Genomic DNA, 52,941 nt, shown 5'->3' with positions numbered 1-52,941 from the left:
TCTGTATACGATGATGGATACTGGTATAGTAGTAGAATAGGAGAAATAAAGTATATGTATAAATATAGTCAAAATTTTAAGTATTTATATAGTTACAAAGAAGATGAAGAAATAGATTTAAATCAAGAAGAACAAGAAAAAATAAAAGAGGAAATGTATGACAAATTAAGACCCTTGATAGAAGAGCAAGATGTAGAACCCTTAATCAATCTCCAATGGATATTCAATTGGAAATATAAAGATAGATTTAATTAATTTATAGACCTAGCTAGAGAAATTTAGCTAGGCTTTTTTGATTTTTCTAAATATTCAGAAAATAAAAAATTAAAAATTAAAAATTAAAAGAAAAGCATTGACAAAGCATATAGAAAGGTATACAATATAAGTATAGAAAAGCTTTTCAAAGTTGTTAATAAAGGGGAAGTAGAAAAATAGCTTTATAAATCTTAGAAAATGATTTTGGGACTGTATTTCTAAAAATCTATAAAGCTAAGTAAAAATTATTATGATTATAATAGTAAGAAAATTAAAAACTAAAGGCTTAGTAGAAAAATAATAATAGCTAGATTAAGGATTAATTCACAGACTTATATGGGTAAATGGAGGTGAAGAAGATGGATATTAGATATTTTGATTATATTGAAGAATCAGATAAATATTACATGCCTTCAAAATCTAGAGGAAAAAAATTCATCTTAGAAGTGCCAGAAAAATGGCAGCTTTTAGAGGGAGGACATTGGGTCAATGTATTTCCCCAAGAAATAAAATTAAAACAGGATCAAGGCTGGAAACTGCATATAAGCACGGATATTTACGAGGCTCAAGAAGTCCTAGACGCGGTAGCAAAAGTCCTATTTGAAAAAAACATAGCATTTAAATTCGTAATTGACAAGATGCAATTAATAAATAAAAATTCCAAGTATGCAGCAAGGGAATCTTCAGCCAAATTTATTACCATTTATCCCAATGAAGAAGAACTTCATAGCTTGCTTTTAGACTTGGAAGAGAGATTAAAAAATTACAAAAAGGGAGCTTATATCTTATCGGATAGAAGATGGAAGGACACTAATATTTACTATAGATATGGTGGCTTTTCTGCCAAATACCTGCCTGATGGCCGACTTGCGATTCAGGACAAGGAGGGAAATCTAGTCGAAGACAAAAGATTGCCCTACTACTCAACACCGGATTGGGTAGAAAAACCAGACTATATTATCGAGAATGAGCAAGAACTCGATCAAGAAAATCCCTTAGATGCCTACAATATTATGGAGGCCTTGCATTTTAGCAATGGGGGAGGTGTCTATCTAGCAGAAGACAAATCTTCTAAAAAACTAGTTTTAAAAGAGTCTAGATTGAATGCCGGATTAGATGGATTAAATAATGATGCCGTATACAGATTGAAAAAAGAGTATCATGTTTTAAGTGAGTTAGCTGATTTAGAATGTATTCCCAGAGTATACGACATCTTTGATGCTTGGGAGCATAAGTTTCTGGTGCAAGACTATGTTGAGGGTCAGACCTTGGCGTCATGGATTTCTAGAAATTATCCATTTTCAGAAAAAAGTAATAAGGAAGAATATATTGCTAACTTAAAAAAAATTGCAGTAGAATCTTGCAAGGCCTTGAAAGCAATTCATGATAAAGGCTATACACATGGAGATATACAGCCCAAGAATATAGTGGTCACAGATGATTATAAAATAAAGTTGATCGACTTTGAAAATTATGGAAAGATTGGAGAAAGAGGAGATCGAAGCTTAGGAACCCCTGGTTTTTATAAGAAATTTAATGATTATAACGAAGAAAAAGATTGGACAGGCTTACTAAGGGTTTTCAAAACAGGACTACTAGCTGTTGCTAATTTGGAGATGATTGCCAATAAGGTGTATGGAGTCCATTATGACTGGATAAAGAGGGAATTTGGACAAGAGGCAGCTGCTATTTTAGATATGATAGTAAGCTATTCTACTAGTCCTAACTATGATTTATTAAGTGAAAGTAAAAAGCCATTTCAGATGTATGGACCTATAGAGCAAGAAAGACTTTATGAAGATTCCTTGCAAAGCCTAGTTAAGAATATAGACTTTAATAGAACTAGTCTTATATATGGAGATATAAAACAATATATTTATAAATATGGTCAATTATCCATAGCCTATGGAGCATCAGGAATATTATTACTATTAAAAAGACTAGATGAATTGAATTTTGATATATCTCTGTGGCTAGAAAACTTTAAGAAAGTAAAGATAAAAGATAGGGACTATGCCTTATTTTCTGGTCTGACTGGAATAGCCAACAGCTTAATTGAATTAGGCTTTGAAGACTATGCCAATGATATTTATAAAAAATTTTTAGAAGACAGAAGTTTAATACTAGAAACTAGAAATATATCCTTGGAAAGTGGCCTATCGGGAATAGGATTAGCAGCACTTGACCAATATATTTCAAGAAAAAATGAAGAATATTTAATATTTGCAGATAGTGTTTACGAGAGAATCAGAAATATATTTTTAGAAGATCCAACTGATATTTCCAATGAATATTCAGGCTTTACAAATGATGGATTAATGTATGGTTGGACAGGGGCTATATGGCTGGCATACGCCCTATACAATCTTACAGGCAAAGAAAAATATCTAGATTTTGCTAAAGATCTATTTAAATATGAACTAGACAAAATCAAAGTAAATAATGATATGTCATTTCTTCTTTCTGAAGATGAAAAATTATTACCCTATTTTTCAAATGGTTCTGCTGGGTTCCTACTAACAGCCATTTTAATAAGAGAGCATATTGACAAATCTACTATTAAAGATTTGATAAGTGGAATAAGTAAGGCACTCACAGCCAAACCACCCGTATTTTTTGGATTATTTGAGGGTTATCTGGGATTAGCATATGTAGCTAAAATAGTAGATAAATTCCAAGGAAAGTCTAATTTATATAAGAAGATGCTTGCAACTTACAGTCAGTATATTTTAAGAGATGAAAATGGCAATATAGCTCTTCCAGGAAACTTTTCATATAAGGTTTCTTATGACTTAGCTACTGGTTTAGGAGGTCTATTGGCATCTTTAGATAAGGATAAATTTTCTGGATTTATCTGGCTGCCATTAAAAAATCAGAATGAATTATTCAAATATAATAGTAAATTTTAAAAGGAGGCAATTTATTATGTTAAACAATGTATTATCATTACAATCTATGGAGATTACCAGAAAAAGTAATTCTGTGCTCGATATGAGATCATCATTTAGTTTTTGGGGTTGTAGTTCGTTTAGTATATTTAACTGTTAAAGTAAAAAGGAGGCAAATAGCATGCTTTTAGGAATATTGATGTTACAAAGTATGGAGACCAAAAAAAATGCTACAGATGGGTCTAATTCTGCACATAGTATGTGGCTATGCAGTTCTGTAAGTCTAGCATCATGTGAGTGCTGTAGTTCTCTTAGTGTATTTAACTGTTAAAGTAAAAAGGAGGAATTAGCATGCTTTTAGGAATATTGATGTTACAAAGTATGGAGACCAAAAAAAATATTACAGATGAAGATAATTCTGTACGTAGTATTTGGTTATGTAGTTCTGTAAGTCTATCAGGATGTGAGTAATGCAAAAAGGAACTATATTTAAGTATAGTTCCTTTTATTGAGGAATTAGGAGAGGATTTATTGTGAATAAACGTAGTTTTATAATATATTTGAAGAACACCTATCTTATTTTATTTATAACAAATATAATAGCTCTGTTGATTGTTGTTATGAGTTTGTATCAACCCCAATATATTGTGAAATTAATAGAAAATTATTCTAACATAAAGGCTAAAGACTTTCTGTACATTATATTGTTTATTTTTGCTATAGCTATACTTAATTCTATTAAATTCTACTCTACTAAAGTCTATTCTGAGCGAATATTTGAAAATATTAGAGAATATATATATAGAAAATTATTGGAAACAAAAATAGACAATGTATCTAATTTAAAAAAAGGAGAGATACTATCTATAATCTCTGCAGATGCGAGAATTTTGAAAGACTCACTAGCTACAATATTAATGGACATTCCAGGAGCGATTGTACTCTTTTCAGGCTCAATATATTATCTAATAAAAATAAATATGAGATTATTTTTTATAATGATAGCATTTTTATTTTTATCCATAGCTATTAGTATTATTTTCTCATTATTATTGAAAAAATATACAATTTATCAACAAGAGAGTTTTGCAAATTTCATCACTGTTTTTGAAAAGTATCTGGATAAACTACTGATAATAAAAGCCTTATGGCTACAAAAATCAGCTGAAAAAAAGTTTAAATCAACATCAAAAGATATTTATAATTCGACTATGAAAGTTACAAAAATCCAAGCACTTATGACGCCAATATCTAATCTACTTTTTCAATTATTTATTCTAGGTTTGATATTTGTTTTTACAATATTTATAAAAGATGGAAGTATGAGTGTGGAAGAACTTTCCTTATTTTTAATGTATAGTACGTTTTTTGTATTGCCTTTATCAACGATTGTTAATTCAGTTGGAGGAATTGGAATGATTCTTGCGGCAAAGGTGAGGATTGATAAAATTTGTATGGATCTTGAGGAGGAAGAGCTGGATAAAAAGGATAAAATTAATAGACTCTCAAAATGCAATGAGAATATAGTGGATATTAAAAATGCCAGCTTTGCTTATGGGGATAATTATATATTTAAAAATTTAAATCTAAGTGTGACCAAGGGGGGCTTATCAGTTATTATTGGTCAATCTGGAAAAGGAAAGACGACTTTAGTCAACCTAATCTTGGGACTGTTCAAATTGAATGAAGGTCAGATAATATTAGGAGATAGGAATATAGAAGAATATGATTTAGAGTATCTTAGAAGTAAGGTCTTTTGCTATTGCCCGCAAGATATTTTTGAGTGGGGAGATACAATAAGAGAGTCCTTACTATTAGAGGCTCAAGTAGATACTTCTATAGTGGAATACTGGTTGGAGATTTTAAATTTGAAAAAATTTATTGAATCCTTGCCAAAAGGACTTGATATGGAGATAGGAAGTTTGTTAAAAAAGGCATCCACTGGAGAATTGCAGAGGCTATCATTAGCTAGGAGCTTTATTAGGGGCGGAGAAATATATATTTTTGATGAACCTACTTCTAATTTGGATAAAGAGAATGAAGAGATAGTAAACAATATTTTAAAAGACCTATCTAAAAGAAAGACAGTAATTGTTGTATCACATAGGCAATCTATCCTTAAATTAGCCGATTCTATAATTACTTTAGATAATTAGAATTTTGAGGTGGAAAAATGAGAGAGTTAAGGGAATTAAATTTTCTTAAAAAGATTAGTATTTTGTGTTCAATAGGATAATAAAAGGAGAAAGTTAATCATGAAATTTATAAAAGTGTTAGTGTGTTTCTTACTTATATTTTTAGTCGGCTGTCAGCCGGCAAACTCTGAGATGATTAAGGTAGATAAAGTGGACTATGTATTTACAGATTTAGGAATAGTTTCTAAGATAAGCTATCTAAAAAGAGGGGATACCTTAATAAGACAAGAAACTGAGAATAGAGTAAATTATTACGATGCAGCTATAGACAGAAAAAAACATGAGCAGGAGCATAAAGCTATGGTTGAACAATATAAAAATACTCCAGGGGTAGAGTATGAAATAAACTATGGAGAAAAAGAAGTAGTAGAGAAATTCACTGTGGATTACAGGCTGGCAAAAATTGAGGATTTAAAGAAACTTCCTGCTTTTATAATGCCCCTAACTTCTTCTGAACAAGTAAGATATTCAGATGTTGCTGTATTAATAGTAGATTATGGATATAAGCGTGTAGAAAGTTAATAGCATAGAGCATTATTTAACTAACAGCACGTAATTCCCCCACCTCTTAGCGTATGCGTAGGTAGGGGTGGTTCACGCAAGTATATTTGAAAATTTTAGCTTATAAGTATTAGCTAATCTTAGCAAGTAAAAAAACCTAGATTTAATCTAGGTTTTTTTATTACAGGCTAGCTTGATTATATGGAAAAATCAAAGTGGTAGAAAACTTATAAATAGCTTACTAAAAGTATAAAATGATAAATTCAAAAATATTAGATAAAATAATTTAATAATATAACAAAAAGATAAAAAAGTCAACAAAAAAATTATTGACAAGGACAATGGAAAGGTATACAATATAAGTATAGAAAAGCTTTTCAAGTAGATAAAAAAGGAGGTCATATTATGATTTTAAAAGTTTTAGAGTTATTGATGAGGTTAGGTGCCTTTTCAATAATAGGCTATATAATTATGGGAGATATTGGTAATACAAGGATGCAGAGTGTTATAAGTATGTCCTCAATGTTCCTAGTGATTATTGTGCCCTATACAGTAAAGTTTCGCTCTCTAGATTATCTGAGCAAAATCTACAAAGAGATGAAGTATATTTGGCCTATGCTTAATCTAATACTGGCAATATTTGTAGTAATCTATATACATAATACCCCTTCACCAGAAGACTACTTCCTATTAGGAGGAATAGCTTGTTTATTGATAGCTATAATACAAACTCTCGATTTATTATTTATAAAAAGAACAGCTTTAAAAATAATTGAAAAGCAAAGACTTGCTAATTAATAAAGATTAATTGAAAATGTTAGAAAAGTAATCACTTAGAATCAATATTCAAAGAATATTAGTGATTGATGGAGAATATTTTGCTAAAGCTATCATTCTTTATGGTAAGATTTCAATAAAAAGATAATATTAAAGAGGAGTAGGAGGACGAGTTTATGTCAATGATTATGGAATTTTTTAATAAAGTATTTGATTTTCTATTTCTGATGGAAGATGGAGAATATTCATATAAGTGGCTTATAGTAGGAGCCTTGGCAGGATTCTTGTCAGTTAAGGCACTTCAATTTTATAGTAAAAATAAAGAAAAAAAAGAAAATAGATTGTGAAGAATTGATATTTAAAGAAGTATTAGTGATTGATGGAGAAAATTTTGCTAAAGCTACCATTCTTTATGGTAAGATTCCAATAAGAAGATAATACTAAAATTACGAAAATCCTACTTTAGCAATAGACTAAAGTAGGATTTTTATTAATATATAAGATATATGTTAATAAAGATGAGGTGAGGAATTTATGAGAAGAATTAAATTTATAAAGCAGACCGATATAAAAGAATGTGGTCCTGTTTGTTTAGCCATGATAAGCAAATACTATGGCTATGAAAGCTCCATCGCTAAACTAAGAGAGTATGGTGGTACTGATTTACAAGGAACCAATCTAAAAGGAATGATAGATATAGGAGCTAAGATAGGGCTAGACATCAAGGCTGTTAAAGTAGAAGATGTGGAGGCGCTAAAAGATATTAAATATCCTGCAGTAGCCCATGTAGTAAATAATCATGGCTTTGCTCATTATATAATTATAGAAAATTATGACAAGGATATACTAAGCCTAGTAGACCCTGCAGAGGGAAGAAGAAAAGATACTATAGAAGATTTTTTAAAAATATGGACAGGAATTCTCCTCTTAATAGAAAAAAATCAATACTTTAAAAAAGGAGATGACAGTGTTAAATTACTTCCTATCTTCAAGCACATGGTAAAAAATAACAAGAAATTAATAAGTTATATATTCATTGCCTCTATCCTATTAAATGCTGCGACATTTCTAGGAACATTCTACTTTAAAGTCTTGATAGATGACATTTTGCCTAGTAACATACTAGCCAACTTGCATAAAATATCACTTTGGTTACTACTGATATATATCCTACAAACAATATTTACCTATTTCAGAAGTCACCTAAGTCTATACCTAAGCAACTCAATAGATAAGCATGTGATGCTAGACTACTATAAGCATGTTCTATCCTTAAAAATGAATTTCTTTGAAACAAGAAAAGTAGGAGAAATTTTATCTAGGTTTATGGACGCAAGCAAGATAAGAGAAGCTTTTGCTAGTATTACAATTATTACTTTGATAGATATATTGATGTTAACTGGAAGTGGATTCTTATTATACATTCAAAATAAAAACTTATTTTTACTGATACTAATTTTTATACCAATATACATAGTCCTGTCCCTTATCTTTAAAAACAAATTCGAAACATATAATCAAGATGTGATGGAGGCTAATTCCAAATTAAATTCATACCTAGTAGAATCTGTCGGAGGTATATCAGTAATAAAATCATACAATGCTGAAAAATACGTCTTTAGGAAGGTTGAAAATTTCTTTTCAGACCTAATAGGTAAAATTTATAAACTTGGGAAAGTTGCTAATGCACAAGCCTCTTTAAAGTTACTATTAAATTTACTATCAAATCTACTAGTTTTGTGGATAGGTTCTAGTTATGTGCTAGCTGGACAATTAAGTCTGGGGGAATTGTTAACTTTCAATGCCTTAATTGTCTACTTCTTAGGACCAATAGAAAGAGCGGTAGAGTTACAACCAGTAATACAATCTGCAAGTGTAGCTTCGGTAAGACTCTTTGAAATTTTACAATTAGATGTGGAAAAAGATGGAGAAAATGAAGAGAAAATAGAAGATAATATTTTCAAAGAAAAAATAGAATTGCAAAATATAACTTTTGCCTATGGAAGTAGAAGAAATGTGTTGAACAATATCTCCCTTACAATAAAAAAAGGAGATAAAGTAGCCCTAGTAGGAGAATCAGGAAGTGGTAAGTCCACAATAGCCAAGCTATTGGTGAAATATTATAGACCGAATTCTGGTAAGCTACTATATGATGATTACAATATAGATGATATAAAGCTAGAAAGTCTGAGAGAAAAGGTAACTTACATAGACCAAAAAACATTTTTCTTTTCAGCAAGTATTTTAGAAAATCTTCTTTATGGAATTGATAGACAAGTAAAAGAAGAAGAAATAATGAAAGTATGTGAAATAACAGAGGCAATTAACTTTATAAATAGTATGGGTGGACTAATGGCTAGCCTAGAAGAAAATGGAGATAACTTGTCGGGAGGTCAAAAGCAAAGATTAGCATTAGCTAAAGCTTTACTTAAAGGAGGAGAAATCCTAATCTTAGATGAATCTACCAGTGCTCTAGATTCTACAAGTGAAAAGAAAATACTCTCTAATTTAAAAAAATTACAAAAGGAAAAGAAACTAACCCTAATATTTATTTCCCATAGATTACATACAATAAAAGATGCCGATAAAATATATCTATTAGAAAATGGACAAGTTATCGGTGATGGAAAACATGAAGAATTGATAAATACTAGTGAAAAATATCGTGAATTATGGATTAATCAAAATATTGCTTAAAATTTCCTTTAATTTAGTCAATAATATAGGATACTCATTTTTGTATTTAAGCAATTCCACTTCCTATCAATTTAAACAAATCAAGTCGACACTATCTTATTTAGTTGGCTTATATATGCTAGTTTAAACAAGTCTATTTTTCTATGATAATTTAGAAATCAAATAAAAAAGCCTAGATTAAATCTAGGTTCTTTTTATTATAAACTAGCTCTATCGTGTGCTTCTAGCCACTTACTTGTATCAGATCCTAAGGGATATACAGAAGTTAGGCTAAGAGTTTTACTCCCACCAAAACCTAGGTAGTAGCCCTTTTTAATTTGCTCAAAGTCAGTTGTAGAGCCGAAACCTTTAGTTTGGTAAAGTTCTTTCATATAGTTCCAGATATTGTGGTATTCTGTTAGTCGTTTTTTATTAGCCTTGTAAAGTGAGAAGTAAACTTCATCAAATCTAACCATAGTTGTGTAGAACTTGATATCAACTTCAGTAATTTGATTTCCTAGGAAAAATCTATTTTTAGCTAGATGTTCCTCAATCTGCTCAAGTGCTTCAAAGAATAACTTGAACTCTTTTTCGTATACTTCTTGTTCAGTAGCAAAACCTATTCTGTAAACAGCGGAGTTAATTCGATTTCCTATGAAATCAGCCCACTTATCAATCTCACTTCTTAAGTTGTGAGGATATAGGTCGCCAGCTCCCTCAGCATGTAGTGATTTGAATTTTGTGGCAAACTCTCTTAGGATTTCAGCTGACTCCTTGTTTACGATTTTTTTGCTTTCCTTATCAACTAGGACAGGGACTGTTGGTCTTGCATTGAAATCCGGGTCTGTATTTTTGTAAATGTCTATTAGTTTTTTCATTCCATAGAAAGTGTCAACAGCATTTTCATGGTCAGCAAAATCTAATCCGCTCTCTTGATTGACAGGGCAGGTAACATCCATAGTGATATGCTTGTCTAGCCCCAAATATTCTCTAGCAATAATTGCTCTGTGGGCAAATGGACAGAATAAACCAGCGATTAGGTGGTATTTACCACTGGCCATGTCTTCCTGTTTCAATTCTTGTTTTAGTTTAGTCATGAGAACCTCCATTAATATTTCTTAACTAAAGATTTTATAAAATTATAAAAACAATGTCAAAAAACTAGCCTTGCATAAGCCGGCCAGCTGTTATAAAATATATTTTGAGGTGATAAGATGAGAGTAGCAATTATAGGGGCGGGAATAGTAGGTTCAACCTGCGCTTATTATTTATCAAAAGAAAAAATTAACATCACGGTATTTGACCATGGAGAGGGTCAAGCTACTAAGGCATCGGCAGGAATAATTTGTCCCTGGTTTTCAAAAAGACGTAATAAGGCTTGGTACAAAATGGCTAGGCTAGGAGCTGATTTTTATAGTAAATTAGTTGAGGATCTAGAGAATGATGGCTATGCAAGTGATTTTTATAAAAAAACAGGTGTATTTTTATTGAAAAATGATGAATCTAAATTAGAGGATTTGTATGATATTGCAAAAGCTAGAAGAGAGGAGTCTACTCTTATAGGGGACTTGAAATTTTTATCTGCCCATGAGGCTAGGGAAAGGATGGCTGATTTTTCGGGAGCTGGCAGACTTATATTTGCTGAGGGTGCAGCTAGGGTAGATGGTCAGAAGTTGGTTGATAATTTACTAGCTGCAGCTAAGGTGAATAGAATTAGTAAGAAAGTTGATATAAAGAAACTAGGACATGCTTATGAGATTGATGGTCAGATTTTTGATAAGGTGATTTTGGCCACAGGTGCTTGGCTGGGTCAGATATTAGAGCCCCTGGGTTATGAGGTTGATGTTAGACCCCAAAAAGGACAACTTAGAGATTATATTATAGCTGATAAAAATACAGGTGATTATCCAGTGATTATGCCAGAGGGGGAGTTTGATATAATTCCCTTTAGTGATGGAAGGGTATCAGTTGGGGCTAGCCATGAGAATGAGATGGCTTATGATTTGTCTGTTGATAATGACTTACTTGATAGTTATAGAAGAGAGTCGGAGCAATATCTCTTATCATTAAAAAATGCAAAAATTGCTAAGGCTAGGGTAGGAATTAGAGCCTACACTTCTGATTATTCTCCTTTTTATGGTCAGTTAGAGACTTTGGAGAATGTCTATGTGGCTAGCGGTTTAGGTTCATCTGGACTGACAACGGGGACCATAATAGGTTATGACCTAGCAATGCTGCTAAGTGGAAATGAAACTATCCTAAATCCCTCTGATTATCCGGTAGATAGATATGTTAAGAAAAAGGATAGTTTATAAAATATTATTATAATTTTCTAAATAATAATTTTAGGTTAGTAAAGCGGATAGATTTAAAAACAGCGAGAATTTCTCGCTGTTTTTTATTTATTCTTCTATAATTCCAAATTTTTCTTTGATTGCATCGGCAACTATCATACCAGTATACCAGGCAACCATGAGGTTGTAACCACCGATTTCACCGTGTAAATCAAGGATTTCACCGGCTATATATAGGTTGTCAATCTTTTTGTGCTGACAAGTTTTTGGAGAGACTTCTTTTAGGCTAACTCCTCCGGCGGTTGTAAAAGCGTATTGGATAGGGAATGTTTTTATATCGACTAATTCATATCTTTTAATTTTGTTTGTGACAAATTTTCTTATTTCTTTTTTATTTGGGTTAGCGTGAGGGAAGTATTGCATTATATGTTGATAAAATCTCTTAGGAAATTTGTCTTCTAGAAATTTGTGATTATTCCAAAGTTTATCGAAGATTTGATCTTCTGTCAGCTTAGGTAGGAAGTCTAGATAAGTAGGATTTTCTCCACGTGCTACAAACTCTCCCATAGATATTGACAAGGGACCACTTAAGCCCTTGTGGGTGAAGAGTAAATCTCCACTATATTCCCTTTTTTTAGAGTTGAACATTCTAACATCTTGCAGGGCAAGACCTGATAATTCAACAAAATCGGGATACATTAGGGCCACCTCACTAGGATAAATCTCTGTTAATTTAACTCCATGCTTTTTTAGTATTCTGTGCATAGAGCCATCAGAACCACTTTGGGGATAGGATTTTCCGCCGGCACAAACTGCTATGTTCTTTCCGTAGAATTCTTCTCCTTCTTTTGTTTTAACTCCAACAAGACGTCCATCTTTGAAAATTAGATCATCGACCTTGCAAGATTTTTTTAATTTAACATTATGAATTTTAAACGCTTCTACTACATCTTTAGCTCTTTCGCTGGCGGGATAGAGTCTTCTGTTTTCTTGTTTTAAGGGAAGTTTATGTTGTTTGAAAAATTTATGTAGGTCATATTTATGATAGGCAGAACGTAAAAATCTTCCATTGTGAATAGCAATTTCTAATTCTGAGGCTGAGTCAGAAGACAATACATTACATCTACCGTTACCTGTCATAAGAAGTTTGGTACCAATTCTTTTACTGCCTTCTAGAATTAGAACTTTTAATTTTGTATCGTTAAGTCTATCGGCAATCATCAGCCCCGAGGAACCGCCACCGATAATTATTAAATCGTATTTTTCCATCCTTAATCTCCTAATTAGTCATTAATTTTAATTGTAACATAATATGGTCAGATAATGAATTTTAAAATTAGGTTTTTGATGAATTGTTGACATTCTTTTTTGGTATGATATAATGATTTCATTAAAATGAGGCCGTTTAAAATTAAAAAGGGGAAATTAAAATGATTAAACGTATAGAAGTTTATTTAGTTACTGATGGAAACGGACAGGAGGCCCTTGCTTATTATAAGGATGTTTTTGGAGCTGAACTTGTCAGTAAGAAACTTTGGGCAGACACAATTCCAAATGTTGCAGAGGAGCATAAGGATCGTTTGTTAAATGCTCAATTACTAGTAGATGGAATCAGAATCCAGATTTCAGATGAAAGCCCAGAATATGAATATGTTTCTGGTAGAAATGTTGTTCCAACTTTAGTCTTTAGTTCGGTGGAAGAAGTTAAGGATATTTATGATAAACTTGCAAAAGATGCTAGAGAAATCAGTCTGGAATTACAGGAGACATTCTTCTCTCCAGCTTATGCCAACTTGATTGATAAGTACGGTTTTAATTGGCAATTGGTTGCTGAGTTAGAAGATTAGGAACTTAGTAGGGAAAAGATTGTATTTGAATTAAAAATGCATGTAGCTAGAAATAGTTATGTGCATTTTCTTTATGGATATCTAAGCTGAGTCTTAGTTTGGGACTGATTATTGGCCCTGTGGTAAAATATAGATAATAATCAAGTGGAGTATGAGGGTAGGTAAGAAAACTCTTAAGACTGTATTATCAAGGGCATTAAGGAATTTTTGTAGCCTTTATATATTAAAATATTGGAGTTAGCCTAACATCTAGCTCTTTTTAGAAAGGTTTTGTATGAAAAAAATTAGAAAGATATTTTTATTTTTAATAGTCACATCTTTTCTAGTTATGGCTATATATTATCTAAAATCTCCTATAGAAAGCAGGTTAGCAGAAATAAACAAGCCTAAGCAAACTTATTTTCCTGACCAAGTAGATCAAGAATTGTGGGATTCTATAGGGGATAGCTATTTACAGGATTCTACAACGAAGAATCTAGATCCAAGAGTAGCTAAGATGAAAATATTTTTGGAGAAGAAATTTGAAATTGAGGATTTTTCTTTATATAGAGCAGGAGATAGAGAAGATCATGGAAAAGGTCTAGCTATAGACTTGATGACTTATAGGGACAAGGATAAGGGGGATGAGATAGCCCAGTATCTGGTTAAAAATTTTGATAATATGGGCCTATCTTATATAATTTGGCAACAAAAGTTTTATATGGATGTTAGAAATAGATATGGTCCAGCAGATCTTTGGAATCCTATGGAAGATAGGGGATCTATAACAGCTAATCATTATGACCATGTACATATTTCATTTAAAAATTATGAGAATAAATCATAGAAGCAGGTGGTACTTAAAGACTTGCTTCTTTTTTTCTGATATTAAACTTGCAATGTTTCTATTTATTAAAAAATTGAAATTTTAGACAGAGTAAAAAATTTGGCCTATCTTTAGAAAACAAATGTTTGCAAGCATAAAATAGTAGCATATTTTTAATAATTATATTAGAATTATAAAATAATCTTAGCTAGTATAAATAGCTTTGCTATGGTATTTCTTTTGCTTTAAGTAAAAGTCGCCAAAGATGACAAAACGTTTTCAGTTTTGCTGAATTATTTTTTTATTGTATAATAGATAAGAATGAATAATTAGGAGGCTATTATGATTTATATAGTCGGGCTAGGACCTAGTCAAAAAGATGGAATAAAAGAGAAGGTAAAGAATTTTATATTAAACTTTAAAGATGGTGAAATTGTCCTTAGGATTGATGAACATCCAGCAGTTGATTTTCTAAGAGACAATAATATAGCTTATGAATCCTGTGATAGGTTTTATACTGATAAGGAGAATTTTGCTGATACATATAGAGCTATTGCTGATTATATATTAGAAAAGGCTAAGAAGATAGATGTGGCTTATCTAGTACCGGGTCATCCTATGGTGGCAGAGCTAACTAGCAAGTTGATTTTAGAAGAAGCAGATGATGTAAAGATAATTGGTGGAGAATCATTCTTAGATTCTTGTTTTAATCTAGCAAAATTTGACCCTATAGAAGGATTTTCTTTGCTTGATGCGACAGACCCAGAAGCTTTCAAAAATATAAATCCTAAACAGCATATTCTTATAAGTCAGTGTTATGATGACATTAGGGCAGCAGATATATCAGTCGAGTTAGATAGATATTATCCATTTGACCATAAGGTTACGATTATGGAACAAGTTGGTTGCTTGGATGAAAAAATTTACTGGTCAGAACTATCAGAACTGTCTTCTAAGGTGGGGGAAAAGGTTAATAATCTTAGAACTGTATATATACCACCATATATGGATTCAGTAGACACTAATATTAAAAACTACGTATCTGAGTTTGGAAGTGTTGAGGATTCTTCTAGTCTGATTGCTTCGATAGAAAAAACATTACTATCTATGAAAACACACTTGGAAGATGATGAGGCAATAAGGAAAGATTTAGCTAAATTGCTTCAAAATATAATAGACTTTACTGTTGCAGAAGATGTCTATGTAGAATTGGATCAGGTGCTAAGAAAGATGAAAGAAAATGGATAAGGTTTTAGTTTTCGCTAAAAAATTATTAAAAGAAAAGATTGATAAAAATTCTATAGTGATTGATGCTACGGCAGGAAATGGCTATGATAGTTTATTTTTAGCCAAATCTGCGGCTAAGAAAGTCTATGCTTTTGATGTGCAAGATATGGCTATAGAAAATACAAAAAAGTTACTAGAAGACAATGATTTATTAGAAAAAGTTGAAGTGATTAAAGATGGTCATCAAAATGTCGATTTATATGTAAAAGAAGATATAAAGGCGGTTGTTTTTAACTTAGGTTATTTACCCAATTCAGACCATGAAGTAACAACCTTAGGTCAAACTACCAAAGAAGCTTTAGAAAAAATGTTAAGACTTTTAGAAGTAGGAGGAATAGTTGTTATGGTTATTTATTGGGGTCATGACGAGGGTAAGATAGAAAAAAATATTGTAGAAGATTATAGTAGAGGATTAAATCAAAAATATTATCAAGTTTTATCTTACGAGTTTATAAATCAAATAAATAATGCACCATTTATAATCGCTATTGAAAAAATAAAGGAGATGTACTAATGCTGGAAAGAGAAATAGAATTTAAAAATCTTCTTAATGAGGAAGATTATCAGAAAGTATATAATCATTTTTCATTAGAAGGTGAGCCAACGATTAATAATTCAAATTATTACTATGAAACAGTAGATTTTTCTCTAAGAAGAGTGGGTGCCGCTTTAAGGATAAGGCACACAGATAGTAAATCTGAATTAACTTTAAAAATTAAAAAAGAAAAAGAGAATCTTGAGTATACTGTTCCTTGGGAAGCGGGATTTGTTCCTGATACTCTTATTCAAATTAATCTTCCAGACGTTATTAGTCAACAATTATCTGAATTTGAAATATTAGGAGAATTAGTACTTATTCAAAAAATTCAAACTGAGAGAAAAGAAAGGCATATAAGCTCAGGTCGTATAATATTAGATAAGACCTATTTCTTAGGAAATATGATAGACTATGAGTTAGAATTTGAAGTGGAAGATTATGAAAGTGGAAAAGTTGCTTTTGAAAATTTACTTATGGAATTAGAAATAGAGAAAGAAGAAGCTCAGCCTAAAATAGCAAGAGCATTTGCCTATAAAAAGTCATCTAAATAATAGATATTCTTAAAAACAAGTAGTTAATTAAACTGCTTGTTTTTTTATGGTCAAGTGAATAATAATTTATAGTTTGTTTTGTTTTAATACATCTTTTTGTAAAATCTGCCATATATTAAGTGAGAAAAATCAATGAAATTAAATACTTAAAAAATCTTGTTGTAAGATGAGAAATATTCCGTATTTTACGATTTTAAGGGCATAATTCTACAAAATGTGAATAAAAAATGTCTAAAATGTGAATAATTTGTGAATAAATTTGTTGACATCTAATTCTTATTGTTATATAATATACTTCAAATATATAACAATGTTGGAGGAAAATAAAATGAGTAAAATCGTTGTAGTAGGAGCTAATCATGCGGGAACGTCAGCTATTAATACTATTTTAAATAACTATGGAGAAGAAAATGAGGTAGTTGTATTTGACCAAAATTCTAATATTTCTTTCTTAGGATGTGGTATGGCACTTTGGATTGGGAAGCAAATCTCAGGACCGGAAGGTTTGTTCTATTCAAGTAAAGAAAAATTAGAAGCTGCTGGGGCTAAAGTTTATATGGAATCACCAGTAGTTGGAATTGACTACGATAAAAAAGAGGTTACTGCTCTTGTAAATGGTAAAGAGCATGTAGAAACTTATGATAAATTAATCTTGGCTACAGGGTCACAACCAATCTTGCCACCAATTAAAGGGGCTGAATTCCAAGAAGGTAGTCGTGAATTTAAGGCTAAGTTGGAGAATTTACAATTTGTAAAATTATATCAAAATTCAGCAGAAGTTATTGAAAAATTAAACAATCCAGATATTAAACGTGTTGCTGTAGTGGGTGCAGGATATATTGGGGTTGAGTTAGCAGAAGCTTTTGAACGTCTAAACAAGGAAGTTACTTTAGTAGATATAGCAACAACATCTCTAGGTGGATACTATGATCCAGAATTTACGGAATTAATGAATAAAAACCTAGCTGATCATGGAATTAAATTAGCGTTTGGACAAACTGTTCAAGCGGTAGAAGGTAATGGAAAAGTTGAGCGTTTAGTAACTGATAAAGAAACTTTTGATGTAGATATGGTTATCCTTGCAGTAGGATTTAGACCAAATACTGCATTAGGAAACGGAAAACTAGAATTATTCCGTAATGGAGCTTTCTTAGTTAACAAAAAAGGACAAACAAACTTACCAGATGTATATGCAATTGGTGACTGTGCGACAGTTTATGACAATGCTTTAAATGATACAAACTATATTGCTTTAGCAACTAACGCAGTACGTACGGCTATCGTGGCAGCTCACAATGCTTGTGGTACAGAAATTGAAACTGCAGGTGTTCAAGGATCTAATGGGATTGCTATTTATGACCTAAAAATGGTATCGACAGGTCTTACTTTAGAAAAGGCGAAAAGAGCTGGATATAATGCAGTAGCTACTGATTTCTCAGATTTACAAAAACCAGAATTTATGGAAGAGGATAACCATGAGGTTAAGATTCGTATAGTTTATGACAAAGATACTCGTGTGGTATTGGGAGCTCAAATGGCATCTAAGGAAGATATTTCTATGGGAATGCACATGTTCTCACTAGCAATTCAGGAAAAAGTAACAATAGAAAGATTAGCTCTATTAGACATTCTATTCTTACCACATTTCAACAAACCTTATAACTACATTACAATGGCAGCTTTATCTGCTAAGTAATTAGAAAAATCCCTAAGACATATTGTCTTGGGTTTTTTTTATGAGATAGCCGAGAACACCCATGATTTCAATTGTGGGATGAATCGGAGTCAGTTGTGAGCTAGCTTTAGCTAGGTAAACAACTGACGAATAAGAACTAAATAACCTTAAAATACCTTGCTGTGTTTGACTTTGTAGAGATACATATGTTAGAATGACAGCGAGGTGTTTTCGTATGGCAGAAGTTCATCATGGACGTGGTTACGTCTACAGTATTCAATATCACATTGTTTGGTGTGTTAAGTATCGTCACAAGTTGCTCTGCGGACAGATTGACGAAGACTTACAAGTACTACTAAGAAAAATTGCAGAAGATAAGAAAATCACTATCCTAGAAATGGAAAGCGATAAAGACCATATTCATCTCCTAATAGACTGTAAACCACAACACTATATTCCAGATGTTGTGAAAGCATTAAAAGGAGTATCTGCACGATCATTATTCAAACAACATCCAGAGTTGAAAAAACGACTGTGGGGAGGACATTTGTGGAATCCATCTTACTTTGTCGCTACAGTTAGCGAGAATACAGAAGAGCAGATTAGGCGATACATTCAAAATCAAAAACAGAAATGAGGTGAGAGTATGTTACGGCACAAAGCCTATAAATATCGTATCTACCCAACAAATGAGCAAGAGATACTGATTGCGAAAACGATAGGTTGTTCTCGTTTCGTATTCAATCACTTCTTGGATAAGTGGAATGTCAGCTATGAGACAACTGGTAAGGGACTGACTTACAACAAGTGTTCAGCTGAACTTCCAAAGATGAAAAAATCAGAGGAAACAGCTTGGTTGAAAGAAGTTGACAGTATTGCACTTCAATCTTCCCTTAGAAATCTAGCTGATAGTTTTGATCGTTTTTTTAAAAAACAAAATCAGCGTCCACGTTTCAAAAGCAAGTCTAATCCAGTACAATCCTACACTACCAAAAATATCAATAATAGTATTGAGATACAAGACAAGAAAATCAAACTCCCTAAACTTGGTTTCATCAAAATCAAAAATAGCCAAAATCATGATGGGCGTATTCTCAATGCGACTATTCGTAAGACGATAACAGGTAAATACTTCGTTTCCTTGTTGGTTGAGAAAGAAATCTATCCCTTGCCAAAAACAGGAGAGAATGTGGGAATTGACCTTGGGCTATCTGATTTTGCCATTCTATCAACTGGAGAAAAGATTGGAAACGAGAAGTTTCTCAAAAATCTTTCCAAGAGACTGGCTAGAGAGCAGAAAATTCTATCTCGGCGTGCCTTAGTCGCTAAAAAATCTAGTAAGAAGTTATCAGAAAGTATGAACTATCAGAAACAACGTATTAAGGTAGCTAAAATCCATGAAAAGATAGCTAACAAGCGTAGAGATTTTCATAGTAAGTTAAGTACAGAGATTATCAAAAACCACGATATTATCTGTATTGAGGACTTATCGAGTAAAAATCTTATGAAAAATCACAAGCTAGCTAGAGCTATTGGAGATGTCTCTTGGTCTGAATTTGTGAGAATGCTAGAATATAAGGCTGAATGGTATGGCAAAACACTATCAAAAATCAGTCGTTGGTATGCTTCATCTCAAATCTGTTCAGATTGCGGTCATACTTCTGGAAAGAAACCATTATCTATTAGAGAGTGGGTATGTCCTTCTTGTGGTTCTCATCATGATAGAGACATCAATGCAAGTATCAATATTCTACATGAAGGCCTACGTCTAGTTTAAAAATAATATGAACCGTAGGAACTACGGGGATAGCTTGGTAAACTTGTGTAACCGCTGTTGATTAGTCAGCTAGTCATTAAGTCAGCACATTACCCAAGAATCCTACGACTTTAGTCGTGGGAGGTTCAATAACATATATTTGGCAAAAATTAATTTGTCATACTTGATATTGTATAGAGTTTTTTTCTGAATTATAATAAAGCCATAAGAAAAACAAATATTTAAAGGAGATAAAATTATGAGCCAAAAGACAAATAATTTTAAAGTGCTTGTCCAAAAAGTTGGAACGGCACTATCTGGAATGGTAATGCCTAATATTGGTGCTTTTATCGCATGGGGATTAATAACAGCCTTATTTATTCCAAAAGGTTGGATACCAAATGAGTCACTAGCAAAATTAGTAGGACCCATGATTCAGTATTTATTACCTCTATTAATTGCATATACAGCAGGATATAATATCCACAAACAACGTGGAGGAGTTGTTGCAGCAATTGCTACAATGGGAGTTATTGTTGGGACAGAGGCAATTATGTTCTTAGGAGCAATGGTTATGGGGCCTTTAGCTGCAATATTGTTGAAGAAGTTTGATCAAGCAGTTCAACCAAAAGTTAAAACTGGATTTGAAATGTTAGTGAATAATTTTTCTTCGGGATTCTATGGATTCTTCCTAGCCATACTAGGATACTATGCAGTAGGTCCAGTAGTTAAGGCTCTGAATGATACCTTGGCAGCAGGAGTAGGAGCAATTGTTAGTTCAGGATTAATTCCACTTGCTAATATTTTTATTGAACCGGCTAAGATTCTATTTTTAAATAATGCTATTAACCATGGAATTTTAACTCCTTTAGGGACCCAAGCAGCACAAGAATCAGGGAAATCTATTCTATTTTTACTAGAGGCCAACCCTGGGGTAGGTCTTGGGATTTTATTAGCTTACATGCTGTTTGGAAAAGGTGCTTCTAAATCTTCAGCATATGGTGCTTCAGTTATTCATTTTATCGGAGGGATTCATGAAATTTATTTCCCTTATATCCTAATGAAACCGGCATTGATTTTTGCTGCAATTGCTGGAGGGGTATCAGGTACAGCTACTCTTCAATTCTTCCAAGCAGGGTTGGTATCTCCTGCATCACCGGGATCAATTATTGCCATATTAGGTATGACAGCTAGAGATTCTTATTTTGGAGTAATTGCAGGGGTCTTAGTTGCAGCTGTGGTAACATTTGTTATTGCTTCAATTATTTTAAAAACTGACAAGAATTCGACAGGTGATTTGGCAGCAGCACAGGCACAAATGTCAGGAATGAAAGCTGAATCTAAAGGACAAGTGTTAGCAGACTCTGCTGAAAAAACAATTTCTTATAAACAAGTAGAAAAAATAATTTTTGCTTGTGATGCAGGAATGGGATCATCGGCAATGGGTGCTTCAATCTTACGTGATAAGGTTAAAAAGGCGGGCTTAGACTTGCCTGTATCTAACACGGCGGTAAGAAACCTAGTTGATGATGAAAAAGCACTTATTATTACTCAAAATGAGTTGACGCCAAGAGCTAAGGAAATGAATAAATTGGCTATCCATGTATCGGTGGATAACTTCTTATCAAGTCCACGCTATGATGAAGTAATTTCAAAATTGAAAGATATAAAATAATTAAAGGCAGCCTAGGGGCTGTCTTTTTTATTGTCTAATATAGGATTTTTTAAAAATATGTTAGAATAGACTTAAGTAGATAAAGGCTTAGTAAAAACTTTTTATCACAACCTTTTTTTGGCAAAATTTTATTTGTCATATTTGATATTGTAAGAAAGCTGTAAGCGGACTTATAATAAGTATATATGGAAATTATCGGAAGGAAGGGAGGAATATATTGATATTAACAGAAAAAGAAAAAATAATTCTAAATACTTTACTAAGAAATAAGGAAGAATTGTCTATAAAAGAAATTGCTATTTTAACCAAGATAAAAGAGCGAACTCTGTATAGGGAAATGAAGTCTTTAGATGAAAGTTTAAGAGATAGCGGAGTAAAACTAGTAAAAAATAAATCTAGGTATAGATTAGAGGGAAATATAGAAGAAATTGATACATCTCTTTTAGATACTAGTATGAAGTTAGCTTATTCACAGGATAATAGGATAAACTTAATTTTAGCCAATCTAGTCTTGGAGCAGGAAACATCTATTAAGGAAATTTCAGAGAAATTATATATAGCCTATAATACGGTGGTCAATGCTGTAAATTCAATTGAAAAAATACTCACAGACTATCACTTAGAGTTGATTAAGAAAAAAGGCCAGGGTATATCTCTTGTTGGTAGTTTAGAAAATAAGAGGATACTACTGATTTCTATTTTGAATAATGAAATAGCTGATGATGAATTTTTCTACACCTTAAATAATCTGGGAGATTATTCAAGTAATCCATTTTTCAAATTCTTAGATTTAAAGCTATTAAGATCTATATTTTTAGAAAATAGAGATTTAGAAATTTTTAGAATCTATACAGATTCTAGTATTAAAAAGTTGTTAATAGCTATACAAGTAGGCCTAAATCTGGTGGGTATTGACGAAGAAGTTAATGAGTATATTAGTAAAAGTGATGAGTCTAATATTTTAAAATTGGTGAATATAATTGATAGCTATAAAGACTTAGATAAGAAAGACTCTTTTGTGGCCTATATTGCTAAAATTTTAAAAACTTGTAAACTTATAGAGCAGGTAACTTATTTTAATGATAAGTATTCTTATACCTTAATCTACAAGGTTAATAGATTGATTAGTGCTGTATCTGCTAAATCGCATATTGATTTCAAAAAGGATACTAATCTTGCTGTTGGTTTAATTCCCCATATAGAATCAGCTATAAAGAGATATCAATTAAAATTGGTTGAGAGGAATAATGAATTACAAGAATTTGTACTGAAAAATTATAATGAACTTTACTTGGTTATAAAATCTGTGATTCTTGAAATATTTGATGATATAGACTTTTCAGCGACAGAGTTATCTTATATAGTAATTCATTTTGCATCATCTTATGAACAGATATACAGGGAAAACTTTGTAAGAGCATTAGTTGTTTGTTCGGCAGGTATAGGTTCATCAAAAATTTTAGGTAGTTTGATAAGGAAGAATATACCTGAGATTAAAAATATAGAATATTCAAATCCAGCTAGACTTAGACAAGATTTAGCCAAGGATTACGATATTGTACTTTCTACAATAAGGCTAGATGCTGATATAGACTATATTTTAATCCCTACCATATTAAGGGAAGAAGATACTACTAGAATAAAAGAAAAAATCTTGGCTACTAGAACATTTAAAAAGTTAGAATATAAAAGGCAGGATAGGTCTGAAGTTAGTAATCATATTGATAATATTTTAAATAATATAAATTTTAGTGCTTGGGACAGGGGAGTAAGTGATTTAGCTGCTTTTTTAGCTAGTCAATTAGCCTTAAATAGGGAAGATTACCTAGTAAAGAACCTTATAGAAAGGCATGAAAAATCATCTATAGTAATACCCAATACAGGAATAGCCTTATTCCATACTTTAGATAATTCTCTCAAGACACCTTTTATAAAAATAGTTGGGCTTGATCGAGAATTGATAATGGAGAATTCTTTGGGTCATGAGGAGAAAATAAAGCAAATTTTTATAATGCTTAGCCCTAATATTCAAGAATATACAGATTTGCTAGGTCAGATAAGTATAGCAATATTATCAGATGAGATATTTAGAAAAATATTAGATAGTAGGGATATAGACTATATTAAGACAAAAATAGAACTTATTTTAACAAAATATAAATTAGAAAATTAATAAAGGATAGGAGAAATAAAATGTTATTAAAAAAGACGGATATAAGATTGGGACAAGAATTTTCAAATAAGGAAGAAGCTATTAAAGCAGCAGGAAAACTACTAGTAGAAGCTGGTTATGTGGAGCCTGAGTATGTAGATGCAATGCTGGAGAGAGAAGAGATAGTATCGACTTATATGGGTAATTTTATCGCAATTCCTCATGGAACTGATGATGCTAAAAAATCAATAAAAAATACAGGTATTTCAGTTTTACAAATTCCTGCTGGGGTATCATTTGCTAAAGAGGGAGAAGAGGAAGACAAGTTAGTATTTATCGTATTCGGTATTGCTGGAAAAGATGGGGAACACCTAGATTTATTATCTAAGATTGCAATCTTTTGTTCAGAACAAGAAAATGTGGTTAAGTTGCACCAAGCTAAATCAGAAGAAGAAATTATAAACTTATTATCAGTCGAGTAATAAAGAGGAGAAGAATTATGAAAAATTTACATTTTGGAGCAGGTAATATAGGGCGTGGATTTATAGCTTCTTTACTTAATAAGTCGGGCTATGAGGTAACTTTTGTCGATATAAATGAAGACTTAGTAAATGCCTTAAAAACTAGGAATACTTATACAATAAAGGTTTTAGATAATACTATAGAGGAACTTACTATCAGTAATTTTGATGGATTAAATATCCTTAGTGAAAAAGAAGAATTGTATGCAAGGATTGGACAAGTTGACTTAATCACAACATCAATAGGGCCTAATGTATTACCAATAATTGCCAAAGATATAGCGGCAGGACTTTCTAAAAAGCTAGCTGACAATAATACAAATTTCTTAGATATCATAGCTTGTGAAAATATGATTGAGGGGACTACTTTCTTAAAAGGAGAAATTTTTAAGCATCTGAGTAAAGAGGAACAAGTATTTGTAGACAAGTATGTAGGCTTCCCTAACTCTGCAGTAGATAGAATTGTTCCTGCACAAAAGCATGAGGACATATTGCTGGTAGAAGTGGAGAAGTTCTGTGAGTGGGTTGTTGAAGAAGATGGTCTAAAAGTAGAAGCCAATAAAGCTATTGCAGATGTGCATTATGTAAAAGATTTGAATCCTTTTATCGAGAGAAAATTATTTACTGTAAATACAGGACATGCAGCCTTATCTTACTTTGCTAAGGAAAAAGGTTTAGTCTATGTATCGGAGGGAGCTATTGATTCGCAAGTTAGGCAACACTTTATTAAAGTTTTAGAGGAAACATCTGAAATTTTAATTGCCAAATGGGGATTTGCTAGGGAAGATATGGACGGCTATAGAGAGAAAACTATTAAGCGCTTTGAAAATAAATTAATAGTCGATGAATTAGCCCGCATTTGCCGTACACCAATTCGTAAATTAGGAGAGAATGAGAGATTTGTAAAACCTATAAAAGAAGCCATAAGATTAGATTTAAGCTATGAAAATCTTGCTAAGACCTTAGCCTATATTCTAAAATTTGATGATCCTACAGATGAACAATCTGTAGAATTGCAAAAATTACTAGCAAGTAAATCTATAAGTGAGATACTTATAGAAATATCAAACTTAAGTGATGAAAAAGTTTTATCAATTGTAGAAAAAGAGTATAGTAACTTATAAAATTAAATGTATCCAAAATTTATTTTGGATACATTTAATTAATAAATAAAAAATTCTAACTAAAAAAGAGCTTTAAGTATACTAACTTGAAGCCCTTTTTATATATTATTCTACTGTTACTGATTTAGCTAAGTTACGTGGTTTATCAACATCTAATCCACGTCCTAAAGCTGCATAATAAGCGAATAGTTGAGTTACCACGATACTTACGATTGGAGCAAGTGTTTCGTGTACATTAGGGATAGCATAGTCCCCTTCTTTAGCTAATTTTTCTAAAGTAATAACTAAAGTTTTAGCTCCGCGGCTAGCAACTTCACTCACGTTAGAACGAGTGCTTAGGTCGAATTCTGATTTAGTGATTAGGGCAACAACTGGAATATTATCTTCGATAAGAGCGATAGTTCCGTGTTTTAATTCTCCACCAGCGAAACCTTCTGTTTGGATATAAGAAACTTCTTTTAATTTAAGAGCAGCTTCACATGAAGAGTAGTAGTCAGCTCCACGTCCAATGTAGAAGGCATTTCTTTCTGTAAATAATTTGTCTGTTAATTCTTTAATTTCCTTAGTGTCATCTAAGATTGATTCAATAGCTGTAGTTACTACTGACAATTCTTTTTCCAAGTCTAAGTTAGGAGCTTTTCCTAATTCTTTAGCAACTTGGTAAGCCAAGATAGAAAGAACTGCAATTTGAGAAGTGTAGGCCTTAGTTGAAGCTACTGCAATCTCAACACCTGCATGTAATAATAGGGTGTAGTCAGACTCACGACTTAATGTAGAAGCATCAACATTAGTTAATACTAGGACTTTGTATGTAGGGTTAACTTCACGTAGTTTAGTTAAAACTGCACGTAAGTCGGCTGTTTCTCCTGATTGTGATAGGAAGATAAACATTGGTTTTTTAGATAGTAACGGTAAGTTATAAGCAAACTCAGAAGCTAGGTGTAATTCAGTTGGAATTCCAGCCCATTTTTCAAAGTATTCTTTACTCATTTGTCCTGCATTGTAAGACGTACCACATCCAATTACATATAGTCGGTCAGCTTCTTTTACAGCGTCAATGATTTCTTGATCCATTTTAACATCGTGTCCGTCAAAGTATTCAGAGATAATATTACGCATAGCAAATGCTTGTTCGTTAATCTCCTTAATCATGTAGTGCTCGTAAACACCCTTGTCGATTTCTCCGTATTTAATGTTTGGAGTGAAAGGAGAACGTTCTATTTTCACTCCATTTTTATCTTCGATTAAAACTGAATCAGCTTTAACTGTTACTAATTCACCATCATTAATTTCTAAAAATTTGTTAGTATATTTAATCATAGCTAAGGCATCAGATCCAACATAGTTACAGTTTTGCCCAAGTCCTATTAATAATGGACTCTTGTTTTTAGCAACGTATAAAGTATCAGCATCTTCTCTGTCGATTAAACATAGGGCATAAGAACCGTGTAATTTAGAAATTGTTTTTAAAAATGCCTCTTTAGTTGATAATCCTTCTCTAGCAAATACTTCTATTAATTGAACTACAACTTCTGTATCAGTTTCAGAAATCATTTTTTTATCAGAAAGGAATTCTTCTTTTAATTCAGAGAAGTTTTCGATAACTCCATTATGAACTAAAGTAAATCTTTCGTTGAATGATTGGTGAGGGTGAGAGTTAGTTTTGTTTACACCACCGTGAGTAGCCCAACGAGTATGACCAATACCGATATTAAATACTAAATCTTCAGAAGTTAATTCTTCTAAGTTTTTGATACGACCAACTGTTTTTATGACTTTAGTTTTTTCATCAACAATTCCTGCAATACCACAAGAGTCATATCCACGGTATTCTAATGAGTTTAAACCATCAATTAGAAATTCTACTCCATTATCTTTACCTATAAATCCTACAATTCCACACATATTTTTTAATCTCCTTAAATCTCAATCTTAATATTTTAATATGAAAAAAAACCAGCCTACTTTGAATAAAGTGGCCAGGCTTAAATAAGACTCTGAATATATCCATCTTTATTCATAAGTAAATAGAGGTTTTTTCAAACCTTAATTTTTTATTTTATGAATAGAGATGGCAACAATTTTGTAGAAATAATTTCTTTTGTATGCTACCTAACGAAACTCTGTATTCCGAAAAAGCATCCGCCGAATCATCGATAACTTTTTTCCTCGTCAACTAAGCTTAGTTTAACCATTAAAACTTAGTTCGGGCGCTATAATTATAAATCTACTACCCCTTAAATTTTATTATTTCTCCTTAATTATAGCACAGTATAATTTCTTTTGTAAATAAGTAATGTTTAAAATGAAATAAAAGAGCCACTAAAAGTGGCTGCTATAATTAATCTCCTAATTTTTCTAACATATTTGCATCAAGGGCAAATTTTGTTGCAAGTGGTAAGGTAATTTCAGAAACTTGGTTGATATCTGATATTTTTGAAGTAGATTTAATTGTGTATGTTTTAGAATCTTCTGTCACGGAAAGTGAAAGGTCTAAAGATTCAACATTGAAATTTTCTTTAGATACTGTAAAAGTAACATGTCCTGTCGAATTGCTAGCTTCAATATCTGCAGAAGAAAGGACATTATCTAAAGAAATTAGGTTAAGTTTTAAAAGTTTATCTTCTATAATTCTCCATACCTTTTCATCAATTTTAGAATAGCTTATTTCATATTTACCATCTTTTTCGTTGACCGAGATTTTATCATTATAGTTTTTGAATAATTCTTTTACTTCGAAGAATTCTCCAATACCTTTGAAAGGTGCAACAAGTTGAACTGCTTCGGCATTTGTGGTTTTCATCCAAGCATTAGCAGTCATAGAAGGTATGTTAAAGTAGACTGTATTATCTTTGTAAATCAGATTCACATCGTCATTTATTTTAGGGAATCCGTCTGTTGCTGGTGCATTGATGTGTCCTGAGATACTTATATCTTGACTATTAGCTATGGTAGGGGAACTTATACTTAATTCCATATTACCTTCGTCTAGAGTATATGAGGTATCAGATTTAGCATTAAAACTTTTTACTTCTGAAAAAGTAGTATAGAATTTTTTTACTATTTCTTCCTTAGACAAGTCTTGAGCATATGCTTTCTTGATTTGAATTTGTTTAGTAGATAGGTCAATGTTTATAGAAAAAGCTGAAAAAAGCAAAGCTGGAACAAGTAGTGAACTTAATAATTTATAAGATTTTTTCATAATAATCTCCTTTTTATAATATCTAAAATAATGTTTAAATTATATCAAAATGGTTACATATGGTAAAGAGATATTGATTTTTACAAGAATAATATTTACAATAATAGTTACTAGGATTAATTATTAATCAATAACTTAGAGGATGAATTGTATGTTGAAAGAGGCTTTTTTTGAAGTTAAGAAAAATAGATTAATAAAGCAGATGTTGTTTTTAGCAATAGGGATATTTACATATTCTATTTATGCCGGACTATTAATACCTGCCAATAATTTAAGTGTTGGAGGGGCCTTAGGTCTATCCTTGGTTATTAACAAATTTACAGCTATAAAAGTAGGGACTATACAATTTTTATTAAACCTCCCCCTATTTTTTATAGCTTATAGATATATAGGTAAAAAATTTACCATATTAACATTCATTGTTATTATGATTTCTGCTTACTTTATTAATAATATGACTAGTTTTATAAGACCTGTTGATTTAGGGGATAAATTAGTAGCCAGCATTTTTGCAGGGATTCTATCTGCTTTAGCAATATCTTGTATTTTATTAGGCGGAGCCTCTACTGGAGGAACAGAGATCACAGGGAAATTTTTTGTTAAGAAATTTGGTCTGAATTTTCCGACAGTCTTTTTGATACAGGATATAATTATATACATTATTATTTGGATAGTTTTTGATATTAAGGCAGTCATGTATGCTTTCGTCCTAAGTTTTGTACGTAATCAGACTATGAAAGGTATAGAGAGATTTTTCTCGGCCTACTTACAATGTACCATTATTGCTGATGAGACAGAAAAATTGGTAGATGCAATTAATAAAACCTTACATAGGGGGTCGACTATTATTGATGTTGAGGGTGGATATACTCATAAGAAACAAAGAATGATTATAGTAGTTATTCAGCAAAATGAATTATATTTACTTAAGAAAATAGTAAATAAAACTTGTCCACAGGCTTTTATCACCTTTAATAGTATAAATACTATTATGGGTAACTTTAAAGAACATTCTTATAGATTGTAGTGTTTAGAGATATATACACAGAAATTTCAAGTTCTTTACTAAATTTAACCTTTAAAGTATAATAGTTAGTAAGAAAAATTTAAGGAGGAAGAATATGAATTTAATTCCTACAGTTATTGAGCAAACATCACAGGGGGAAAGAGCTTATGATATTTATTCAAGGTTATTAAAAGATAGAATAGTAATATTAGGTTCAGAGGTTAACTCACAGGTGGCTAACTCAATTGTAAGTCAACTTTTATTCTTAGAAGCTCAAGATCCAGATAAGGAAATTTATTTCTACATTAATTCGCCAGGAGGTTCTGTAACAGCAGGTTTCGCTATTTACGATACAATGCAACACATCAAGTGTGATGTAGTTACAATTTGTATGGGAATGGCTGCATCTATGGGAGCTTTCTTATTAGCAGGAGGGACTGTTGGTAAAAGATATTGCTTGCCACACGCAGAAGTAATGATTCACCAACCACTTGGTGGAGCACAAGGGCAGGCGACTGAAATAGAGATTGCGGCAAGACACATTTTGAGAACTAAGGCTAGATTAAACAAAATCTTATCTGAAAGAACTGGTCAAACAATCAAAGCTATTGAGCGTGATACAGAGCGTGATAATTATATGACGGCTGAAGAAGCTCTAGCCTACGGTCTTGTTGATGAAGTTATGTATCCAAAACATAATAAGGTAAGCAAAAAAGAAAAGCCAAAGAAGGCAGCGAGTAAGAAGTCAGAATAAGCAATAAAAGAGCTATGTCGTGTAGAACATGGCTCTTATTTTATATATAAAAAGCCCTGATAAAATTATCAGGTGCTTTTATTATTAGAATTTAATTTCATCTTTTGCGTTTTGGTATCCTTCTTTTATTGAAATATCCTTAACTTGGTTTATATCTTTGAATCTATCTATTGATGATGTAGTTAATTTAACCTTAACACCAGAGTTAGCAGTGTAAGAGATAGTTTGTTCAAGTTCTACACTCACAGGAAGTAATGTTGTTTTATCGATTATATATTTTGCTGAATAAGCTTCAACTTTGAAATCTGTAACTTTTTGATTATTCCCAAATATCCTTTCTCTATATTCATCTGCATTAGCTGGCTTGAAGTTAAATTCATAGGTAGAACCATTATCTTTAAATGTGTAGTCCTTGTTTACCTCCAAGATTATATAAAGCGCTCTATAGAAATTTGAAATGTGACTTCTTTTGTATGAATTATCTTTAAGTCTATCTTCAGGTATAGCTCCCTTAGTCCATTCTTCAGAAGTTTCTGATTTTGTATAACGATATAGAACATTATCTTTAACATAAGATGCGTTGATAGTTCCATCAGAGGAAATTTCTTCTGATTTAAAGACGTAAGGATCAGATGTAAACTGGGTAAGAGTAGTTGATGTAGAATCAAATGGTAGAGATCTGTTTGATTGCTCTTGACTAGTCTTAGTTTCAGATTCTACTTGCCAAGACTTTAGGTAATTCATTTTACTTAAGGAACGTCTTATCAAGTCAGATTCGCTTAATTTTTTAGTTGTAGTAGTCTCTGCTGGTTGATTAGCGTGATTTCCAATATCTTCACCAATTTTTTCCAATTGACTGCAGGCAGTAGTAAGTACTGTGATTGAAGAAAGCCCTAGTATAAATGATAATTTTTTAAATTTTTTCATTTTATTCTCCTAAATTTATAATGAATTAATTATATCATAAAATTTAAATGAGATGTTCAGAATTTTGAACACCTCATTACACTAGTTATTTGCTAGCGTTTTTTAAGAATACCGAATAGTCCTCTAATAATTTCGCGTCCAATAGTAGATGTTGCTGTTTTGATTACGGTATCTACGTTCTTTTCAAGTGCAGATTTAGCAGGACGTCCTGGTGAACGTCTAGGAGTTTCTTTATATTCTTCTATTCTTCTTGTTTCTGCTTGAGTGGTTTCTTTTTCTGTTTGAATTTCTTGCTGTGCCACTTTGTTAGAAAGAATTTCATAAGCAGATTCTCTATCGAAAGATGTTCTATATTTAGATTCCATTGGCGACTTATTGATTAAAGCAGTATATTCTGATTCATCAACAGCTCCGATAAATGATTCTGGAGGTATAACAGATGCTCTTTCTACTATTTCTGGTTGTCCTTCTTCATTTAAGCAAGAGATTAACGCTTCCCCAACTTTTAGTTCGGTAAGGGCGGCAGCCGTGTCTAAATTAGGATTAGGACGGAAAGTTGTAGCTGCTAATTTAACAGCTTTGATTTCCTTTGGTGTATATGCTCTAAGTGCGTGTTGGATTCTGTTTCCTAATTGTCCTAGTATGTTTTCTGGAATATCAACAGGATTCTGAGTAACAAAGTAAATACCAACTCCCTTAGAACGGATCAGTCTTACTACCTGTTCAACACGTTCAATGAATGCTTTAGGGGTGTCATTGAATAGAAGGTGGGCTTCATCGAAGAAGAATATCATTTTAGGCTTGTCTAAATCACCAACTTCTGGTAGCATTTCAAATAATTCTGTTAGCATCCATAATAAGAAAGTAGAGTATAATTTTGGTGATCCAAATAATTTTTGCGCCATAAGGATATTAATAAATCCTTTACCATCTTGATCAACTTGCATAAAGTCATTTAAGTCGATGGCAGGTTCACCAAAGAAGTCATCTCCACCTTGGTCTTCAAGTGTAAGTAAGGAACGTTGAATAGCTCCTATTGATTGTTTGGTAATGTTTCCGTACTGAGTTGAATATGTAGAGGCATTTTCTGCAAGGTCATTAAGCATGGCTTTTAAATCTTTCATATCGATTAGAAGTAGTTTTTTATCATCTGCAACACGGAAAGCTATATTTAAAACTCCAGTTTGAGTTTCGTTTAATTCTAGTAATCTTGATAGTAGTAAGGGTCCCATTTCAGAAATTGTTGCCCTAATTGGGTGGCCTTTTTCTTGAAATACATCCCAAAGTCTTACTGGAAAAGCTTGATTAGTGAATCCTTCAAGTCCCATGGAAGAAACACGTTCGGCAACCTTTCCTTCTAAAGATCCAGCTTTAGCAAGAGTAGCCAGGTCTCCTTTAATATCAGCAAGGAATACAGGAATCCCTGCTTTGGAAAATTGCTCAGTTAAAACTTTAAGGGATATAGTTTTTCCGGTTCCTGTAGCTCCCGCAATTATTCCGTGACGGTTTAGTTTGTTTCCGTACATAAGTACATCTTTATTTTCAGAAGTTTTGGCAATTTTAATTATTGTCATAATCAATACATCCTTTAATTTTATCTATACTTAATATTATACAAGATATGAAATCATATGTATAACGATATATATTTTTTAAAGTTCTTTGGCTATAGATTCTTGACAAATTGGCAAATAAATATATAATATAATCTATAGAAGAAAATTTTAAGTAATTATAAAGTTTAAAGATATTAGAAAATTTATTTACAAATATTATAAAAAATTGTAATTCTATATAATATAAATTGAAATAAAAATTATGAATTTAAATATTTTACTTTAATTAAGATTAGTGTTGGAGTTAATATTGAAGAATATAAAAAGGGGGTTAGGATGAAAAAGAGAAAACTTTCTAAATTTAAAAAAATAGTTAGTGCATTTGCAATTAGCCAATTACTGCTTTTAAATATGATTTATCTTGAATCTGATTCTAATATCTCTAAGGCATCAGAAGTAAGCTTAACAAATATTCAAGCAGAAAAGACTGTAGAAGTGCCAAAAACGGAAAATATGCATATTAGTTATAATCTAAATCCAGGAAAAGAACAAAACGCAGGATACATTGTATCTATAGATAGTAGCAATCATTCTCATTCTACTAATATTGGTATAGGTGTGGGTTTATACTATGGGAATGGATATGAAAATGTAAGTCTTGAACCTGTTGCGCCGATAGTAACAAGTAGTTTGCTGGAAGAAATAAGTAGCATTGTCCCAGAAACAGAAATTGTAATAGAGTTGGAAGAAGTAAGCAGTAGTGTTCCGGAAAGAGAAACTGTAACAAGTACAGAAGAAACAAGTAGTAATGCTCCAGAAACAGAAACTGTGACAAGTACAGAAGAAACAAGTAGTAATGCTCCAGAAACAGAAACTGTAACAAGTACAGAAGAAACAAGTAGTAATGCTCCAGAAACAGAAACTGTAACAAGTACAGAAGAAACAAGTAGCATTATTTCAGAAACAGAAGATGTAAGAGATTTTTCGATTCTTGAGAAAAATCATGAAAATATACTTCTAAAACCAGCAAGGATTGAAGAAAATATAAGTATAGAAACAAAGACAGATTTAGTGATGGTAGAGGATGAACAGGAACAAGTTTCAACAGAAAAGCCTTTAGAAGAGCTAAAGACATCAGTTGAAACTACAAGAAGTGAGGCTCTACTTAGTGGAAATATACTTGCAAATACAATAAATCAAAGTGATTCTACACAAACAAACCATAATGAAGAAAACATAGCAAGTTTTATATCGAATTTTGTAGAAAATATTAGGGAGATGACTATAGATAATAATCCTGTGGAAGCTAAAGATGCTCAAGCTAGTAATTCAGCTGTAAATCAAAGTGCTGATTCAAAAAATTCTTCAAATAAAACAGAAGGATCTTCAGCATCTGCTGAAAATAATTTTCAAAATTTATCACAATTTGAATTGACAAAAGTGGATACGGATAAATTAGTATCAACTATAGCTACTTTATTTGTATTAGTTATAGGTGCAGGATTAATATTGTTGAGAATATAAGTGAAGGAATAAGCCAAATTTTAGAGTTTGGCTTATTTTTCATAAGTGGAATTTTACATGGTCTTATTGTTTGAATTAAAGGGGATATAAAGATCTGCTTAATTTTTAGGTTTATGTATATTAGTTGTTTGCTAGATAGCATATTCTGAAAAAAGGAAAATTATTATCTAGCACCTAATTAATTCTCAGTAAGCAGTCCAGAGCAATAAAAACAAATAAAATGTTATAATTATAGTGAATAGTTTTATATTAGTACATGTATAAAATTTAAGCTGAGCGATTTGGCTAAATTTGAAAAAATATTAAGGGGTAGTAGAATGACAGAAGAAGTAAGAAAAGAAATTAGAGAAAATCTTGATCGACGTGTGGCTGTTCGTGTTTATAATGATAGAGAAATATCAAGAGAAGATATGGAGATAATCTTAGATTCAGCATGGTTGAGTCCATCGTCAGTAGGCCTTGAAGCTTGGAGATTTTTGGTATTAGATAGAAAAGCTATATCTAAAGTAAGAGAAGACTTAAAGTCTATTGCATGGGGAGCAGCTCCTCAATTAGATACAGCTAGCCACTTTGTAATATTACTTGCTGAGAGAAATGCTCGTTATGATGGACAATCAATAAGGGAAAGTTTAGTAAGGCGTGGATTTCTTGGAGAAGAAATAGAAAAACGATTAGAATTATACAAATCATTCCAAGAAAATGATATGCAGATTGCGGACAGTAAAAGAGGACTACTTGATTGGACAGCTAAACAAACTTATATAGCCCTAGCTAATATGATGACATCAGCCATAAGATTAGGTATAGATTCCTGTCCGATTGAAGGTTTTGACTATAGTAAAGTCAATGAAAAATTAGCAGAACTTAAGTTGATTGATATAGAAAAAGAATCTATCACTACAATGCTATCGCTTGGTTATAGATTAAAGGATCCAAAACACCAAAGAACAAGAAAAGATAGAGATAAGGTAATTAATTGGCTAGACTAATTAATAGCTAAAAATAATAAGGATTGACTGGGTAGGCTTGTATCTATCACAGCTTTTATGATTTGACTTGATTTAAGAGTTAAAAAAATAAGAGCAAGTACTTAGAAGAACTAAATAAAAAAGTGCCTCCTAATTTTAGGGGACACTTTTTTTATTAATCATAATCATCATATTCTTCATCTTCATAGTTATCTAGGTATCTTTTCCTTTTAATAAGTAGGCTAGGGATAGCTATTAATATTAGTAATACTAGTGCTAATATTATGGTTTTTGTTAGGGGAGAGGCGTCTTTAATTTGTGTTTCAGATTCTGCAAAATTACCTTTCTTAATTGTTCTAGGGTTAACTTCCAAATAGAAATTCAGGCTTTTATTTAGAGTTTTAACATTCAATTGAAGAAGAGCTGAGAAGTTTTCTCTAGGAACTTCAAAGCTATAATCAGCGTAGGAATCTGTTAAATGCGATTCTATGGCTGAAATTAGATTATAGTCACCATTTTCTTCTAATATCTTGAAGAAGGGACCATCTTCCTGTGATCTACTTATATGCTTGATTAGATGTAGTCGCACTGTGGCATATAACTTGCCATTTTTTCTTTCCAGTTTTGCTTTGGCCCATCTTTTGTTGTTGTCATCTAGTTCTTGTCTGAAGATTTCTTTTAAATTTTCTTCGTTTTCTAGATTAGGTGCGATAATTGCTTGGCTTAATTTTTTTATTATTTCTGTATCTTTAGAGTTTTCATCAGCAAGTTTTCCAGTGAGAGGGTTCAAGTGAGTGGATGAAATATCTATAAGATAAGTCCCCTCTGATCTTGTTATAGTATCTGTTGAGAAGAAATCAGATAGAGATCTAAGAATAGGTTTATCCTCTTTTTTAGGGTTTTCATTAAAATCTTCTTCCAAAACATCTTCTGGATCTGCATCCATATCTTCTTTTCTATTTTGCATTATTGATTTAAGTAAGGTAGGCTTATTTAATCTACTTTGTAAGCTATTGTAATAGTTTATATAGTCTTGCATTTTAGCTGGATTAGAAAAATTTTTATAGAAAGTAGTTTCTACTAATTCTGGAATCTTATTGTTTTTTACAATAATAGATTTATTTTCAGGCTTTATTTTATTTATAGTTTTTTCATTACTAGCTAAGTTCGTCGCAAGCTTAAGTGATATAGGACTAAGCTCTTTAGCCTTTTGCCAGTCAAATTCCAGCATAATAGCAAAGCTTTGCTTAGTAGGATTATTTGTGAGTATTTTTAATTTCAAGAAATTTTCAGCCTTATGTTCAAATTGAATTTGGTTAATATAGCTTTTCGTTTTTTCGTTGAAAAATCTATAAAATGATTTTACAGCTCGTTCTTTATCCTTGTCGACAATAGTAACATCTAGAAAATAATCCTTGTCTTTAGTTTCAAAAGAAAGACTACTATAAGAGCTTTCGGCTGTTTTTTTTGAAATGGCGGTCTTAATTAGAGAGAGTTTTACAGGGGGAGAGTCCATCTTATTAGCTACTAATCTGACGGGAACACTTAGTTTTTTATAAGTGTGAGAAGTAGAAGATAAAGTGGGATTAGTAGATGCCAAACTGGTTTTAGTAGGCAAGATAAAAGTTATCAAAAACGTAATAGCAAAAATTTTGATAAATAAATTTCTAAACATAGATATTACTCCCTACTTTTTTCTTTTATTTTAGTATAGTAAATAAAAAATAAATTAAAAAAAGAGGAAACGCTTCCCTTTTATTTTTTAGTATTTGATTTTATTCGTATAGTCATTATAGATAAAAGTATACAAGTATAAATAGTATAGAAAATAATAACTAGTATAAGTGTTTGAGTCAGTAGATTAGATTTTATAAAAAAATAATTTACTAAGCCTAGTAAAAGGCTGGTTGTAAAAATTATAGCTAGTGATTTTAGTTTTTTTAATAAAATATCATTTTTCTTCATAGTTATGGTCACTCCTAAGTTAAGGTAAGTTAATTTTAACAAAGAAAAAATTAATAAGCAAATATTCATAAAAATTAAGGATATGCATAGATAGAATCGGTTTTTTCTGCTATAATAATATAGATAAATTATGCTTTAAAGTAGCTATATAAGCTGTGGGATAGGAGAAAATTATGTTATTTTTTTACAATAAACAAATGTTAGGTGAAACTTTGTTAATTACTATAGAGCAAGCCGAACAAGTAACTTACGAAAATAAGAAAAGTATGACACTTATAAAAAATCTAGATGGCAAACTTGTAGGATTAAATTTATTCAATATTGAAAATTTAAAACTTGAAGGTAATGGAAATATTGAATTAAGTGAAGATGCGAAAGAAATTTTAAATGCTAGACTTGAAAAAAATGGAATTAAAATCGATCTAGAAGGTAATAATGATGACTACTTTGTGGTTGGAGAGGTTTTGACAAAAGAGAAACACCCTGATGCAGATAAATTATCAGTAACACAAGTAAAAATTTCAGAAGAAGAAACTTTGCAGATTGTTTGTGGTGCTGCTAATGTAGAGGCAGGGCAAAAGGTAGCAGTAGCTAAAGTAGGAGCTATGATGCCAAGTGGATTATTAATTAAAGAATCTAAACTAAGAGGGGTAGAATCAAAGGGAATGTTGTGTTCTAGAAAAGAGTTAGGTTTAGATTATGACCCAGAAGTAAAAGGTATATTAGTTTTAGACCCAAGTACTGAAATAGGAAGAAAAATTAAGGAGCTTAATCTTTAATAGGGGAGCGTAAAAGATGGTAAATTGGAAAAAATTATTTGAAGAAGATTATGAAGAATTAGAAGAAAGACCTAATTCAAAAGATACAAAGAAGACAAAGTTAGGAGAAGCTAGTCTAGATAAGGATGACCACTATACTGCTTCAGAAAAAACTTCTGACAGGCTTGAGGAGAAGAAAAAATCTAGACTTAGATTTGAAGAAGATGATTTAGAGGACTATTATGAAGAAGATGATTATCAGCTTGCATTAGAAGAAGAACTAAGTCTAGCTGCTGAAAGAGCAAAAAATTCTAGATCATTTTTCAAGAAAAAAGAAAAAGAATTAGTTGAAGATGCTTATGAAGAGGAATTTTATGAAGAATTAGAAGAAGACTTTGAACTAGAAGAGGATAAGAATAGAAAATCGGCCTTTTCATTTTTTACTAAGAAGTCAGATAAAAAAGAAGACTTGTATAAAGACGTTTATGATAACTATGAAGATGACGTTTATGCAGATTTAGAAGAAGAATTAGGCTTAAGAGAAAGATCAGAAGTTAAGAAGGAAAGAAAATCGAGTTTCTCATTCTTTGATAAAAAATCAGATAAAAAAGAAGACTTGTATCAAGAAGTTTATGATGATTATGAAGATGACATCTATGCAGATTTAGAAGAAGAATTGGGCTTAAGGGAAAGATCAGAAGTTAAGAAAGAAAGAAAATTGAGTTTCTCATTCTTCAATAAAAAATCAGATAAAGAAGAAATTCTTGAAGAAAAACAAGTCCCTGTTTATGGAGAATACGATGCAGATCTATACACAGATCTAGAAGAAGATATCTATGATGACTATGAAGAAAGTTTTGATTTAGAAGAGAAGGATGAAAAGAAAAAAGGATTTTCATTTGCTAGTCTGAAAGAAAGATTTATTGGAAATGATAGAGATGAATCTACTGAAGAATATACTTATGAAGAGGATCTGTATGAAGAAGAGCAATCTACAATTTCTGAAGTTTCTGATAAAGAGGAAATTTATGACTATGAAGAAAGTTTTGATTTAGAAGAGAAGGATGAAAAGAAAAAAGGATTTTCATTTGCTAGTCTGAAAGAAAGATTTATCGGAAATGATAGGGATGGATCTACTGAAGAATATACTTATGAAGAGGATCTGTATAAAGAAGAGCAATCTACAATTTCTGAAGTTTCTGCTAAAGAAGAGGTCTATGATGATTTAGAAAATGACTATGAAGTGGAAGAAAAAGAGGCTGCTAGTAAAGAAAGTCTATTTAATAAAATACGAGTCTTATTCAAATCTAAAGACAAACTTTCTGAGGAAGAGGCTTATGATGAATACTTAGATGATGAGGCCGAAGACTATAAGACATATCTAGAACGTCAAAAACTTGAGTCTAAACAAGAGGAGCAGGAAGAATACTATGAATCTGATTTAGATGAAGCCTATGAATACTATGAGGATTACTATGAAGAAGATTTTGACCTAAATGATGAAAGGTCAAGTTTGCCTTCTAAATCTTTCTTTGCAAGAATTAAAGAAAAGTTTAATAACTTCAAGTCCTCAAGAAAAGATGAGTCGGAATTTGAATATAAATATGACCAGGAAGAGCTTGAATTTGAAGATCTTCAAGAAGAGAGAATATTTGAAAAATCTAGTTTTTTAGGAAACTTTATAAATAAAAATGAATCTGATGAAGATGAGTACGAATATGACTACATTGAAGATGAAGAACAATCTATTTCAGATAAGTTAGGCCTTGTAGAAGAGAAAGAAATTCTTCCAGATGAAGAAGAAAATGTAAGTTTACAAGAAAGTTTACGCTCTTTTGGAATTGAAACAAATCAAATTCAATCAGTAGATGTATTTGAAGAAAGAAATCCTAGAGAAGAGAGAGAACGAAGAGTTCACCCAACACTAGCTTCTGTAAAAGTAAGACGAATTCTTCAAGAAAAAGAAATAGATTCAATTACTTACGATTTAAGTCTATCAAATGATAAGGAAAGTTTTGCTAAGAGTTTGGAGAAAAATATTCAGGAAAAACTTGTTGAAACTAATATCCAAGAGCCTCATCAATCTAAGAATAAAGAAGAGATAGATAAGTTAAATCAAGATTTTAATAGAATTGATAGAAAGCAAGATAAGATTTCTAATACCGATAATTTCTTAAAAGATCGAGACGGAGAAAAAATTGAAAGTGCTGTAAACAGTATTAAATCTACCCAAGAAGAAATTAATAGGGATTTACGTGATTATGCTATTGAAGTAGAAGAATCAGAGGGGGCACCGGTTAGAAGATCTAAATTAGCTTATACTTCAGTTGATGATGTACTATCAGGAAAAGAAGATGTATTAGAAACTGATATTGAGCGTAAAAAACATGAGATAGTATCAGATGAACCCCACCCAGAAGAAATTGAAAACTTTAGAAAAGATTTGTTTAAAGATAGAAGTTCGGAAGATTTGGTTTCTTCTAGAGACAGAAGTAATTTAGATGAACTTATTTTAGATACCAAGATTGTAGAGAAATCTAATGAAAAAGAATTAGAAGAAATTACCATGTTAGAAGAAAACCTAGAGTTAATCAAGGAAGATAGGTTTAGAGAGAAAAATTCAGAGATTCTTGAAGATGATTTATCAAAAGGTTTTGAAGAAATATCTATAGAGCAAGTTGCTAGAGATAGTGAATATAATTTTGAATCTTATGAAGATTTAAAAGTATCAGAAAGACAAGAAACTCCATATCCAGATTATTATCTAGATGCTGAAGAAATCGATGAGTTAGAAAGTCAAAATGAGATAGAATATAAATCAGATCAAGTTGACATAGAATCTCTAAATAGAGAGATGAAACAGAAGAAAATTGATGAATATAGATCTCAATATTGGGGGCTTAATAAGAATAATTCTAGTCAAGAAAAAACAGAAACTAGAGTAATAGAGTCGGCTCCTATTTCTTCAACTAGCACAACAGCTGCTTATGATTATTCAAGACAACAATCTATGGCTAAGAAATTCCAAGCTGAGAAAACAAGGGGTATTGAATATGAAGAAAAACTATATACTAATGATGTAGGGGATTACTTTGTAACAGAAGATGCTCCTTTAACGTTTGGTGAGTATAAGACTCAAGATAGAGGTTATAGGCCGGTTTCTAAGACTGATATTGAATTAAAGCAAAAGCAATTAGATGCTATATTTGATAAGTATTCAAATGTGAAAATTCCTAGAAAGAATACAACAGAATATGTTCAACAAAAAATTTCAGGGCCAGTAAGGGTTGATAAATATAAACCAAGTCAAGTTGTTTCGGCTATATATGGGACATCAAAGCCGACTGAAGTAAAGATTGCTAAAGATGTTAAAGCGGCCTCAGCAGTAGCTAGTTCTAAAGCTAAAAATGATTATATTAAAGAAATAGCTAAAAAAGAAGAACATTCATGGAATTTGGATTTAGCACCAAGAGCGACGAAAAATAAGAAAGTTAAGAAGAAAAAGTAATTATAAAACAGAAGTAATAATAAAAAATTATTACTTCTGTTTTTTATTTTATATTCTTATAAAAAATAATGGGCTAGAGTAGTCTAGTATAGAAAAAACCTAGCTTATAAGCTAGGCTTTTTCTTATATTCGTTTGTATAAATCTATGAATTCTCTAGACAGTGTTCTAAATAGTTCTGTAGACATAAGCTGATCTTCGGCATGGATTAGAAGTAAATCCATATCTAATTCTTCTCCATTAGCCGTCCTAGTAAGGAGTTTTTGGTGAACTTTATGAGCCAAACTAAAGCTTGAGTCGCCTTCTAAGCATAATTTTTCAGCTTCTTCATATTGTGATTCTTTTGCCTTGTTGATAGCTGTGATATATTTAGATTTAGCCTCTCCTGCGTAAGCTATTAATCTCATAGATGTAATTTTTATCATTTTTTCATTAATTTTAATGCGTATTCAGTAATTGCCAATCCATCAAGATTTGCGTAAGCTTGACTTGAAATTACTTCTACTGGTACATTGGTTAACTTTGAGATTTTTTCTCTTTCAAAAGCTACCTGTGGTGCAAGTAATACAAGGTCAGCTTCAGAAATATTTTCAGAAACATTGACAAAATCTATTCAGAGGTTAACTATAAATCATCTACATATTGTGGGTGATATTTATGATAGAGGGCCTTATCCTGATAAAATAATGGATAGGTTAATGGATTATCATTCTGTTGATATTCAGTGGGGAAACCATGATATTTTATGGATAGGTGCAGCTTCTGGAGACCTTAATTGTATTGCTAATGTGTTAAGGATTTGTGCTAGATACGATAATTTAGATATTATAGAAGATAGATACGGTATTTCTTTAAGAAATTTATTGAATTTCAGTGAAAAATTTTATGGTAATGATGAATGTTTAGAGTTTATGCCTAAGTTAACAAATAAGTGTAAATATAATAGATCAGAAGTTCTCCAGATTGCTAGAATGCACAAGGCTATAGCTATTATTCAATTTAAGCTTGAAAAGCAAATTGTTGATAAACATCCTGAATTTGAATTGCATTCTAGGTTACTTCTAGATAAGATAGATTTTGAGAATTCAAAACTTAGACTGGGAGATAAAGAATATGATATGACTAGTTGTAATTTTCCAACTGTAGATCCTCTTAGCCCTTATAAATTAATTAAAGAGGAAATAGAAGTGATTAATAAATTAAGAGATTTATTTCTTTGTAGTGAGAAGTTAAGAAAGCATATGGATTTTATGGTAAACAAGGGATCTATGTATAAACTTTATGATGGGGATCTATTACTACATGGTTGTATACCTGTTGATCAAGAAGGTAATTTCTTGTCTATGAAGTATGGGGAAACTATGTATGAAGGTAGAGAGCTTTTAGATTTCTTTGATTCTAAGCTAAGGAAAGCATTTTACAGTAATGAGAAAAAGGGGGATGGTGTATTCCTATACCTTTGGCAAGGTGAGAGATCTTCTTTATTTGGTAAAAAAGATATGGCTACTTTTGAAAGATACTTTATAAAAGAGAAAGAAACTCACAAGGAAGTGAAGAATCCTTATTATAAGTTAAGAAATGATGAAGTTTTTGCCAAAAAACTTTTATTAGAATTTGGTTTAGATGAAACGGGACATATTATTAATGGTCATACTCCGGTAAAAGCTGCAGCAGGAGAAGATCCTATAAAAGCTAATGGTAGAGTTATAGTTATTGATGGTGGTATGTCTAAGGCTTATAGTAAGACTACAGGACATGGAGGATATACTTTGACCTATAATTCTTGTGGTCTGCAACTTATAAAGCATGATTTGTTTATAGATAAAGATAATGCTATTGTAGGTGAAACAGATATTTTATCTACTAAGAGGATAGTTGAGCATGAATTGGAAAGAAAGACTATAGCAGAAACAGATATAGGTAAAGAATTACTTAAGCAAATTGAAATATTAAAAGAATTATTAGACTATTATAAATCAGGAGAAATAATGGAATATAAAAAATAAGTTGAGAATTTAAATTCTCAACTTATTTTTTCTTATTATTCTAAATCTAAAATCCAATCAGTTAATTTATCTGCCTCTTTAGGGCCCATAGTATTTTGCTCATAAGTATAGATTGGGGACCCGATAGCTTTATGTTTAGCCAAGATATTGTTGATGTAGTTCCAAGAAACTACGATTTGGTCCCATTTGGAGAAGAGTAGTCTATCTCCTTTGAAACATGCGTCAAGTAATCTTTCGTATGCCTCAGGAGTATTGATTCTATTTTCTAAAATACAGCTTTGGCAGAAGTCCATTGACACTTCTTGTAATTCTTTATCTGTACCTGGCTTTTTAGCGTTGAATTTTAAGTAAATTCCTTCGCTTGGTTGAACCTTTATTATAAGCATGTTTTGGGGTGCGCTATTTTCTGCCTTGAATTTAACGATGACTTGACTTTCTCTAGTAGCCATCTTCTTACCGGTTCTAATGAAGAATGGAACTCCTTGCCATCTTTCATTTTCTATTTCTACTTTCAAGGCAACGTATGTTTCGGTTTTTGAGTTTTCAGAGATGTTGTTTTCTTGCAAGTAGCCATCGTATTGACCCATAACCAAGATATCTTCCACCTTGTTAACAGGTTTTAGGGCCTTTAAAAGTTCTAATTGTTCTCTGTCCATAGAGCTATCTTTAGGTTCTTCCATGGCAACGATGGATAGAACTTGTAGTAGGTGGTTTTGAACCATATCTTTAGTAGCACCTGATTTATCATAGTAACCGGCACGTGTACCGACACCTACAGCTTCAGCAACTGTAATTTGTACACTTTCGATGAAGTCTTTGTTCCAAATTCCCTTGAAGATTGCATTATTGAATCTTACAGAAAGAATGTTTTGAATCATCTCTTTACCTAAGTAATGGTCGATGTGATAGATTTCATCATGCCCGAAAAATTCTTCTAATTTTGAATTTAGTTTAGTAGCGTCATCAAGGTCTGCTCCAAATGGTTTTTCAATAATGATTTTTGCCTTGTTCTGACTACAATATTTTCTAAGTCCTTCAGTAATTGTAAGGAATAATTCAGGAGCAACTGCGTAGTAATAAACATGATCGCTTATTTCTTTGCTAGTGTAAAAATCTTGTAATCTAGCATATTCATCTACGTTTGAAATATCAATTTTAAAGTAAGTTATTCTTTTTGCGAATTCGTTGAAAGTTTCGTCTGCATATTGTTTACGTGAGTATTCTTTCATCCAATTTCTAGCTATTGCTATGTAGTCTTCAGTAGTGTAATCACGACGACCCAGCCCTATAATTTCAAAGTTGTCTTCTAATTTACCAAGTACGTGAAGATTGTACATAGCTGGAAGAAGTTTACGATAAGTTAAATCACCACTCCCTCCGAATAGTGTTATTGCTGTCCTATTTTTCATTATTTCCAACCCAATTATAGTGGAAGAATCCATCTTTATCTGTTCTTTCGAATGTGTGAGCACCGAAGTAATCACGTTGGGCTTGAATTAAGTTTGCTCCAGAGTCAGCTGTTGTTAATATATCTAGATATGTTAAAGCCGATGACATTGATGTTACTGGTAGAGAGTTTTGGATTGCTAATATCACTAATTCACGTAAGCTAGATTGGTTCTTTTTGATAACATCTTTGAAGAATGGATCAAGTAATAGATTATCTAGACTAGGGTTATTTTGGTATGCTTCGATAATGTTTTGTAATAATTTAGCTTGAATTATACATCCTCCACGGAAAATTTTAGCGATTTGTGCATAGTCGAATGACCATCCATATTCAGTTGCAGCAGCTTTTAATAATTTGAAACCTTGGGCGTAAGAAATGATTTTTGCCGCATATAGAGACTCTTTTACGATTTTGATTAAGTTTTCTCTATCTTCAACTAATTTATAAGGATTACGACCGTATTCTTTTTCGGCTAGAATTCTTTCGTCTTTATTTGCTGACATATAGCGGGCGTCTAAGGATGATGAAATTACTGAGATGTCAATTCCTAAATCGACTGCTTGCTCAGTAGTCCACTTACCAGTTCCTTTTTGTCCTGAACGGTCTAGGATTTTATCTACTAGGTAGCCATGACCTTCAGGATCCTTAACCTTGAATATATTGGCTGTGATTTCGATCAGGTAAGATTCTAATTCCTCACCATTCCATTTTTCAAAAATAGTTTGCAATTCTTCATTAGAAAAGCCTCCTAGGTGCTTTAGTACTTTGTAAGCCTCAGAGATTAATTGCATATCTCCGTATTCGATTCCGTTGTGAACCATTTTAACATAATGACCAGCTCCCCCTGTTGAAGTGTATGAACAACATGGAATGTCATTAACTTTAGCTGCGATTGCTTCTAAAATTGGTTGAATTTCTTTATAAGCTTGTTCGTTACCACCAGGCATTATTGCAGGTCCACGTCTAGCACCTTCCTCACCTCCAGAGATACCAACACCGAAGAAGTGGATATTTTTCTCTGACAATTGGTCATATCTTCTTTGTGTATCTTTAAAGAATGAGTTTCCACCATCAATAATGATGTCCCCTTCTTCAACATACTCTAACAATTGATCGATAACTGCATCAACAGGAGCTCCAGCTTTAACCATTATTATAAATTTACGTGGTTTTACAAGGCTTGCTACTAGATCCTTTAGCTCAGCAATTCCTTCTATATTCTCGTGTGGATTATTTTTAATCATATCTTCCATCACTGATGTAGTACGGTTGTATACTGCTACCTTGTATCCATTATCTGCTATATTTAAGGCTAGGTTTGATCCCATAACCGATAGCCCGATAACTGCTATATTATTGTGTGCCATTGTCTTCCTCCCAAATTTTATGATAGAAAAATTATATCATTAATTTTTCATAAAATAAAGAAATTAATCATAAGTGGGGGTTTGAATGATGAAGTTAGAAAAGAGAAACAGGGCTACAAATAGAATACGATGAATTTATGAAATATAACAGATGTAAATTTTCAATTAAATACGATCGTAATCCTTTGTTTAAATTAACTTACTTATTATAAAACAGGTAAAAAACATCTTGAAAAAGTAAAATTTTTTGTTATAATTAAGTATATAAAAATATTTATCATTTCAGGGAGAGGGATTATGAAAAAAAATAATTCTTTAAAAGTTTTATCGTCATTGACGGGAGTTTTTGGTGCTGTTTTGTTAAGTTCTAGCTTAGTTCAAGCAGCAGACAATAATCTTTCAACGACTACAACTTTGGAAAAGCCAATAACAGTAACTACAACTAGTGTAAGTGCTCCGGTAACTAGTAAGGTAGAGCTTACAAGTTCTGTAACTACGACTGCTTCAGCGATTGTTACAAGTGCTCCGGTGACCACTAGTGGACCAGTAGTCACAAGTCTTCCAGTTACTACTATTAATGCTGACCTAGTGGACAAAGTTGATCAGGCAACTCAAACAACAAATAAAGTTACTAGTCCAAATATTAATCATGTTAAAAAGGGAACTGAAACTTTAAGTAGTGAAGATTACAAGAGAAAAACTGCTACTGAATTAGCTGCTATGGTTAAAGAAGGGAAAGTTACTCCAGAAGAACTTGTTGAACTAGCTTTTGTTGAGATAGATAAGCAAGAAGCAAGTCTTAATGCTTTGATTAATGACAAAAGAGAAAATGGGTTAGCTGATGCCAAAAAAAGAGCTCTAGAAGATGCTAGGAAACTAAAATATACGGGGCAGGCATTCTACGGAGTACCTATTGTTGTTAAAGGTTTAGGTCATACATTGGTAGGTGGAGAGGATAGTAGAGGGATGTACTACAATGAACAGAAGACATCTAAGACAGATTCTCGTATTGTAAAAGACTTTAGAGAATTAGGGTTTATTCCTGTGGCTCAATCTAATTATCCAGAACAAGGTTATAGAAATAACACTAACTCTTATTTATTTGGACCATCAAGAAATCCTTGGGATTTAAGACTAAATTCAGGTGGATCATCAGGTGGATCGGCAGCTGCTATTGCATCAGGAATGGTTCCGATAGCAACAGCAAGTGACGCAGGTGGATCTATTAGAATTCCTTCGTCATGGACTGGATTAATAGGTTATAAACCAAGTAGATCAGCTTTTAGAAATGAGCCTACTTCTATAACGTCTCACTTCCCTATTACAAAATCTATAGAAGACACAATAGCTGTGTATAATTTCTATAAAACTAAATATGTAAAAGATGGTAGTGCTAACTTTGTAGAAGATAAAGATCTAAAAAATAATAAAATTGCCTACAGTTTACAATCGCCGATTGGAATTGAAATAAGTGATGATGCTAAAAAAGCTGTCTTAAAAAATGTAGAATTTCTACGTGGACAAGGTTTCGAATTGGAGGAAGTAGATTATCCACTTGATGGAAGAGCCTTGATGCGAGACTATACTGACTACATGATGATGTATGGTGTAAAATTGCCTAAAAATGTTGATAAAACAAAATTAGATCCTATTACTTATGGTATGGCTAGAGTAAAAGTTAATGCAGAAAAAGCCAATCATGTATTTAAAGCAATAGATCTAGCCAAGTATGAGTCTATTATGGGTGAATTTTTCAAAAAATATCCTTTACTGTTGACGGCAACAACAACGACAACAGCACCATTAGCTGAAGATTGGGGTGTAACTGATGAGGATAAAAAACAAATTTTAGATATTGATTCACTTCCTTTTGCAGAACAAATTGAGCTTATGAACAGACAATGGGAACCTATGTTAAGAAGAACTCCTTATACACCGGTAGCTAACCTTTCTGGGGGAGCAGCTGTAAGTTTACCTACTTACTTAACAGCAGATAATTTACCTTTAGGGGTAATGTTCTCGGTTCAAAAAGGTAATGATAATCTTCTATTAAATATGGCTAAATATATGGAAGATAGTAAGAGATTGATTCTTAAGAGTGAGATTGCCAAAGAAGAAGTAGTTGGAAAAGAAAATCCTGTGAAGGAAGAAGAGAAAACTACTACTGAAAATTCAGGAAAAGAACCTGAGAAAACAAATGCTTTGATAGATAATAAATCAAAAGAGGAAGATAAAGTTACAGTTTTACCAACTTCAGACAATAAGAAGTTAACTGAAAAAAATGTTGGAAAAACAAGTGCTTTAATGGTTGATCAATCAAAACAAGAAGTTAAATCTAAGTTTTTATCGGAATCAGAGAGATTTGAATCAAGTGAAAAAATTGTTTCTAAAGCAGAAAAGGGAGGTAAAGTTTTACCTAAAACTTCAAAAGAAATCAGTGATAAAAATGGATTGATTTTTGTTTTAAGTGCTTTTGTAATGCTAGCCTTTTACCTAATCAAAAGACGTGTAAGTAAATAAAGTTTGTGAAAAGCAGAGAAATAATTATTTCTCTGCTTTTTTTCACGATTTTATCTGTAATAATGAAATATAAAAAATATTGTGTTATAATTAAATGGATTATGAATTTTTAAAACTATTACGGAAGGAGGAGTTTTTAGGGTGTATAAAGATGGGATACGTCCACAAAAAGGAGATATTGTTAAGATAATTGCTTATAAACATGACGGATCACTGCATAGGATATGGCACAAAAATACGGTTTTAGAAGCGGATGAAAAAGTTGTTATCCTTTCTAATAATAAAACATCTGTAACAGAGAGCGACGGAAGAACTTGGGTTACAAAAGAAATGGCCTTAGTATATTTTCATGCAGATTGTTGGTTTAATGTTGTGTGTATGTTTAGAGAAGATGGAGTACATTATTACTGTAATCTATCTACTCCTTTTGCTTCTGATGTGGATGGGATAAAATATATTGATTATGATTTAGACATTAAACGCTATCCGGATGGAAAATATTTCTTGTTGGATGAAGATGAATATAATACTCATAAAATGAAGTATAATTATAGTGAGAATATTGATAAAATTTTAAAATATAATTTATCCAAACTGCAACATTGGGTTGAGTATAATTTAGGGCCTTTTTCTAAGGAATTTATACATGTTTGGATAGAAAAATATGAAAATTCTAAGAAGTAGGTTGTTATGTTAAAAGGAACTTTTTCTACAGTGAGTAGAGGAGATGGAATATCTTCAAAAATTGAAAAAGATTTAGAAAAATTTTTATTGATGAAGGGATTAGGTAGGGATGAACTTAGCCCCAACTATGTTTTTGTTATAGGAGGAGATGGTACTGTTTTATCTGCCTTTAGGAAATATATAGAAGTAATTAATGATGTTAAATTTTTATCTATACATACAGGTCACTTAGGTTTTTATACTGACTATCAAGCTAAAGATTATGAAAATATTTTTGAAGATATCTTGACTAAAGAACCTAAGTTAGAGTCTTATCCCCTACTTGAAGTCCAAGCTTATTGCACCAATGGAAATTTGCTTTCCAAGTCTTGTGCATTGAATGAAATTACTTTGAACAATACAAAAGGGAAAACTTACAAATCAGAAATTTATATAGATGATAGGCACTTTGAAAATTTCCGTGGTGACGGAATTTGTATATCTACACCAACCGGTTCTACAGCTTATAATAAAGCTCTAGGCGGAGCGGTTATTAATCCGAATATTGAGGTATTTCAAGCGGCAGAAATAGCAGGACTTAACAATATGCTTTATAGGAGCTTAGGCAACTCAATTGTTTTGTCGAAAAAGGAAAAACTTACTATAAAACCTATGGATCAAGAGGAGAATCATAGACTTAGTATTGATCAATTATTCTATTCTTATGATTCTCTATCAAAGGTAGAGGTTAGTATTTGTAAAGATAAGAGAATTAATTTTATTAGATATAATGAAGTGAGTTTTTGGGATAGAGTAAAGAGGTCTTTTATAGGTGAGTAACATAGTATTGAAATTTAAAGTTGAGGAGGAAGTTCTTTTAAGGGACTTCCTTTTTTTAAAAAAAATATCTAGATCAACTCTGACTAGGATAAAATATGATGAGGGAGGTCTAATTCTTGTTGACGGTAAGGAAGAGGGTGTAAGATATAATTTATCTCCTGGCCAAGAGATTGAGGTACATTTACCTAAAGAAAAATTTTCCCCTAATGTTAGATTTATAGAGGGGGATTTAGCTATTTTGTATGAGGATCAATATTTTATGATTATAGATAAGCCATGGAACTTGGCGACAATTCCTACTAGGGATAAGTTAGATAGTAGTTTGCTAGAAATTGTAAATTATTATTTTAAAAAACAAGGATATACAACCATTCCACACGTAGTTACAAGGCTCGATAGAGACACTAGTGGACTAGTTTTGATTGCTAAGCATAGGTATGTACATGCTTTATTTGAAAAAGTAGATATTGATAAAATATATCTGGCTATTTGTTCTGGTCTAACACCAAAAGAGCTTGTTATTGAAAAGAATATTGCTTTATCCCCTGATTCTATTATTGAAAGAGTAATAAGTGAGGATGGTAAATATGCTAAAACTAAATTAACAAGAATTCTGTATAAAGAAGTGGGAGATTATTCACTTATAAAATTAAAACTTTTCACAGGGAGAACTCATCAAATTAGACTACATTGTAAATCTATAGGTCATGCTTTGTTAGGGGACTTTTTATACGGGATAAAGACAGAACTTATAGATCGCCAAGCTTTGCATGCTCACAAATTAGTTTTTGAACATCCCATAAGTGCTCGTAAACTTAAAATTGTGAGTAAGCTACCTGAAGATATGAAAAGTTTAGTTGAAAATTTTAAAATATAGATTTAAAAAATTGTTTCTTTATATAAGGCTAGACAGCTATAGAGAGAAAGTGCTATACTATTACTAGTATAAATGTTTTAAGAGGAATACAAATGTCAAAATTATTAGAAGATTTAAAATATAGAGGACTTATTCATCAACAAACTGATGAAGAGGGGATAAAAGAATTATTAGAGAGAGAAAGTGTGTCGATTTACTGCGGAACAGATCCAACTGGTAATTCACTACATGTAGGTCACCTATTACCATTCTTAACATTAAAAAGATTTGCCGACTATGGTCATAAACCGGTAGTTTTAGTGGGTGGAGGAACAGGTATTATTGGGGATCCATCTGGACGTAGTGAAGAAAGACAATTACAATCTTTAGAAGTAATTGCTGATAATGCTAAGAGATTGACTAATCAATTGAGCAATATTTTTCGAGACAATAAAGAGATTGATTTTGTAAATAATGCTGATTGGTTAGGAAAAATGTCCATGATAGAATTTTTACGTGATTATGGTAAATTAATCAATATTAATTACATTTTAGCTAAGGATTCGGTATCATCGAGATTAGAAAATGGTCTATCATTTACAGAGTTTTCTTATACCTTATTACAAGGAATAGATTTTGCCTATCTTAATGAACATAAAAATGTTAAGATGCAATTAGGTGGCTCTGATCAATGGGGAAATATTGTAACTGGTCTTGAAATTATGAGAAAATTACGTGGAGATGCTGAAGTTTATGGTTTCACTATTCCATTAATGCTAAAATCTGATGGAACTAAGTTTGGTAAATCAGCTGGGAATGCGGTTTGGTTAGATCCTGAGCAAACAACACCTTATGAATTTTACCAATTTTGGTTTAATACATCTGATGCTGATGTAGTATCAACTCTAAAGAAATTTACCTTCCTAGAAAAGGATGTAATAGAAGAGCTTGCTAAGTCTGTGGAAACAGAAGCACATTTAAGAAAAGCTCAAAAAGTCTTAGCTGAAGAGATGGTAAAAATTGTTCACGGACAAGAGGCGCTTGAATCAGCTTTAAGGGTAACGTCAGCTTTATTTTCTGGAGATATCAAATCACTTACATCAGAGGAATTAGAGCAGGCAGTAAAATCTATGCCTAAAGCAAGTTTGGAGAAGAAAGATTATAACTTAGTAGATTTCTTAATTGAATCTAAATTAGCGCCATCTAAACGTCAAGCACGTGAAGATATATCTAATGGTGCTATCTACCTTAATGGTGAAAAAATTGTAGATTTAGATTACCAAGTAACTGATGAGGATAGATTGGAAGGAGCCTATAGTGTGCTTAGGCGTGGTAAGAAAAAATATTTACTTGTAGATTATAAATAATAATTTGTATATTAATATTTGAAGGAAGTGTCTATTATGAACTTAAAAGAACAAGTTGGTTATAAAGCTGTTGATTTTGTTAAAGATGGTATGGTGGTTGGTTTGGGGACTGGCTCGACGGTTTTCTATTTCATCCATGCTTTAGCGAAAAAAGTTAAAGAGGGACTTAATGTAGAAATGGTATCTACA

General features: G+C 31.8%; 43 protein-coding genes and 1 pseudogene (1 of these 44 cut by a window edge). 33 read left to right on the top strand and 11 right to left on the bottom strand.

Going from position 1 to position 52,941, the window contains the following annotated elements; all coding sequences use genetic code 11:
* From HZY82_RS01915 to HZY82_RS01885, 7 genes and pseudogenes are all read left to right on the top strand, one after another.
* A pseudogene (locus tag HZY82_RS01915) lies at positions 1–255 on the top strand (hypothetical protein); the annotation flags it as partial.
* Between the two features lie 359 nt (positions 256–614).
* Positions 615–3,164, top strand: a complete 2,550-nt coding sequence (gene lanKC / locus HZY82_RS01910; RefSeq protein WP_179938523.1) for a class III lanthionine synthetase LanKC — start codon at positions 615–617, stop codon at positions 3,162–3,164.
* A 512-nt stretch (positions 3,165–3,676) separates the two neighbouring features.
* Positions 3,677–5,299, top strand: coding sequence for an ABC transporter ATP-binding protein (locus HZY82_RS01905; protein WP_179938521.1), 1,623 nt, complete (start codon positions 3,677–3,679; stop codon positions 5,297–5,299).
* Between the two features lie 99 nt (positions 5,300–5,398).
* Entirely contained in the window at positions 5,399–5,860 is a 462-nt protein-coding gene (locus HZY82_RS01900) for a DUF1307 domain-containing protein (RefSeq protein ID WP_179938519.1), read from the top strand.
* Between the two features lie 384 nt (positions 5,861–6,244).
* Entirely contained in the window at positions 6,245–6,637 is a 393-nt protein-coding gene (locus HZY82_RS01895; protein ID WP_179938517.1) for a hypothetical protein, read from the top strand.
* Between the two features lie 155 nt (positions 6,638–6,792).
* Positions 6,793–6,963 (top strand): hypothetical protein, encoded by a 171-nt coding sequence (locus HZY82_RS01890; protein ID WP_179938515.1) that lies wholly within the window; start codon positions 6,793–6,795, stop codon positions 6,961–6,963.
* A 187-nt stretch (positions 6,964–7,150) separates the two neighbouring features.
* Positions 7,151–9,313: a peptidase domain-containing ABC transporter gene (locus HZY82_RS01885; protein WP_179938513.1), complete on the top strand. Its 2,163-nt coding sequence runs from the start codon at positions 7,151–7,153 to the stop codon at positions 9,311–9,313.
* A gap of 197 nt (positions 9,314–9,510) precedes the next feature.
* Here the strand turns inward: HZY82_RS01885 and HZY82_RS01880 are convergent, their stop codons facing one another.
* Positions 9,511–10,389 (bottom strand): glutathione S-transferase C-terminal domain-containing protein, encoded by an 879-nt coding sequence (locus HZY82_RS01880; RefSeq protein WP_167753249.1) that lies wholly within the window; start codon positions 10,387–10,389, stop codon positions 9,511–9,513.
* 117 nt (positions 10,390–10,506) lie between these two features.
* On the opposite strand from HZY82_RS01880, the gene HZY82_RS01875 reads away from it, so the two are divergent.
* Entirely contained in the window at positions 10,507–11,607 is a 1,101-nt protein-coding gene (locus HZY82_RS01875; RefSeq protein ID WP_179938511.1) for an NAD(P)/FAD-dependent oxidoreductase, read from the top strand.
* An 87-nt stretch (positions 11,608–11,694) separates the two neighbouring features.
* On the opposite strand, the gene HZY82_RS01870 is transcribed toward HZY82_RS01875, so the two are convergent.
* Entirely contained in the window at positions 11,695–12,855 is a 1,161-nt protein-coding gene (locus HZY82_RS01870; protein WP_135157412.1) for a BaiN/RdsA family NAD(P)/FAD-dependent oxidoreductase, read from the bottom strand.
* A 161-nt stretch (positions 12,856–13,016) separates the two neighbouring features.
* On the opposite strand from HZY82_RS01870, the gene HZY82_RS01865 reads away from it, so the two are divergent.
* The 12 genes from HZY82_RS01865 (at position 13,017) to HZY82_RS01810 (ending at position 25,517) form a co-directional block, all read left to right on the top strand.
* Positions 13,017–13,433, top strand: a complete 417-nt coding sequence (locus tag HZY82_RS01865) for a VOC family protein (protein ID WP_135157411.1) — start codon at positions 13,017–13,019, stop codon at positions 13,431–13,433.
* Positions 13,434–13,707: 274 nt separating this feature from the next.
* Complete coding sequence (locus tag HZY82_RS06600; RefSeq protein ID WP_135157410.1) at positions 13,708–14,259, top strand: VldE C-terminal domain-containing protein; 552 nt, start codon at positions 13,708–13,710, stop codon at positions 14,257–14,259.
* A gap of 321 nt (positions 14,260–14,580) precedes the next feature.
* Positions 14,581–15,486 carry an SAM-dependent methyltransferase gene (locus HZY82_RS01855; RefSeq protein WP_135157409.1) on the top strand — a complete coding sequence of 302 codons (906 nt, stop codon included), beginning with the start codon at positions 14,581–14,583 and terminating at the stop codon, positions 15,484–15,486.
* Complete coding sequence (mnmM, locus tag HZY82_RS01850) at positions 15,479–16,039, top strand: tRNA 5-(aminomethyl)-2-thiouridylate-methyltransferase MnmM (protein WP_135157408.1); 561 nt, start codon at positions 15,479–15,481, stop codon at positions 16,037–16,039. The genes HZY82_RS01855 and mnmM overlap by 8 nt, the downstream gene beginning before the upstream one ends.
* Positions 16,039–16,614: a CYTH domain-containing protein gene (locus HZY82_RS01845; protein ID WP_135157407.1), complete on the top strand. Its 576-nt coding sequence runs from the start codon at positions 16,039–16,041 to the stop codon at positions 16,612–16,614. The genes mnmM and HZY82_RS01845 overlap by 1 nt, the downstream gene beginning before the upstream one ends.
* Before the next feature lie 328 nt (positions 16,615–16,942).
* A complete protein-coding gene (gene nox, locus HZY82_RS01840) occupies positions 16,943–18,310 on the top strand; it encodes a H2O-forming NADH oxidase (protein ID WP_135157405.1) in 1,368 nt (455 codons plus the stop codon).
* Between the two features lie 214 nt (positions 18,311–18,524).
* Positions 18,525–18,926: an IS200/IS605 family transposase gene (gene tnpA, locus HZY82_RS01835; protein WP_135157403.1), complete on the top strand. Its 402-nt coding sequence runs from the start codon at positions 18,525–18,527 to the stop codon at positions 18,924–18,926.
* Between the two features lie 9 nt (positions 18,927–18,935).
* Positions 18,936–20,066 (top strand): IS200/IS605 family element RNA-guided endonuclease TnpB, encoded by a 1,131-nt coding sequence (gene tnpB / locus HZY82_RS01830; protein ID WP_135157401.1) that lies wholly within the window; start codon positions 18,936–18,938, stop codon positions 20,064–20,066.
* A gap of 238 nt (positions 20,067–20,304) precedes the next feature.
* Positions 20,305–21,720, top strand: coding sequence for a PTS mannitol transporter subunit IIBC (locus HZY82_RS01825; protein ID WP_135157399.1), 1,416 nt, complete (start codon positions 20,305–20,307; stop codon positions 21,718–21,720).
* A gap of 217 nt (positions 21,721–21,937) precedes the next feature.
* The gene (locus HZY82_RS01820) at positions 21,938–23,893 is read left to right on the top strand and encodes a BglG family transcription antiterminator (RefSeq protein WP_218925227.1); all 1,956 of its coding nucleotides are present in this window, start codon (positions 21,938–21,940) and stop codon (positions 23,891–23,893) included.
* A 20-nt stretch (positions 23,894–23,913) separates the two neighbouring features.
* A complete protein-coding gene (locus HZY82_RS01815) occupies positions 23,914–24,354 on the top strand; it encodes a PTS mannitol transporter subunit IIA (protein WP_135157397.1) in 441 nt (146 codons plus the stop codon).
* A gap of 17 nt (positions 24,355–24,371) precedes the next feature.
* Positions 24,372–25,517, top strand: a complete 1,146-nt coding sequence (locus HZY82_RS01810) for a mannitol-1-phosphate 5-dehydrogenase (RefSeq protein ID WP_179938509.1) — start codon at positions 24,372–24,374, stop codon at positions 25,515–25,517.
* A gap of 105 nt (positions 25,518–25,622) precedes the next feature.
* On the opposite strand, the gene glmS is transcribed toward HZY82_RS01810, so the two are convergent.
* A complete protein-coding gene (glmS, locus tag HZY82_RS01805) occupies positions 25,623–27,422 on the bottom strand; it encodes a glutamine--fructose-6-phosphate transaminase (isomerizing) (RefSeq protein WP_179938507.1) in 1,800 nt (599 codons plus the stop codon).
* A gap of 436 nt (positions 27,423–27,858) precedes the next feature.
* Positions 27,859–28,719 carry a DUF6612 family protein gene (locus HZY82_RS01800; RefSeq protein ID WP_135157391.1) on the bottom strand — a complete coding sequence of 287 codons (861 nt, stop codon included), beginning with the start codon at positions 28,717–28,719 and terminating at the stop codon, positions 27,859–27,861.
* Positions 28,720–28,870: 151 nt separating this feature from the next.
* On the opposite strand from HZY82_RS01800, the gene HZY82_RS01795 reads away from it, so the two are divergent.
* Both HZY82_RS01795 and clpP read left to right on the top strand, forming a co-directional pair.
* Positions 28,871–29,746, top strand: a complete 876-nt coding sequence (locus tag HZY82_RS01795; RefSeq protein WP_135157389.1) for a YitT family protein — start codon at positions 28,871–28,873, stop codon at positions 29,744–29,746.
* A 61-nt stretch (positions 29,747–29,807) separates the two neighbouring features.
* The gene (gene clpP, locus HZY82_RS01790) at positions 29,808–30,479 is read left to right on the top strand and encodes an ATP-dependent Clp endopeptidase proteolytic subunit ClpP (protein WP_256386483.1); all 672 of its coding nucleotides are present in this window, start codon (positions 29,808–29,810) and stop codon (positions 30,477–30,479) included.
* Positions 30,480–30,563: 84 nt separating this feature from the next.
* Here clpP and HZY82_RS01785 read toward each other — a convergent pair whose 3' ends face one another.
* Positions 30,564–31,406 (bottom strand): DUF6612 family protein, encoded by an 843-nt coding sequence (locus HZY82_RS01785; RefSeq protein WP_135157387.1) that lies wholly within the window; start codon positions 31,404–31,406, stop codon positions 30,564–30,566.
* Positions 31,407–31,498: 92 nt separating this feature from the next.
* Positions 31,499–32,980, bottom strand: coding sequence for a helicase HerA-like domain-containing protein (locus HZY82_RS01780; protein ID WP_179938505.1), 1,482 nt, complete (start codon positions 32,978–32,980; stop codon positions 31,499–31,501).
* A 318-nt stretch (positions 32,981–33,298) separates the two neighbouring features.
* On the opposite strand from HZY82_RS01780, the gene HZY82_RS01775 reads away from it, so the two are divergent.
* Both HZY82_RS01775 and HZY82_RS01770 read left to right on the top strand, forming a co-directional pair.
* The gene (locus HZY82_RS01775) at positions 33,299–34,486 is read left to right on the top strand and encodes a hypothetical protein (RefSeq protein WP_179938503.1); all 1,188 of its coding nucleotides are present in this window, start codon (positions 33,299–33,301) and stop codon (positions 34,484–34,486) included.
* Positions 34,487–34,803: 317 nt separating this feature from the next.
* A complete protein-coding gene (locus HZY82_RS01770; RefSeq protein ID WP_179938501.1) occupies positions 34,804–35,475 on the top strand; it encodes an NAD(P)H-dependent oxidoreductase in 672 nt (223 codons plus the stop codon).
* Between the two features lie 154 nt (positions 35,476–35,629).
* Here HZY82_RS01770 and HZY82_RS01765 read toward each other — a convergent pair whose 3' ends face one another.
* Positions 35,630–37,129: a hypothetical protein gene (locus HZY82_RS01765; RefSeq protein ID WP_179938499.1), complete on the bottom strand. Its 1,500-nt coding sequence runs from the start codon at positions 37,127–37,129 to the stop codon at positions 35,630–35,632.
* A gap of 463 nt (positions 37,130–37,592) precedes the next feature.
* Between HZY82_RS01765 and ytpR the strand changes: the two genes are divergently transcribed.
* Both ytpR and HZY82_RS01755 read left to right on the top strand, forming a co-directional pair.
* Positions 37,593–38,198, top strand: coding sequence for a YtpR family tRNA-binding protein (gene ytpR / locus HZY82_RS01760; protein WP_135156396.1), 606 nt, complete (start codon positions 37,593–37,595; stop codon positions 38,196–38,198).
* A gap of 16 nt (positions 38,199–38,214) precedes the next feature.
* The gene (locus HZY82_RS01755) at positions 38,215–41,685 is read left to right on the top strand and encodes a hypothetical protein (protein WP_179938497.1); all 3,471 of its coding nucleotides are present in this window, start codon (positions 38,215–38,217) and stop codon (positions 41,683–41,685) included.
* Between the two features lie 123 nt (positions 41,686–41,808).
* Here the strand turns inward: HZY82_RS01755 and HZY82_RS01750 are convergent, their stop codons facing one another.
* Together HZY82_RS01750 and HZY82_RS06680 are read right to left on the bottom strand one after the other, a co-directional pair.
* Entirely contained in the window at positions 41,809–42,108 is a 300-nt protein-coding gene (locus HZY82_RS01750; RefSeq protein WP_179938495.1) for a PTS sugar transporter subunit IIA, read from the bottom strand.
* Positions 42,105–42,269, bottom strand: a complete 165-nt coding sequence (locus tag HZY82_RS06680; RefSeq protein WP_368667345.1) for a hypothetical protein — start codon at positions 42,267–42,269, stop codon at positions 42,105–42,107. The genes HZY82_RS01750 and HZY82_RS06680 overlap by 4 nt, the downstream gene beginning before the upstream one ends.
* Here HZY82_RS06680 and HZY82_RS01740 point away from each other — a divergent pair.
* Positions 42,196–43,689: a fructose-bisphosphatase class III gene (locus HZY82_RS01740; RefSeq protein WP_228098205.1), complete on the top strand. Its 1,494-nt coding sequence runs from the start codon at positions 42,196–42,198 to the stop codon at positions 43,687–43,689. The two genes, HZY82_RS06680 and HZY82_RS01740, sit on opposite strands and share 74 nt — an antisense overlap.
* 35 nt (positions 43,690–43,724) lie before the next feature.
* Here the strand turns inward: HZY82_RS01740 and zwf are convergent, their stop codons facing one another.
* Together zwf and gnd are read right to left on the bottom strand one after the other, a co-directional pair.
* The gene (gene zwf / locus HZY82_RS01735) at positions 43,725–45,098 is read right to left on the bottom strand and encodes a glucose-6-phosphate dehydrogenase (RefSeq protein ID WP_179938493.1); all 1,374 of its coding nucleotides are present in this window, start codon (positions 45,096–45,098) and stop codon (positions 43,725–43,727) included.
* Positions 45,088–46,506, bottom strand: coding sequence for a decarboxylating NADP(+)-dependent phosphogluconate dehydrogenase (gene gnd, locus HZY82_RS01730; RefSeq protein WP_135156400.1), 1,419 nt, complete (start codon positions 46,504–46,506; stop codon positions 45,088–45,090). Before gnd ends, zwf begins: the two co-directional genes overlap by 11 nt.
* Before the next feature lie 297 nt (positions 46,507–46,803).
* On the opposite strand from gnd, the gene HZY82_RS01725 reads away from it, so the two are divergent.
* The 6 genes from HZY82_RS01725 to rpiA form a co-directional block, all read left to right on the top strand.
* On the top strand, positions 46,804–49,026 hold the full coding sequence (locus tag HZY82_RS01725; protein ID WP_135156401.1) for an amidase family protein: 2,223 nt from the start codon (positions 46,804–46,806) through the stop codon (positions 49,024–49,026).
* 141 nt (positions 49,027–49,167) lie between these two features.
* Positions 49,168–49,710 (top strand): DUF402 domain-containing protein, encoded by a 543-nt coding sequence (locus HZY82_RS01720; protein ID WP_135156402.1) that lies wholly within the window; start codon positions 49,168–49,170, stop codon positions 49,708–49,710.
* Positions 49,711–49,716: 6 nt separating this feature from the next.
* Entirely contained in the window at positions 49,717–50,529 is an 813-nt protein-coding gene (locus HZY82_RS01715) for an NAD kinase (protein WP_135156403.1), read from the top strand.
* The gene (locus HZY82_RS01710; protein WP_135156404.1) at positions 50,522–51,406 is read left to right on the top strand and encodes an RluA family pseudouridine synthase; all 885 of its coding nucleotides are present in this window, start codon (positions 50,522–50,524) and stop codon (positions 51,404–51,406) included. The genes HZY82_RS01715 and HZY82_RS01710 overlap by 8 nt, the downstream gene beginning before the upstream one ends.
* 92 nt (positions 51,407–51,498) lie before the next feature.
* Positions 51,499–52,752: a tyrosine--tRNA ligase gene (gene tyrS, locus HZY82_RS01705; RefSeq protein ID WP_135156405.1), complete on the top strand. Its 1,254-nt coding sequence runs from the start codon at positions 51,499–51,501 to the stop codon at positions 52,750–52,752.
* Between the two features lie 36 nt (positions 52,753–52,788).
* Positions 52,789–52,941, top strand: partial view of a ribose-5-phosphate isomerase RpiA gene (gene rpiA, locus HZY82_RS01700; RefSeq protein WP_135156406.1) — the beginning only. It continues 522 nt past the right edge of the window; only the first 153 of its 675 coding nucleotides appear in the window; it begins with the start codon at positions 52,789–52,791; its stop codon lies off the right edge, out of view.

This window comes from Gemella sp. GL1 (assembly GCF_013415365.1).
GTDB lineage: Bacteria > Bacillota > Bacilli > Staphylococcales > Gemellaceae > Gemelliphila.
Note: the sequence above shows the minus strand (reverse complement) of the source record. Positions and strands in the feature narration are given on the sequence as shown.

Excerpts from the sequence above, each read along its gene's own strand:
- glmS (WP_179938507.1), bottom strand. The coding sequence starts at position 27,422 with ATGTGTGGAATTGTAGGATTTATAGGTAAAGATAATGGAGTAGAATTT.
- HZY82_RS01800 (WP_135157391.1), bottom strand. The coding sequence starts at position 28,719 with ATGAAAAAATCTTATAAATTATTAAGTTCACTACTTGTTCCAGCTTTG.
- HZY82_RS01750 (WP_179938495.1), bottom strand. The coding sequence starts at position 42,108 with ATGATAAAAATTACATCTATGAGATTAATAGCTTACGCAGGAGAGGCT.
- HZY82_RS01785 (WP_135157387.1), bottom strand. The coding sequence starts at position 31,406 with ATGAAAAAATTTAAAAAATTATCATTTATACTAGGGCTTTCTTCAATC.
- HZY82_RS01780 (WP_179938505.1), bottom strand. The coding sequence starts at position 32,980 with ATGACAATAATTAAAATTGCCAAAACTTCTGAAAATAAAGATGTACTT.
- HZY82_RS06600 (WP_135157410.1), top strand. The coding sequence starts at position 13,708 with ATGAAAAAAATTAGAAAGATATTTTTATTTTTAATAGTCACATCTTTT.
- HZY82_RS01885 (WP_179938513.1), top strand. The coding sequence starts at position 7,151 with ATGAGAAGAATTAAATTTATAAAGCAGACCGATATAAAAGAATGTGGT.
- HZY82_RS01770 (WP_179938501.1), top strand. The coding sequence starts at position 34,804 with ATGACAGAAGAAGTAAGAAAAGAAATTAGAGAAAATCTTGATCGACGT.
- tnpB (WP_135157401.1), top strand. The coding sequence starts at position 18,936 with ATGTTACGGCACAAAGCCTATAAATATCGTATCTACCCAACAAATGAG.
- HZY82_RS01755 (WP_179938497.1), top strand. The coding sequence starts at position 38,215 with ATGGTAAATTGGAAAAAATTATTTGAAGAAGATTATGAAGAATTAGAA.
- HZY82_RS01725 (WP_135156401.1), top strand. The coding sequence starts at position 46,804 with ATGAAAAAAAATAATTCTTTAAAAGTTTTATCGTCATTGACGGGAGTT.
- HZY82_RS01715 (WP_135156403.1), top strand. The coding sequence starts at position 49,717 with ATGTTAAAAGGAACTTTTTCTACAGTGAGTAGAGGAGATGGAATATCT.
- HZY82_RS01815 (WP_135157397.1), top strand. The coding sequence starts at position 23,914 with ATGTTATTAAAAAAGACGGATATAAGATTGGGACAAGAATTTTCAAAT.
- HZY82_RS01880 (WP_167753249.1), bottom strand. The coding sequence starts at position 10,389 with ATGACTAAACTAAAACAAGAATTGAAACAGGAAGACATGGCCAGTGGT.
- lanKC (WP_179938523.1), top strand. The coding sequence starts at position 615 with ATGGATATTAGATATTTTGATTATATTGAAGAATCAGATAAATATTAC.
- HZY82_RS01865 (WP_135157411.1), top strand. The coding sequence starts at position 13,017 with ATGATTAAACGTATAGAAGTTTATTTAGTTACTGATGGAAACGGACAG.
- zwf (WP_179938493.1), bottom strand. The coding sequence starts at position 45,098 with ATGAAAAATAGGACAGCAATAACACTATTCGGAGGGAGTGGTGATTTA.
- HZY82_RS01765 (WP_179938499.1), bottom strand. The coding sequence starts at position 37,129 with ATGTTTAGAAATTTATTTATCAAAATTTTTGCTATTACGTTTTTGATA.
- HZY82_RS01875 (WP_179938511.1), top strand. The coding sequence starts at position 10,507 with ATGAGAGTAGCAATTATAGGGGCGGGAATAGTAGGTTCAACCTGCGCT.
- HZY82_RS01855 (WP_135157409.1), top strand. The coding sequence starts at position 14,581 with ATGATTTATATAGTCGGGCTAGGACCTAGTCAAAAAGATGGAATAAAA.
- HZY82_RS01900 (WP_179938519.1), top strand. The coding sequence starts at position 5,399 with ATGAAATTTATAAAAGTGTTAGTGTGTTTCTTACTTATATTTTTAGTC.
- gnd (WP_135156400.1), bottom strand. The coding sequence starts at position 46,506 with ATGGCACACAATAATATAGCAGTTATCGGGCTATCGGTTATGGGATCA.
- tyrS (WP_135156405.1), top strand. The coding sequence starts at position 51,499 with ATGTCAAAATTATTAGAAGATTTAAAATATAGAGGACTTATTCATCAA.
- HZY82_RS01895 (WP_179938517.1), top strand. The coding sequence starts at position 6,245 with ATGATTTTAAAAGTTTTAGAGTTATTGATGAGGTTAGGTGCCTTTTCA.
- HZY82_RS01795 (WP_135157389.1), top strand. The coding sequence starts at position 28,871 with ATGTTGAAAGAGGCTTTTTTTGAAGTTAAGAAAAATAGATTAATAAAG.
- HZY82_RS01845 (WP_135157407.1), top strand. The coding sequence starts at position 16,039 with ATGCTGGAAAGAGAAATAGAATTTAAAAATCTTCTTAATGAGGAAGAT.
- mnmM (WP_135157408.1), top strand. The coding sequence starts at position 15,479 with ATGGATAAGGTTTTAGTTTTCGCTAAAAAATTATTAAAAGAAAAGATT.
- HZY82_RS01825 (WP_135157399.1), top strand. The coding sequence starts at position 20,305 with ATGAGCCAAAAGACAAATAATTTTAAAGTGCTTGTCCAAAAAGTTGGA.
- HZY82_RS01870 (WP_135157412.1), bottom strand. The coding sequence starts at position 12,855 with ATGGAAAAATACGATTTAATAATTATCGGTGGCGGTTCCTCGGGGCTG.
- HZY82_RS01810 (WP_179938509.1), top strand. The coding sequence starts at position 24,372 with ATGAAAAATTTACATTTTGGAGCAGGTAATATAGGGCGTGGATTTATA.
- HZY82_RS01890 (WP_179938515.1), top strand. The coding sequence starts at position 6,793 with ATGTCAATGATTATGGAATTTTTTAATAAAGTATTTGATTTTCTATTT.
- HZY82_RS01775 (WP_179938503.1), top strand. The coding sequence starts at position 33,299 with ATGAAAAAGAGAAAACTTTCTAAATTTAAAAAAATAGTTAGTGCATTT.
- nox (WP_135157405.1), top strand. The coding sequence starts at position 16,943 with ATGAGTAAAATCGTTGTAGTAGGAGCTAATCATGCGGGAACGTCAGCT.
- ytpR (WP_135156396.1), top strand. The coding sequence starts at position 37,593 with ATGTTATTTTTTTACAATAAACAAATGTTAGGTGAAACTTTGTTAATT.
- tnpA (WP_135157403.1), top strand. The coding sequence starts at position 18,525 with ATGGCAGAAGTTCATCATGGACGTGGTTACGTCTACAGTATTCAATAT.